We start from the raw sequence: 55,978 nt of genomic DNA, 5'->3' as shown, positions 1-55,978 counted from the left end.
GAGCACGGGTACGTGTTCACCTCGTTCCCGCTGGCGATCGCCGGGTTCGTCCTCGCGGTCACGCTCTTCTCGCTCGGCGCGGGGCTGGCGGTCACCGTGCTCGGCCTTCCCGTGCTGGTGGCGTTGCTGGCCGGGGCACGGGGGCTGGGCGCGGGGGAGCGGGGCCGGGCCGCGGGCATGCTGGGGCTGAGGACGAAGGCGCCCGCGCCGGTGCCGGCGGGCGGGATCAAGGGGCGGCTGGCGGACGTGGCCGGCTGGAAGGCCGTGCTGTTCCAGGTGGTCATGTTCCCGTGGCGGATCGCCTCGTTCGTCGTGACGCTGACCCTGCTGCTCACCGGCTGGGTGGTCGCCCTGCTCCCGCTGTACGCCTGGGTCTTCCCGACCTTCGTCGGCTGGCCCGGCTACCGGCTCTTCGACTGGACTGACGCCACCGGCGTCCGCCACGCCTACTACCTGGAGTCCTTCTGGCAGATCGGCGCGGCCTCGCTCGTCGGCATCGGCCTGGTGTTCCTGACCCCGGTCGTGGTCCGGGCGCTGAACGGGGTGGACCGGGCGGCGGTGCGGGGGCTGCTGGCGGGGTGAGCGGACCGCCGGTGGCGGTACGGAGGACAGGCCCGGGCCCGCGTCGGCGGAGCCGGGCCTGTCGTCGTGCCGGAGGGAGCGACGGCTCAGCTTCCGTCGGCCGGATCGCTCCAGTGGGGCGGGAGGTCCGGCGGCAGCCACGCCTCATCCCCCGGCCGGTCCGGTCGCGGGGGTGCGGCGTGGCGGGGCAGGGGCGCGCCGTCGATGACGGACTCCAGGGTGTGCTGGACGTGGCGGAGGTAGTGGCGGGCGTCGCGGATCTGGCGTTCGCGGTGGGCCCGGCCGGCGCCGCGCCAGCCGATGTCGTAGAGGAGTGCGACCAGCGTTCGGTAGCGGTCGCGCACCAAGGGGTCGCTGATCATCAGCAGGTCGGTGTTCATGCCGCTGCGGACGGATTGCATGGCCTTGGAGCAGTTGCTACGCGCGTGCTCGCTCAGGGTCGGGTGCTCCTCCGCCACATCGGGCAGGGAGGGCAACCACTGGTACAGGCCGTCGAGTCTGTCCAGCAGCGCCCGTGAAGCCGCCGTCTCCCGCTCCCGCACCCGTAAGGAGTGGGCCAGTCGTACGGCCGCGTTCTCCTGGGTGGTGGTGGTCTCGGCCTGGATCGCGGCCGTGCGCAGGGTCTGCCAGCGGGCCACGTAGAGGGCGATGGCGCCGCCTGCCACAGTGCCGACGAGGGCCGAGGCGGTCTGGGCGAGGAGTTCGGGCAAGTCCGTCATGCCGCCCAGCCTCAGCTCCGCCCGCTCACCCCGGCAAGGGAGTGAAGTGGCCGGGGTGCCGGCCAGGTTGGACCGCACCCCGGCCCCAGGGTCACGCCTTCGACCACAGCGCCCCGCCCTTCTCCAGGGTGATGCCGCCGTTGACGGTGACCGCGTAGATGGTGACGGGGGTGCCCTCGGGGATGTCGCCGCTCTTCCAGGGGCTGCAATAGGGGGCGTTGTGGCCGCGGGTGGTGGCGACGCGGTCGATGGTGCCGTCGCGGTGGATGTCGAGCCAGGCTTCGATGCCCCAGCCGTCGGCGGTGTTGTCGCAGGCGCGGATGGAGTCGCCGGGGATGGAGCCGGACGGGTCGGCGTTCCACTGGGCGTAGCCGCCCTGGGTCTTGATGGGGTCGCTCGGGGCGGCGTTCGCGGCGCCGGTGGCGCCGAGGACGAGGCCGAAGGCGGCGCCGGCGCCGACGAGGATGCGTGCCGCGTGGTGCTTGGTCATGAGAACTCCCCCTTGGTGAAGTCGTGTTCACCGTTCGGTCATGGTTGCGGCGGTGAATCTACCGCGTCGGCCGGAGAGGTGGGGCGCTTCCCCGGGGGCAGTTCGCAGGGCATGATCCGGGAGACGGAGAACGAAACGGAAAAAAGAAGAGGAAGCAGGGGGGCGTCATGGCGTTGTTCGGGAACGCGCACACGGTCGATCCGGGGTCGGCGCAGCAGGAGTACGCGCGGCTGCTCGGGCAGGGGGAGCAGGTGCACGCGGCGTATCTGCTGATCCGGGACACGATTCTCTTCACCGACCGGCGGCTGATCCTTGTCGACAAGCAGGGGATCACCGGCAAGAAGGTGGAGTACCACTCGATCCCGTACCGGAGCATCACGCATTTCGCCGTCGAGACGGCGGGGACGTTCGACCTGGACGCGGAGTTGAAGATCTGGCTGTCGGGGGCGGCGGCACCGGTGCAGAAGACGTTCACCAAGGGCGTCGACATCTACGAGGTGCAGGCGATCCTCACGCAGTTCGTGACCCGCTAGGCGGCGGGTTCTCGGCGCTGCGGGCGAGTACCTGGGCGGTGTAGCGGCACTCCTCGGAGAGGCGGGTGGCCTCCACGACCAGGACGCCGTACGGCTCGGTCGGGTCGGTGAGGGAGAGGCCGCGTTCCTCGGTGGTCCGGACGACCTCGCCGCGGCACCGCTCCAGACTGTCGGCGGCCTCGCCGAGGCGGCCGGCCTGGTCGCGGAGGTGGTCCTCGTCGAGGGTGGCGAGGACCTCGGTGAAGTCGACGACGGAGGAGAGGAAGGTGGCGTAGGCGCGGAGGAAGGGAGCGTAGTCCCGGTCGGGGCTGCTCTCCTCCTCCCGCTCCCGCTCCCGCTCCCGCTCCTGGTCCTGGTCCTGCTCCTCGTCCTGGTGCTGCTGGTCGAGGCTGCGGGTGATGGCGGCGACCTGGGAGATCATCCGGACCAGCGCCTCCATGGTCCGGTCGTACGCCTCGAAGGTGATGGTGCGGCGGCGCCGGCGGGCCCAGGGGCGGGGGTTGAGGCGCAGGCTCTCGCGGGCGGTGCGCAGGCCCTCGCGGGACTGGGAGATCAGGGTGTCGGTGCGGTCCGCGCGGTTCCGCCAGCCCTGGGTGGTGTCCGCGTCGGGGGTGCCCTCGCCCAGCTCCGGCGCCATGGCGTCGAGCAGGTCGTGGATCTCCTGGGCCAGGGCGCGGATGCCCCATTCGGCGCTGCGGTAACGCAGGGGCGGGGCGATCAGCACGTTGACGCCGACGCCGACGGCCGAGCCGATGAGGACCAGCAGCACGATCTGGCCCAGCTCCTTGACCTGGTCGATGTTGTCGGAGACGCCGGTGTACGTGGCGAAGGCGAAGAAGGCGGCGGTGGCGACCTGGGAGCCCTGGGCGCCCAGCACCCGCCAGCGGCTGATGACCAGGGCGACCAGCGCCACCAGCGCGAAGGTGACCAGGTCCGGCCCGGCCGAGAGGCCGAGGACGGCCTGCACGGCGACCCCGGCCGCCACCGCGCCGACGTACCGCAGGGACTGCACCACCGACTGGTAGACGGTGACCTGCACCATCAGCACGGCGGAGAAGGGGGCGAAGGCGGGCGAGGTCGCGTTCATCAGCTCGTAGGAGACGAGCCAGGAGAGGGTGGCGGCCAGCGCGGACTTCAGGACGAGGAGCAGGGAGCGGCGGGCGCTGCTCTCGGGGCGGCGGAGCTGGCGGCCCCACTCGGCCACCCGCTCCCACTTCTCCCGGGTGGCCGTGTCGCTCATGGCATCCTCTCGGCGGTCGGCGGGCAGGTCGTCCCGCGCGCCTGCCCTGCCGCCCGCTCCGGTATGCGGCACGGATGCAGCACGCATGAGGCAGGAATGCGGCACGGATGCGGCCGAGGTGCCGCGCGGTGGCGGTCCTCGATCGCACCCTGGCACCGGCCGGGCCGCCCCGCCCGTCGGGTGCGCCCGGGGAGTGACCCCGTGCCGGAGTCGTGGGGCGCCCGGACCGTCAGGCGGGGGAGTCGCCCTCCGCCGCGTTCTCCCAGGTGTCCGGGGACCAGATGCCGGAGCGGCGCAGGGAGGCGGGGCAGTGGCGGTAGATCTCGTCGATCTCGACGACCAGGGCCAGCTTGGGGCGCTGGTTCTTCTCCACCAGGGCGTCGAAGAACGGGGCGTCGGTGAGGACGCGGGCGCGGCCGTTGATCCGCAGGACGTCCATGACGCCGGGGATCAGGTAGAGCAGGCCGACGTGCGGGTTGGTGAGGATGTTCCGGAAGCTGTCGCCGCGCCGGTTGCCGGGGCGGTCGGGGAGGGCGATCGTGCCCGGGTCCACGACGTGGGTGAAGCCGGGGACGCCGCCGCGTGGGGAGACGTCGCAGTTGCCCTCGGCGTCCGCGGTGGACAGGGAGCAGAAGGAGGCGCGGGACAGCAGGTCGAGGTCCTGCGCGTCGAGCCGGTCGTGGACCTTGTCGATGACGATCGGGTGCGGGACGCCGAGCAGCGCGTCCAGCTCCTCGACGCCGTTCAGCTCGGTGTACCCGGCGGGCAGCGGGCCCGTCGCCGGGGTCTCGGGGACGAGGGGCGCCGCCGGGACGGCGGGCTCGGTCAGGCCCAGGCCGCGGGCGTCCGGGACCCGGGTGAGGCGGGCGAGCGAGTGGTGGAGGCCGGTGGCGGGAGCCTCGGGCGCGGGGTTCGTCAAGGCGGTCTCCAGAGGGCGTGACGCGGTGGGGCGGGGGCGGTCGGTGCAGCGGGGTGGCCGGAAAAGTGCTGTTAGGCTTACCTTACTTTGGGTTGATGGCAGGTTTGTGGGCAGGGTTGGCCGGTTCTGACCGCGTGCTGGCGTGAGCGGGGGCCTGCGGCCGCACCGGTGCGAACATCCCGGGGCCTGGAGCAAGGGTGAGTGAGAGTGCAAGACCGCGTGACCGGCGCCCCGGCGGCCGGATCGTGAACGGCCCCGCCGACCGCGAGGGCCGCCCCGCCGACCCCTCCGGCACGCCGCCGTCCCGTACGCGCTCCACGGCCCTCCTCGACCTGGGCAAGCAGCCGGGCGCCGAAGGCGCGACCGCCACCACGTCACCGCCGCCCCGCCGCTCCGCCCGCAGCAGGCCCGCGCTGGCCGCCGGGCTGGTCCTCGCCCTCGTCGCCCTCGGGCTGACGCTGGTGGCGAGCCTCGCCGTCGGCAGCGGGGACGTGCCCTTCGCCGACGTGCTCGGCACCTTCCTCGACCCGGACGCGGAGAACAAGGCGCAGCTCATCGTCGGCGAGGTCCGCATCCCGCGCACCCTCGCCGGACTGCTCTCCGGGGTCGCGCTCGGGCTCGCGGGCACCGTGATGCAGGGCGTCACCCGCAACCCCATCGCCGACCCCAGCCTCCTCGGCATCAACGCCGGTGCCTCCCTCAGCGTCGTCTTCGCCATCAGCGTGCTCGGCCTCGGCGCCTCGCAGCAGTACCTCTGGTTCGGCTTCCTCGGCGCGCTGATCGCCGCCCTCGTCGTCTACGGCGTCGGCTCGCTCGGCCGCGAGGGCGCCACCCCGGTCAAACTGGCGCTCGCCGGAGCCGCCACCACCGCCGTACTGACCTCGCTGACCACCACCATGCTGCTCACCGACCGGCAGAGCTACGACCAGTTCCGGTTCTGGCAGATCGGCGCGCTCAACACGCGGTCGGTGGAGGTGCTCTCCGAGGCCGCGCCGTTCATCGTCGTCGGCGGCCTGCTCGCCCTCACCCTCGGCTCGCAGCTCAACGCGCTGGCCCTCGGCGACGACCTGGCCCGCGGCTTCGGCCAACGGGTCGGCCTGGTCCGGGGCGTCTCGGCGGTCGCCGTCGTGCTGCTCTGCGGCGCCTCCACGGTGGTCGCCGGGCCCATCGGCTTCGTCGGCCTCGCCGTCCCGCACATCGCCCGGCTGGTGACCGGGCCGGACTACCGCTGGGTCCTCCCGTACAGCATGGTGCTCGCCCCCATGCTGCTCCTGTGGGCGGACATCGTCGGCCGGGTCGTGGCCCAGCCCGGCGAGGTGCAGGTCGGCGTGGTCACGGCGGCGCTGGGCTGCGTCCCGTTCATCTGGCTGGTACGGCGGCGGAAGCTGGTGGAGCTGTGAGCGACCGGGCTACTCCCTCTTCCGGGAAGCACGTCGAGAAGGCGCACGTCGAGAAGGCGGCCTCCGTGAGCGCGGCCGCCTCCCCGCTACGGGTCTCCGAGGCGGTCCTCGCCGAGGCGGCGCGGACGGTCGCCGGGGCGCGGCGGCGGGGCGGGCGCCGGTCGGTGCTGGTCGGGCTGGTGCTCGCGCTGGCCGCCTTCGCGGTCTTCGCGGTGTCGCTCAGCGTCGGCGACATGGTGATCCCGCTCGCCGACGTCCTCGCCACCCTCTTCGGCGGCGGTGACGCAGGCTCCCAGTTCGTCATCCTCGAACTGCGGCTGCCGCGCGCGCTGCTGGCCGTGCTGGTCGGCGCCGGGTTCGGCATGGCCGGCGCGGTCTTCCAGACAGTGCTGCGCAACCCGCTGGCCAGCCCCGACGTCATCGGCATCAGCTCCGGCGCCTCCGCCGCCGCCGTCACCGCCTCCATGGTCTTCGCCGTCTCCGGCCTCGCCCTCTCGGCGAGCGCCCTGGTCGGCGCGCTGGTCGCGGGCGCCCTCATCTACCTGCTGGCCTGGCGCAAGGGCGTGGTCGGGGCGCGGCTCGTCCTGGTCGGGCTCGGCGTCGGCTTCGGGCTCAACAGCCTCGTCTGGTACCTGATGTCCCGCGCCGAGGTCTCCAGCGCGCAGAACGCCCTGCTCTGGCTCACCGGCAGCCTCAACGGCCGCTCCTGGAATCAGGTGTGGCCGCAGCTGATCGCGCTGGCCGTACTGGTCCCGCTGACCTTCGCCGCCGCCCGCGCCCTTCCCGCCCTCCAGCTCGGCGACGACACGGCGTCCGGGCTCGGGGCACGGGCCGAACGCCACCGGCTGGCCCTGCTGGCCTGCGGCGTCGCGCTCGCCGGGGTGTCGACGGCGGCGGCCGGGCCGGTGGCCTTCGTGGCGTTCGTCGCGGCGCCGGTCGCCCGCATGCTGCTGCCCGGCCGGGGCGCGGTCCTGCCGCACGCGGCGCTGGCCGGGGCGCTGCTCGTCCTGCTCGCCGACTTCGCCGCCCAGCACGCGCTGCCCGGCACCCAGCTTCCGGTCGGCGTGGTCACCAGCGTGGTCGGCGCCCCGTACCTGCTGTGGCTGCTGGCCCGCGCCAACCGGGTCGGGCGCGGTGGCTGAGCGGGCGGCCCGCGAGCGGCGGGCACGAGGCCGGCAGACCACGGGTACAGGCAGAGAGGAGTGCGTCCGATGAGTGCGGAGCACACGCTGGAGGCGCGGGACGTCCGCATCGGCTACGACGGGCGCGAGATCGTGCCCGGGCTGAGCGTGAAGATCCCGCCCGGACGGTTCACGGTGATCGTGGGGCCCAACGCCTGCGGCAAGTCCACGCTCCTGCGGGCGATGGCGCGGCTGCTCGCGCCGACCTCGGGGGCGGTGCTGCTCGACGGGCGGCCCGTCCAGCAGACGCCGACGCGCGAGGTCGCCTCCGTGCTGGGCATCCTGCCGCAGAGCCCGGTGGCCCCCGAGGGCATCACCGTCTCCGACCTCGTCGCCCGGGGCCGCTACCCGCACCAGGGCTGGTTCCGCCGCTGGACCGCCGAGGACGACGCGGCGGTCGGCGCCGCGCTCCTCTCCACCGACGTGCTCGACCTGGCCGAACGCCCCGTCGACGAACTCTCCGGCGGCCAGCGCCAGCGCGTCTGGATCGCCATGGCTCTCGCCCAGCGCACCGACATCCTCCTCCTCGACGAGCCCACCACCTTCCTCGACGTCGCCCACCAGATGGACGTCCTCGACCTCCTCACCGACCTCAACCGCGAACGCGGCGTCACCCTCGTCGCCGTCCTCCACGAACTGAACATGGCGTGCCGGTACGCCGACCACCTCATCGCCATGAAGCAGGGGGAGGTGGTCGCGGAGGGGGCTCCCTCGGACATCGTGACCGAGGAACTCGTCTCCGACGTGTTCGGCATGCGGTGCTCGGTCGTGCCCGATCCTGCGTCGGGCACTCCGCTTGTTGTGCCTCTGGGGCGGCACCATGTCTAGGGTGCCCCTGGTTCGGCCCAGGGTGTAGGTGGCCTCAATCGCCGGCCGGGCTGGGTTGCGCTGTGGCTGGGCTCCGCCTCCGCCTGCCCCGCCGTGACCCTGCGGGTCACCGACTGGCCTCAAGCGCCGGCCGGGCTGTGGGGTTCGCGGTTTCTCCGGTGCGTGGGTGGGGCGGGGCCGCGCCGGGGTACCTCCTCACAAACTGCATGGTGCGGGGTGAGTTGGAGTATGGCTGCCTCGTGTGCAGTTTGCTGCGGGGGCACCCCGACACGTCCCCGCCCCACGGTCTCGTACGCGGCCGACCGCCGGAGGGGCGGATGAGGCCGTCACCGATACCGGGCTTCTCCACAGCGACCACCCGTCGTCGCTTCAGCCGGCCACACAGATCAATCGGGGACGGTCTGTCTTTTGCCCACCCACCGGCGGGACGACGCCGACGAGACGTAAGGGCGGGGACGGGTCGGGGTGCCCCCGCAGCAAACTGCACACACGGCCGTCTTGAAGCGACTGACCCCGCACCCTGCAGTTTGTGAGGAGGTACCCCGGCCCGGCCCCGCCCGACCCAGACGGCGAACGAACCGCGAACCCCTACAGCCCGGCCGGCGTTTGAGGCCAATCGGTGACCGGCACGGTGGAGACGAAGCCCAACGGCCAACAGCCCGGCCGGCCCCGCGAGGGTGTGGGCAATCTGACGCCCCCATAGGTGCGCAAGAGGTTTGGTCAGGCTAACCTAACCCGCATGAACGATTCCGCTTCCGTGGGCAAGCCCGCCGCCCCCCTCTCGCGCCGCCGCAAGGCGGCGCTGGCCGTCGCCGCGCTCCTCGTCGGTCTCACCGCGTGTGGCGCGGGCGGGGACGAGCAGGCCGAGAAGCCGGCGGAGGGCAAGGCGTCGTCCGGCGCCTTCCCGGCCAAGGTCGCCACCAAGTTCGGCGAGATCACCATCGACGAGGCGCCGAAGCGGATCGTCGCGCTGGGCTGGGGCGACGCCGAGACGGCGCTCGCGCTCGGCGCGCAGCCGGTGGGCGCCAGTGACTGGCTGCCCTTCGGCGGCGAGGGCGTCGGCCCCTGGGCCGAGGGCATGTACGACAAGAAGCCCGAGCTGATCGGCACCATGGAGCCGGAGTTCGAGAAGATCGCGGCGCTCAAGCCCGACCTGATCCTCGACACCAAGTCCAGCGGCGACCAGAACCGCTACGACACCCTCTCCAAGATCGCCCCGACGGTCGGCGTCCCCAAGGGCGGGGACATGTACATGACCTCGTGGGAGAAGCAGACCGAGATGGTCGCGGGCGCCCTGGGCAAGAAGGACGAGGGCGCCGAGCTGATCGCCGAGACCGAGAAGAAGTTCACGGCCGCCGCCAAGGGGCACCCGGAGTTCAAGGGCAAGACGATCACGGTCGGCTCGCGCACCTCCGAGGGCTTCGGCGCGTACGTCGGCGGCACCGGCCGGGTGGACTTCGTCAAGCGGCTCGGTTTCGTCAACAACCCGGAGATCGAGAAGCTGGCCGGGGACTCGTTCTCGGTCTCCGTCTCCAAGGAGAAGCTCGACCTGCTCGACGCCGACCTGACCGTCATGGCGCCGATCGGCATCTCCGCCAAGGAGATCAGCGACGACCCGCTGTACAAGGCGGTGCCCTCGGTGAAGGACGGCCGCTCGATCGTCTTCGACGACAAGGACATCAGCCAGGCATTCGCCACCGACTCGGTGCTGAGCGTCGGCTACGCCCTCGACAAGGTCGTCCCGCTCTTCTCGGAGAAGCTCAAGTAAGGCTGTCCGCCCGCCCGTCGGGCTCGTACGCCCCCGCTTCCGGTCACCCGCCGGGCGGGGGCGTACTGCTGTCCGGGGAGCCGCCTTCACCGGCTATAAGCGGTGTGTATAGCATGCGTGTAGAGCGGGGACACGGCCTTGCCGGCCACAGACAACAGCCAACACAGGGGGAGCGCGGTGAAGTCCACGAGCACGGACGCGGCGCACCAGGAGCGGGACGTCCAGGCCGGGGCAGGGGCGGAGGCCGCCGGGCGGAAGGCGCGCGTGCACCCCGCCGTGCCGGCCGGGCTGATCGCCGGGTCGTACGTGCTGGCGTTCCTGCTCCAGGTGGCGGGGGCGCCCACCGGGGTGCTCGCGCTGGCCCTGCTGATGCGGCTGGTGGGGTGCGTGCTGCTCTGCACCAGCCTCTTCTGGCGGCCCTGGCAGAAGGTGACCGGGGTGCTGGTGACCCTGGTGGTCCCGGCCCTCGCCAACCTCCTGTGGAACCGGGAGCTGAGCGGCGAGGACACCATGGCCCTGCGCCTCCTCGCCGACGTCCTCCAGCTGGCGTGCGTGGTCGGTGGCGCCGCCTGGCTGTGGTGGACCCGGCGCAAGGGCTGACCTGGCCACCTGACCGGTACTTCCGGCCGGGAGGAGCAGTTCCACCGGCCCCGCCCCAGATCTGCGGGCCGCCCCTCCAGAGCCCCCTGCCCCGGAGGCGCGCCACCAAGAGGCCCGTGACATCTTCGTACGCGGCGCACCCGGCCCGGAACGCCCCGAGTTCCCTCCTCCCGCACACGGCGAACTCGGCCCCTTGACCGGTCCTGTCGCGCGACACTGGACCTACGGCCCCCCAAGGGGGGCCGCCGCAACGTCCGGGGCTGAGGGGCCCCGGGCAGGTGCCGAGGGCTGAGGGGCCCTTGGCTGCTGTGGAAAACCGCCGGGCGCGGGGTACGGCTCGGGATGGCCGTGCCCCGCGCCCGGCGGCGTCAGAGGTGGGTGGTGCGGGTGGTCAGAAAGCGCGGCGGCGCATCCAGAGCCACACGAAGGTGACCGCCAGCGCGGCCAGTCCCAGGCAGATCGCGCCTTCGGCGAGCTGGAGGTCGCGCATGTGGGTGATCGGGTGGTGCTCGGAGTACTCCCAGGTTGCGCCGTGGTCGGCCAGGCAGGCTTCGAAGTCGTCGGCCGGGTAGCAGGGGCCGGCGTCGAAGATGCTGCGGTCGGCGCGGGCCGCCTGCGGCTGGACCAGGACCCAGTCCTCCTCGCGGAGCTGCGGGACCGACCGGCCGAACGAGACGACGGGCGACACCACGTAGGGGCGGACCGTCGTCAGCAGGGCCGTCACCGCGCCCATCGCGCCGAGGGTCAGCACCATCGCGGGCAGCGTCCGCCGGGTCAGCGTCCCCGCCAGCGCGCCGAGGGCCACGCCGAGCGCGGCGTACCCGAGGACGGCCGGGCCGGTGGAGACGAAGGCGGTGGGCGAGTACCAGTACAGCCCGATCGTCGCCTGTCCCGCGCCCTCCAGCGCCCACGAGCCGAACCAGGCGGCGATGCCCGTCCCGGCCATCAGCGCGCCCATCGGCAGCGCCAGCTTGTGCAGCAGCCAGCGTTCCCGGGTGATGCCCTGCGCCCACACCAGCCGGTGCGTGTCCGCCTCCAGTTCGCGGGCGATCAGCGGCGCGCCCACGAAGAGCCCGCCGAGGAAGGGCAGGGCGAGGACGGCGGCCAGCAGCAGCCGCAGCGGGGTCGAGTACAGGCCGCGGTACTCCTCGATGACCTCCAGGCGCGACGAGCACCGCTCCGGCCCGCCCATCAGCGGGCAGTCGGCGATGCCGTGGGCGGCCTGGTAGGCGACGGCGCCGTTCCGCAGCAGCACGGCGGTGACCACGAGGGCGGCGACCAGCGCGAGACCGGTCCACAGGGCGCCCCGGTGCTGGCGCCACACCAGCCACGTCATGCCGTGCAGCAGGCGGCGGGGCCCGGGGTCCCGGTCGGTGGCGGACTCCCTCTCCAGGGTGGCGGTGCTCATGCGGCGTGGTCCTTCGCGGCGAGGGGCGTCGGGGCGGGCGGGGTCGCGGACGGGGTGAGGAGCGGGGGCGCCTCGGGCGCGCGGAGGTAGGCGAGGAGCAGCTGCTCCATCGAGGGCTCGGCCACCGTCCAGGTGGGCCCGGGGGCGAGCGGCCCCTCGCGGCGCACCATGGCGGTGAACTGCCGTCCGCTGGTGGTGGCTTCGACGACGGTGTGCCCGTCCAGCGGACCGGCCGCGCCGGGCGCCGGGAGCGCGCCGGTGACCAGGCTGTGCGCCCAGGCCAGTTCGTCGGCCTCCCCGGCGAGCCGCACCCGGCCGCCGGCGAGGACGAGCAGGTAGTCGCAGACGCCCTCGAGTTCGGGGAGGGTGTGGGTGGACATGACGACGGTCGTCCCCGACTCGGCCGCCTCCGCCATCAGCACCCCGGTCATCTCGTGCCGTACCAGTGGGTCGAGGTCGGCCATCGGCTCGTCGAGCAGCAGCATGCGCGGCCGCTTGCCGAAGCAGAGGGCGAGGGCGAGCCGGGTCCGCTGGCCGCCGGAGAGGCTGCCGGCGCGGGCGTGGAAGGGGATGTTCCCGCCGCGCACGATGGCCTCGGCGCGCCGCTGGTCCCAGCTGTCGCCGTTGAGTTCGCGGCCCATCCGCAGGGTGTCGGCGACGCTCAGACGCGGGTAGAGGGGCTTGGACTGCGCGAGGTAGCCGACCTGCCGGCGGGCCCGGCCGCCGCGCGGGTCGCCGCCGAAGACGCGCAGGGTGCCGGCGGAGGGTCCGCTGACCCCGGTGGCCAGCGACATCAGGGTGCTCTTCCCCGCGCCGTTGGGGCCGACCAGGCCGCAGATCCGGCCGGCGGGGAGGCGGAAGGCGCACTCCTCCAGGGCCCAGCCGCGCCGGTAGCGCTTCCCGAGCCCGGTCGCCTCCAGGGCGACCAGTCCGGCGTCGGCCGGGTCGAACTGCTCTGTGTACACGTGCGTGCTCTCTCGTCCTTGGGGGAGGTCCGGGCGGCCCGGGGGCGTACGGCCGCTCTCGCCGGGGAGGGTCAGGGGTGCGTGGGCCCGGCCTGCGACGGGGCGTCCGCCGTCGCGTAGACCTCGGCGCGGCAGGCGTCGAAGAGCGCGGCGGCGTCCTCCGCGTCGAGCCCCGCCTCCTCGGCCTTGTGCAGCCAGGCGGTCAACTCCTCGCGCAGCGGCGCCTGCGAGGCGGCGTCCGTGCTGCCCAGTCCGCGCCGCACGAAGGTGCCGCGCCCCGGCTGGAGCTCGACCAGCCCCTCACGCTCCAGCTCGCGGTAGGCCTTGAGCACGGTGTGCGGATTGATCGCCGCCGTCTCGACGACCTCCTTGGCGGTCGGCAGCTTGTCCCCGGGGACCAGCACCCCCAGCCGCAGCGCCTGCTTGGTCTGCAACACGATCTGCATGTACGTCGCGACACCGCTGCGCCGCTCGATCTGGTACGTGATCACGCCTGTGCGTCCTCCGTGCTTCGTGCTCGGTCGCCGTCACCATCATTGTGTATATGGAATAGCACAATGATGGTGGACGGGGGCGCGGGTCTTTGTCAATCGCGGACACGGCGAAGCCCCGGCGGACGACACCGTCCACCGGGGCTTCGCCGTGCTGCTCCGTGTATTGGCGCTGCTCCGTGTCCCCGCTGCTGCCGCGCGCCTGTTGTCTAGCGCGGCATGGCCCGGTCGAGCCGGTGCGCGAGGGCCTCCAGCCGCTCGCGGGCGGCGCCACCGTCACCCTGGCCCGGCGGGGCGGGCGCCCCGGCCCGCACCTGTACGTCCCGGAACTCGCCGGCGCCGGCGCTCCCGTCCTCGTCGCCGTCCGCCCCGGCCCGCAGGGCGTCCGGCTCGATGCCCGCCCGCCGGGCCAGGACCAGCACGGTGGCGACGAAGCCCTCGGAGAGGGCGAGGATCACGCGGTGCCCGGTCCGCAGGTGCCGCGCGACCAGCGCCTCCGTGTACTCCCGGAAGGCGCCGGTCTCGATTTCGCACTCGTCCATGTCCATGGGGCCCAGCCCGGACGCCATCCCCAACTCGTCCTCGTGCAGCCGCACGTGCGCGAGGAACAACCGCGACGCCCCGATCGACGGGTTCCACAGCGTCTCGTCCCCGACCTCGTAGTACTGGCTCACGCGGGCCCGCCCCTGCCCGTGCCCCCGCCGCCGCCGCCGAGCGCCGTCAGCCCGGTCCGTACCGCGCCCGCCGTCGCGTCCAGTTCCGCGCGGTCGCGCATCTGCCAGTCGGCGTCGAGGCGGAACCGGTCGCCCGCGTACCGGGGAAAGACGTGCAGGTGGACGTGGGGAATCTCCTGGAAGGCGGCCTCGCCGTCGGCCAGGAAGAGGTTGACCCCCTCGCAGCGCAGGCCGGAGCGGCGCAGCCCGCGCCCGATCCGGTGCGCGACGCGCCACACCTCGGCGCCCAGTTCCTCGGGCAGGTCCTCGAACCCCGCCGCGTGCGCCTTCGGCACCACCAGCACATGGCCGGGCGTCACCGGCTGGAGGTCCATGAACGCGACCACCCGCTCGTCCTCGTGGACCGTGCTGGCCTCCGCCTCCCCGCGCGCTATCGCGCAGAAGAGGCACCCCCGATCCGCCCCCACCGCCATCGCGTCCGTCCCTTCGTCCCGCGCCCGCGCGCCACTCGCCCCACGACACCAGGGACAACACCCTCCGCGCGAGCGAATTCCCGCCCCGACCGGCCAAGTTCGCGCCACCGCGCCGAACAGGTCGCCGGACCCCCGCCCCGCCCGTCACCCGTTCGGCCCATTCCTCCGCGCGCTCGGGGCGGGGCGCCCCGACGCTGGTGGAAGCCACGCCGTCGATGAGAGGGCACCCGACATGAGTGATCAGCACGAGACCCCCGACCCCCGCGAGGCGCACAGCGGCGCGCACCACGGCACCGCCGACGTCCCGGAGGACGACTCGGCCCGCCAGGCGTGGGCCACCGGCGGCACGGTCCTCGCAGGCGTCCTCCTGCTCCTCCAGGGAGTCTTCGGCTTCCTCCAGGGCATCGCGGGCATCGCCGACAACACCGTCTACGCGGGCCTCGGCGACTACGCCTTCAAGATGAGCGTCACCGCGTGGGGCTGGATTCACCTGTTCCTCGGCGTCCTGGTCGCCATCACCGGCTGGTGCATCCTCACCGGCCAGACCTGGGCCAAGGCCACCGGCGTCGGCCTCGCCGCCGTCACCGTCATCCTCAACTTCATGTGGCTCCCCTACCTCCCCCTCTGGGCCCTCCTCAACATCGCCCTCGGCATCTTCGTCATCTGGGCCCTGTGCACGGAACGCCCGGACGCCCCGACGCTGTAGCCACCCCGGCCGCCTTGCGCCGGCCGCCAGAACCGAGCGGGACACGACCGGACCGGGTCGTGTCCCGCTCGCACGTGTACGGGTCGGGGACGGGCCGGTGCGCCCTACGCGGTACGGCCAGGAGTACGGGTCCGCAGGACACAGTCGCCGCACGTCGCGGCCGGCAGGCGGTAGTACAGGCAGCAGCTGCGGCGGGTGAAGGCCACGCCGAGGCCCTCCTCGTGGAGGAAGGTGCCGGTGCCCTCCAGCGGGGCCCGGGCCAGCAGGTGTTCGACCAGGGGGACGGGCGGACACGGGGCGTCCGGCACCCGGTCGAGGAGGACGCGTACGGCGCCGACCAGCGCGGAGGCGGCGTTGCCGCGCAGGATCTGCGGGGAGAGGGCGTACCGGATGCGCACCGCCTCGTCGAGCGAGGCGAGGTGGTCGACGGCGACGGCCCGGTGCACGGCCTCGGGCAGCGGCCCGGGCAGGGGACGTGGTCCGGGCAGCCGCAGCTCGACGGGCCCGGCGGACGGCCCGCGCCACCACAGGCGCCCGGGGCCGAGATCGGGGACCACCCCGCCGAGCGCCGCGCACCCCAGCGCCACCGACCAGAGCCGCGAGGCGAGCCCGAGCTGCGCGGTGGAGGCCGCGACCCGTCCGGCCCCGGCCCCCATCCGCCGCCCGATCTCCTCCACGTGCCCGGCGATCCCGTCCCCGTACAACTCGGCCACCGGCCGGAACCCGCCCTCGGACGGGTCGGCGCGGGGCGTGGGGTCGGCGGTGAAGTACGGGCCGACGGTGGCGAGGCGGGTCAGCAGCGGGGCGAGAGAGCTGGTCACCGGGCCGGCCCCTCTCCGCTTCAACCTTTCCCACGGTGGCCGTACTTCGGGCCGCCCGCCCTTCACCGTGGCGGGGCCTTCCCGGAGCCTCGCCTGGTTTCCCGGCCGCCGCCGCGTGTGCGGGGGGATTGTCGCAGGGGGGTGGTGCGCGGCGCCAGAGTGGGCCGCGCGGGGCGCTCCGCCCGGCGTCCCGGCGTTCGGGAGTGCCCGGCGGGAGGATGGGAAGGGAAACCGGTCGAGCCGCCGTTGGCCAGGATGTTCGACGACGTACCGCAGACGTACCGCAGCAGACGTACCGAAGAGGAGCGCAGCATGACGAGCAACCCCGGAACCGACCCGTCCTCCGGCCCCGCCACCACCGCCGCCCACGAACTCGGCATCGGTACCGTCGGCATCTGGAGCGGCGCGCTCCGGGTCTCCGACGGGACCGGGCGGGACGGGGCCATCACCGACGCCGTCGAGGAGATCGAGGCGCTCGGCTACGGGGCCATCTGGGTCGGCGGCAGCGCGAGCGTCGCCGACGCCGAGGCGGTCCTCGCCGCCACCCACCACCTGCGCGTCGCCACCGGCATCCTCTCCATCTGGGACCACCCGGCCGAACGCGTCGCCGAGCAGGCGTCCGACGCCAACCGCGCCCACGACGACCGCTTCATCCTCGGCATCGGCGCCAGCCACCAGCAGCTGGCCCCCAAGGAGTACGCCAAGCCGTACACCGCCATGCGGGAGTACCTGACCGTCCTCGACGAGGCCCCGAACCCCGTCCCCGCCGAGCAGCGCGTGCTCGCCGCCCTCGGCCCGAAGATGCTCCAGCTCTCCAAGGACCGGGCCGCCGGCGCCCACCCCTACCTCGTCACCGAGGACTACGTCGCCGAGGCCCGCGAGGCCCTCGGCACCGGCCCGCTGCTCGCCCCCGAACTGAAGGTCGTCCTCGACGACAACCTCCCCCGGGCCCGCGAGACCGCCCGCGCCTACCTCCGCTTCTACCTGGAACTCCCCAACTACACCAACAACCTCCGCCGCGCCGGCTTCGGCCCCGCCGACTTCGAGAACGGCGGCAGCGACGCCCTCCTCGACGCCGTGGTCGCCTACGGCGACGCCGACCGCGTACGCACCCGCGTCACCGCCTTCCACAAGGCCGGCGCCGACCACGTCGCCCTCCAGGTCGTCACCCCCAACCCCATGCAGGACCTCCCCATCGCCGAATGGCGAGCCCTCGCGGCAGCACTGGAACTCCCGGGGGCAACGGGCTGAACGGATCTCAGCCCGGCCGGCGCTTGAGGCCGATCAGTGACCGGCGAGCCGGACGCCCCGTACCCGACCCACGCCGGGGGCCGCCCCAGTCCCCGCCCCACCCAGCGCCGCGGGCAACCACCTTGCAGCGCACCCCCGTTGCCTGGCACTATCCCGCGTGACCGCCGGGCGGACCCGGACGGAACGACTGCCACCGCTCTCGGGCGGCGGGCGAGCCGCGTGACGGCGGCAGCGGCGTCAGCCGCACAGGCGGCGAGGGCCGCCGGGAGCGGGCGTGGCGCGGGACAGCGCCGAGGCGGACGTCACCGGGCTGAGCGGTACGAACCGGTGGCGTCGCCCGTGCCCGGCACCGGCCCCGCCCGGCACGTGACGGAGTCAGCCCCGTGCCGCCCGCGCCGCGGTCCGCAGATAGGGCGCGGCCGCCAGCAGCGGAGCCCGGACCCCCGCGTGCCGCCGGCAGTACGTCCACCAGGCGCGCGGCGGCAGCTCGCCGGCGCGGCGGCGCAGGGCCTCGCGCACCCCGATCCCCGGCTCCTCCCAGGCGGGCGGCAGCGGCACGGCATGGCGTTCGCCGACGGCGCGCGGCGCGACGAAGGCGGGCACCTGGACGCGGCGGGCGCGCAGCCCGTGGTCGAGGTCGCCGAGGGTGTGGGGGAAGGCCCGGTCGAGGTCGCCGGCCCGGTCGCGGGCGGTCCGGGGCAGCAGGACGGCGGCCCCGTCGTAGGTGTCGCAGGGTTCGGTGCGCCCGCTCGGCTCGACCAGCGGCAGCCGGTGCGGGAGGCGGGTGCGGCGGCGCCCGGAGTAGGCGAGCGGCCCGGTGCCGGGCCGGGCGCCGGGCACGCCCCCGTCGCGTACGGCGCCGACCACCACCGCGGTGTCGCCGAGCGCTCGGGAGGTGGCCAGGAGCAGGGCCAGCGCCTCGTCGGCGAGGACCACGTCGTCCCGCAGCCAGAACTGGTGGGTGAAGGGGGTCGCCCCGGCCGCCCGGCTGTTCCGGCTCGCCATCCGGATGCCCTCGCCCCACCGCACCCGGGGCCCGGCCCGGTGCACCTCCACCTCGGGGTGGGCGGCCCGCACCGCCTCGGCGGTGCCGTCCCGCGACCCGGCGTCGACCAGGTGGACGCGCAGGGCCGTACCCGGCGGCAGGGACCGCTGGTCGGCGAGGGCGTCCAGCGCCCGCAGGATCTGCCGCCGCCGGTCCCGCGAGGTCATCAGCACCGCCACCACCGGCGCCCGCCGCCCCACGTACGACGTACGGGCGGCCTCCTCCAGCGGCACGGCGGCGACCCCCGCCCGCCCGGCACCGGCGACGGCCTCGTCCTCCCCGGAAATGGGCTGCGACGGCTCCACCCGGACCTCTCCTCACGCTCACCCCGCGCACTTCCGCACGGCAGGCACAATTACCCATATATGTCCCGACTCGCCCATAGTCTCCGCCTTCCGTCGCGTCATTCCCCCGACCGACCCGGCCCCGGCTCGTCCCATTTCCGGTCCGGCCGGTGTCCGGGGTCGTCCATGGCCCGCGTCCGGAGGCGGCCAGGGCGCAAAATCGGCCCGGCCGTCGTGCGAGGCCCATCGGTGAGGGGCGTCCGAAGCCCTCGGGACGCGCTCGAAAGCAGCCCGGCAGACGCTTGAGGCCACCTCGACCGGCGCCGGGCCGCCTCGATCCGAACTGGCTCTGACCTGGTGAAACGAGCCATGCCAGGAGCTCTCTTCACAACCGGGCCGAACGAAACTTGAGCCCGGCCGACTCAACCGCATTGACGCGCCGCGCCCCCTCGTGCATCCTTGAGTGAGTTCCACTCAAGTAGTCAGCTGGAGGAATTGACATGGCACGTGCGGTCGGCATCGACCTGGGCACGACCAACTCGGTCGTCAGCGTTCTGGAGGGCGGCGAGCCCTCCGTGATCACCAACGCCGAGGGCGCCAGGACCACGCCGTCCGTCGTCGCCTTCGCCAAGAACGGTGAGGTGCTCGTCGGCGAGGTCGCGAAGCGTCAGGCGGTCACCAACGTCGACAGGACCATCCGGTCGGTCAAGCGCCACATGGGCACTGACTGGAAGATCGACATCGACGGCAAGAGCTTCAACCCGCAGCAGATGAGCGCCTTCATCCTGCAGAAGCTCAAGCGCGACGCGGAGTCGTACCTGGGCGAGAAGGTCACGGACGCGGTCATCACCGTCCCGGCCTACTTCAACGACTCGGAGCGCCAGGCCACCAAGGAGGCCGGCGAGATCGCGGGCCTGAACGTCCTGCGCATCGTCAACGAGCCCACCGCCGCCGCCCTGGCGTACGGCCTCGACAAGGACGACCAGACGATCCTCGTCTTCGACCTCGGTGGCGGCACCTTCGACGTGTCCCTCCTGGAGATCGGCGACGGCGTCGTCGAGGTGAAGGCCACCAACGGTGACAACCACCTCGGCGGTGACGACTGGGACCAGCGCGTCGTCGACTACCTGGTCAAGCAGTTCCAGTCCGGCCACGGCGTGGACCTGTCCAAGGACAAGATGGCCCTCCAGCGCCTCCGCGAGGCCGCCGAGAAGGCCAAGATCGAGCTGTCCTCGTCCACCGAGACCTCGATCAACCTGCCCTACATCACGGCCTCCGCCGAGGGCCCGCTGCACCTGGACGAGAAGCTCACCCGCGCCCAGTTCCAGCAGCTCACCTCCGACCTGCTGGAGCGCTGCAAGACGCCGTTCCACAACGTCATCAAGGACGCGGGCATCCAGCTCTCCGAGATCGACCACGTCGTTCTCGTCGGTGGCTCCACCCGCATGCCGGCCGTCGCCGAGCTCGTCAAGGAGCTGACCGGCGGCAAGGACGCCAACAAGGGCGTCAACCCGGACGAGGTCGTCGCCATCGGCGCCGCGCTCCAGGCCGGTGTCCTCAAGGGCGAGGTCAAGGACGTCCTGCTCCTCGACGTCACCCCGCTGTCCCTCGGTATCGAGACCAAGGGCGGCATCATGACGAAGCTCATCGAGCGGAACACGACGATCCCGACCAAGCGGTCCGAGATCTTCACCACCGCCGAGGACAACCAGCCCTCCGTGCAGATCCAGGTCTACCAGGGCGAGCGCGAGATCGCGGCGTACAACAAGAAGCTCGGGATGTTCGAGCTGACGGGTCTGCCGCCGGCCCCGCGCGGTGTCCCGCAGATCGAGGTCGCCTTCGACATCGACGCCAACGGCATCATGCACGTGACCGCGAAGGACCTCGGCACGGGCAAGGAGCAGAAGATGACCGTCACCGGCGGCTCCTCGCTGCCGAAGGACGAGGTCAACCGCATGCGCGAGGAGGCCGAGAAGTACGCGGAGGAGGACCACAAGCGCCGCGAGGCCGCCGAGTCCCGCAACCAGGGCGAGCAGCTCGCGTACCAGACCGAGAAGTTCCTCAAGGACAACGAGGACAAGGTCCCCGCTGAGGTCAAGACCGAGGTCGAGGAGGCCGTCGCCGAGCTGAAGGAGAAGCTCAAGGGCGAGGACACCGCCGAGATCCGTACGGCCACCGAGAAGGTCGCGGCCGTCTCGCAGAAGCTCGGCCAGGCCATGTACGCCGACGCCCAGGCCGCGGGCGGCGACGCCGGCGCCCAGGGTGCCCAGGGCGGCGAGCAGGCCCAGCAGGGTGACGACGACGTGGTCGACGCCGAGATCGTCGACGACGACAACGACAAGCGCAAGGGCGGTGCGGCGTGACCGAGGAGACCCCCGGATTCGACGAGCAGCAGGACGCTGACGTCACCCCCGGTGCCTCCTCGGACGACGCGGCCGAGACCGCCGGACCCGCCTCCTCGGAGGCGGGCCCGGCGGGCGCGGGCACCGACGCCACGGCCGGCCTGACGGCCCAGCTGGACCAGGCGCGCACGGCTCTCGCCGAGCGCACCGCCGACCTCCAGCGGCTCCAGGCCGAGTACCAGAACTACCGGCGGCGGGTCGAGCGGGACCGGGTCACCGTCAAGGAGGTGGCGGTCGCGGGCATGCTGTCCGAACTGCTGCCGGTCCTCGACGACATCGGCCGCGCCCGGGACCACGGCGAGCTGGTCGGCGGCTTCAAGTCGGTCGCCGAGTCGGTGGAGTCGGTCACCGCCAAGCTGGGCCTGGTCCAGTTCGGCAAGGAGGGCGAGCCCTTCGACCCGACCATCCACGAGGCCCTGATGCACAGCTACGCGCCCGACGTCACGGAGACCACGTGCGTCGCGATCCTCCAGCCGGGGTATCGCATCGGCGAGCGCACCATCCGGCCCGCCCGGGTCGCGGTGGCCGAGCCCCAGCCGGGCGCCCAGCAGGCCAAGCCCCAGGCGGACGCCAAGGCCGAGCAGGCCGAGGCCGAGCCGGACGCGGCGAAGCCGGACGAGGAGAACGGTGGCCCGCAGGAGGGCTGAACCGCTCACCGCCGCCGCGGTCACCGTCACCGGTGACCGCGCGGCGGTGACGTCGCAGTGGAAGGAGGGACGTCGGCGATGAGTACCAAGGACTACATCGAGAAGGACTACTACAAGGTCCTCGGCGTCCCCAAGGACGCCACCGACGCCGAGATCAAGAAGGCGTACCGCAAGCTCGCCCGGGAGAACCACCCGGACGCCAACACGGGCAACGCCAAGGCCGAGGAGCGCTTCAAGGAGATCTCCGAGGCCAACGACATCCTCGGCGACCCCAAGAAGCGCAAGGAGTACGACGAGGCGCGCTCCCTCTTCGGGAACGGCGGCTTCCGCCCCGGTCCCGGTGGCGGCGGCTCCGGCGGCAACTTCAACTTCGACCTGGGCGACCTCTTCGGGGGCGGTGCCCCCGGCGGCGGCCAGGGCCAGGGCGGATTCGGCGGCGGCCTCGGGGACGTCTTCGGCGGACTGTTCAACCGCGGGGGCGCGGGCGCCGGTACGCGCACCCAGCCCCGGCGCGGCCAGGACATCGAGTCCGAGGTGACGCTCAGCTTCACCGAGGCGGTGGACGGCGCGACGGTGCCGCTCAGGATGTCCAGCCAGGCGCCGTGCAAGGCGTGTTCGGGCACCGGCGACAAGAACGGCACGCCCCGCGTCTGCCCGACCTGCGTCGGTACCGGCCAGGTCTCGCGCGGCGGCGGGGGCGGCTTCTCGCTCACCGACCCCTGCGTGGACTGCAAGGGCCGCGGCCTGATCGCCGAGGACCCGTGCGACGTCTGCAAGGGCTCCGGCCGGGCCAAGTCCTCGCGCACCATGCAGGTCCGCATCCCGTCCGGGGTCTCGGACGGGCAGCGCATCCGGCTGCGCGGCAAGGGCAGCCCGGGTGAGCGCGGCGGCCCCGCGGGCGACCTGTACGTGGTGGTGCACGTCGGCAAGCACCCGGTCTTCGGGCGCAAGGGCGACAACCTCACCGTCACGGTGCCGGTCACCATCACGGAGGCCGCGCTCGGCGGCGAGATCCGGGTACCCACCCTCGGCGGGCCCCCGGTCACGCTGAAGCTGCCGCCGGGCACTCCCGCGGGCCGCACCATGCGGGCCCGCGGCAAGGGCGCGGTCCGCAAGGACGGCACCCGCGGCGATCTGCTGGTCACCGTCGACGTGGCGGTCCCCCAGCACCTGTCCTCCGAGGCCCGTGAGGCCCTGGAGGCGTACCGCAAGGCCACCGTGGACGAGGACCCGCGGGCGGAGCTGTTCAAGGCAGCGAAGGGAGCGTAGGCCATGGACCGGGACGGACGACGTCGCAACCCCTACGAACTGACGGAAGACACCCCGGTGTACGTCATTTCGGTGGCGGCCCAGCTGAGCGGGCTCCACCCGCAGACGTTGCGCCAGTACGACCGTCTCGGCCTGGTGTCGCCCGACCGCACGGCCGGGCGGGGCCGCCGCTACTCGGCCCGCGACATCGAACTGCTCCGCCAGGTGCAGCAGTTGTCGCAGAACGAGGGCATCAACCTCGCCGGCATCAAGCGGATCATCGAACTGGAGAACCAGGTGACCGCGCTCCAGCAGCGCGTCGCCGAGCTCTCCGCCGCCGTGGACGGCGCCGCCGCCCAGATGCGCCAGCGCGAGGCCCAGGTGGAGGCACAGGTGCACGCCTCCTACCGCCGCGACCTCGTGCGGTACGAGGACGTGCGGCACACCAGCGCGCTGGTGGTGTGGCGGCCGGGCCGGCCGTCGGGCGAGTAGCGCCGCGTTCCCTGCGAAGGGGCCGGAAGCAGTGGGTACTGCTTCCGGCCCCTTCGGCGTTCCGGCCGGTTTCCGCCGGGCCGGGCTCAGTCGGCCTCGTCCAGGAGGCCGGAGCGGGCGATGAGGTAGCCGAGCTGGGTGCGGCTGCCGCTGCCGAGGGTGGTGGCCAGTTTGGCGATGTGGCTGCGGCAGGTGCGGACGTTCATGCCCAGGCGCCGGGCGATGGCGTCGTCCACGTGCCCGTCGACCAGGAGTCTGGCGATGGAGCGCTGGATGCCGGTGATGCCGTCCAGCTCGGGGCGGTAGGTGACGGGCTGTTCGTCCCAGGGGACGGCGTGCCGCCAGAGCTGGTCGAAGACGCCGACGAGGTACTCCACCAGGCCGGGGTGGCGCAGTTGGAGGGCGACCTGCCGGTCCGAGCGGCCGGGGATGAACGCCACCTTCCGGTCGACCACGATCAGCCGGTCGATGATCTCCTCCAGGGTGCGCACCTCGACGTCGGCGCCGACCCGGTCCACGTAGGCGATGGTGGCCGAATGGTGGCGTGCGGTGTGCTGGTAGAGCGTGCGCATCTTCACGCGGCGGTCGAGCAGGGGCGTGACGCGGCGCAGCCCCTCCGCTATGGTCCCCGGTTTACGGCCACTGCCCGGCTGCACGGTCAGCAGTTCCTCGGAGCATTCCGCGACGACCCGGTCGAGGGTGGTGTTGATGAGCCCCAGCCCTTCCAGCACGGTGATGCCGCTGGAGGCGACCGGGTTCTGGGCCGCCATGGCGAGGAAGGGCGCGAAGGTCTCGGTGAGGCCGATGGCGACGCGTCGGCGTTCCTGGATTTCCTGCTCGATGGGGTGGACGAGATGGCCGAGCGCTACCGTCGGGGGCAGCGGCCGGAGCCACTCGGGGTCGTCCGGGTCGGCGTGCACCAGCGCCAGGTCGATGAGGCAGGGTGCCTGTTCCGCCTCCGTCCGGGGTATCCGGCCGGTCCGCAGCGCGTCCGCGTAGAGCTGCCGTCCCGGCTCGCACAGCTCCCTCCGGCTGTGAGGATGCCCTGGTATCTGGTCGTCTGTCCCCATATGAACCCCCCTCAGGGTCATGCATTACAGGAACATGATGCCTGTATCCGCTGGTGCGAGCGGTCCTGGTGAGCGATCGTCATGTGCACGGGGGAGGAGGAAATGATTAGAAGAGGTGGAGATCGTCCATGAGCAAGATGGTTCGTGTACTTTGCGCTTTCGCGGTCGCGGCTGCCTTCGGTGCGATCGCCAGTGGCGAGCCCACCTGGGAGAGCGAGCCCGCTTCCTCGGTGCTGGCTGAGCCGACCTGGGAGAGCAACCCGGTGGCGGTCCAGTCGGAGCCCACCTGGGAGTTCGCCCCGACCGGCGAGCCCACCTGGGAGTTCGCCCCGACCGGTGAGCCGACCTGGGAGATCGCCCCCGCGGGCGAGCCCACCTGGGAGACCGCCCCCGCCGGCGAGCCGACCTGGGAGGACCAGCCCACGGATGTCCAGGCATGAGCATGCCTCCGGACGACCATTCCTTCCGGCGTGAGATGGCCGCGGCCTACCGTTCTGGATGGCACTTCATCGACCTGGTCAGCGCGGTCCCCGAAGGGGACGAACCGCTGACGGTGACGCTCTTCGGTGAGCCGATCCTGGTCGTCCGGGACGAGGAGGAAGGGGTCCGGGCCTACCGGGCCCTGCGCCGCCCGCGGGGTGCCCCTCAGCCCGTGCGCTGCGCCATCCGCTACGGCATGGTCTTCGTCAACCTCGACCAGCGCGACCACCAGCCGGTCGAGACAGAACTTCTCTCAGCCACCCCCCGCAGCGCCTGAGACGCGATCCCCCCGTCGTCACAGATCGCCCAGGCGCTCCCCCCGGCAGCGACGTCACCGTGGACCTGAACACGGTGGCGTCGCTGTCGTTGTGGGGTCCTGCCGCACCTAAGGTTCCCGGATGCGCTCGGACCTCCTCCAACTCCCCGCGACACGCGCCAGACTCGCCCGCTTCCGCACCCAGGCCCTCGCCTCCGGCGTCCCCGCCGAGGAGATCGCCCGCTGGACGGCGGCGGCCCGCCCCTGCCTCACGCTGACGCCGGACGGGGACGGGCCTGTCGTCGCGCGGCTCGCTGGCCCCGCCCTCGTACCGCCGAGGTCGCCCGGGCTGCCGCACCCCCGGTACCACCACGTCGTGACCGTCGACCTCGCCGCGCTCCCCCGCGAGCCCGACATGCTGTCCCTGCCCGCCGGGGGACGGCTCCTGCTCTTCGCGGCCTACAGCGACGGGGACGGCGTGGCGGTGGGCTCGGCGCTGCACGTACCCAGCGGGTCGCCTCTCGTCGAGCGGGTGAGGGACACGAGCAGGGACCACCCCGGCTACGCGTGGGCGGGACTGGACGCGCTCCTCCTGGAGTCGCGGCGCGCACTCCGGGTCACGTACGACGTCTCGCTCCCCGACAACGAGACCCTCTACGACGCGGCGGAACACCCCGGCGCACACGGTCTGCGGCACGTGTGGCGGACGCTGCACACGCGGGCACGGTCGCACGAGGGCGCGTACCTGCGGATCGGCGGCTACAGCGACGACCCGTACGGCGAGGGCGACATCCTCACGCTGTCGGGCGAGGCGGCGGACCGCGCGGCGGGCCGCGACCCGCGCCCCGTCGACCCCTGGGAGCCGCCGCGCCCCGCCGACTGGGCCCTCCTCGCGCAGTGGAAGGGGCTCACGGGCGGCAACGTGTACTGGCTGATCCGGCGCGAGGACGCGGCCGGCGCGCTTCGACCGGGCCGCGTGCACGGGCTTCTCCGAGGAGGAGGACATGCTCTCGTGACGCGTGCGGGGCCTGTGCCGGCGGCGGGCACCGGCCGGACCGCCTCCGCGCGCGGGGGCCTACGCCTCCGGCAGGTTGCCCATCGCTCTGCTGACCGCGATCTCGATGACCACGCGGGACGGGTTCTCGCGGGGCTCGCGGAGATAGCGGACGGCGTAGCGGCGTTCGGCGTCGGCGATGCGGGCCGGGTCCTCGCTGACGGTGGCGATGCCTTCGAGGGTGGACCAGTAACGGCCGGCCAGCTGGCAGACGGCGACGCGGGCGCCCTCGGGGCCTGCGGCGCGGACGTGGCGGACCTTGGTGGTGGCGCCGCCGGTGATGATGCGGGCCAGCCGCTCCTCGGGGTCGTACGTCACGCCGACCGGGACGACGTGCGGGGTGCCGTCCGGCCGGGGGGTGGTGAGCGTGCTGACGTGCTTCTCACGCCAGAAGGCGAGGAAGCCCGCGGGGGGCGCGGTGAGGTCGAGAGCCATGGCGGCAGCGTACGGCCGGGGGTGCGCCCGCCGGTGAGCGGGAGCACCCCGGCCGTGGAGGAGGGGGGTCACTCGCCCCGGGCGCGGGCCTTCCTCGCCAGGCTCCAGATGGAGAGGAGAGCGATGAGGGAGAGGGCGATGATGTAGCCGGAGACCGCCATCGAGGTGCCGGTCGCCTCCAGGAGCAGCACCATGAGGAACGGGGCGAGCCCGCCGCCGGCGACGGCGGAGATCTGGTAGCCGAGGGAGGCGCCGGTGTAGCGCATCTCCGGCGTGAAGAGTTCGGCGAACAGGGCCGCCTGCGGGCCGTACATGATGCTGAGGAAGCAGCTGGCGACGAAGGTGCCGACGGCCAGCCAGAGCAGTGAGCCGGTGTCGACCAGCAGGAAGAGCGGGACGGCCCACAGGGCGATCCCGGCCGCCCCCGCCGCGTAGACGCGGAGCCGGCCGACGCGGTCGGAGAGGGCGGCGGAGGCGGGTATGAGGACGAGCTGGGTGAGGCTGACGCAGAGGGAGACGGCGAGGACCGGGCCGCGTTCCATGCCCAGTTCGCGGGTGGTGTAGTCGAGGATGCCGGTGATCAGGATGTAGAAGGTCGCGGTGTTGACGGCGAAGGAGCCGCCGGCCAGCAGGACGGTGCCGAGGTGGCCGCGGAGGATGGTGCGCAGCGGGGAGTTCTGCTCGCGCTTCTCCTTCTCGGCCAGGGCCTGTTCGGCCTGGCGGAACTCGGGGGTCTCCTCGACCCGTGTGTGGATGTACCAGGCGAGGATCAGCACCAGCAGCCCGACCAGGAACGGCACCCGCCAGCCCCAGCTGGTGAACGCGGAGTCCGAGGTGAGCGCGCCGGCCGCCAGGAAGACGCTGTTGGCGGTGACGACGCCGATGGGGACGCCGAGCTGCACGACGCTGCCGTAGATGCCGCGCTTGCCCTCGGGCGCGTACTCGGTGGCGAGCAGCATCGCGCCGCCCCACTGCGCGCCGACGGCGACGCCCTGCGCGATGCGGAGCAGGACCAGCAGGATCGGGGCGGCGACGCCGATCGTCTCGTAGGTGGGGAGCAGGCCGATGCCGGTGGTGGCCAGGCCCATCACGGTGAGGGCGAGGACCAGCATGGGCTTGCGGCCCTTCTTGTCGCCGAGCTGGCCGGCGACGATGCCGCCGATGGGGCGGGCCAGGAAGCCGACGGCGAAGGTGGCGAAGGCGGCGAGGACGCCGGCGGTGGGGTTGTCGGCGGGGAAGTAGAGGTCGCCGAGGACCAGGGCGGCGGCGATCCCGAAGATGAAGTAGTCGTACCACTCCACCGCCGACGCGAGGGCGGCGGCGCCGGCGACGCGTCGGCGGTTGGGGGCGACCGGGGCTGCGGGGGGCACGGGCTGGGCGGAGGCGGGGCTGTCCATGCGGGCACGCTCCGATGGGTGCGAGGGGGACGGTTCCCGGGAACGTACTGACCGGACGGTATGGGGTCAACGGTCGTGCACGAGGTTGTTGGCGCGAGGGGAACCGGGATGACCGAAGCCCTTGAGTGGACTAGACTCAACTTTGTGCACGGTGGCTCTGTCAGTGCCGGCCCGGTGCGGGCTGGGTACACGCCGGTCGCGGGCGCGCCCCGGCGCGACAGACCGGGCCCCGGCGGGACACGATGAGCCGGGCGGCACGCACGACGTACGAGGCACGACGGGACGGACGGACGAGGAGACGAAGACGTGGACGCAGAGCTGACCAACAGGAGCCGGGACGCGCTGAACGCGGCGACCACCCGGGCGGTCTCCGCGGGCAACCCGGACCTGACCCCGGCCCACCTGCTCCTGGCCCTCCTGGAGGGGCAGGACAACGAGAACCTGGTCGACCTCCTGGCCGCCGTCGAGGCCGACCAGGCGGCGGTCCGCGCGGGCGCCGAGCGCGCCCTCGGCTCGCTCCCCAGCGTCACCGGCTCGACCGTCGCCCCGCCGCAGCCCAACCGGGAACTGCTCGCGGTCATCGCCGACGCCGACCGCCGCGCCAAGGACCTCGGCGACGAGTACCTCTCCACCGAGCACCTGCTGATCGGCATCGCCGCCAAGGGCGGCCAGGCCGGCGAGGTGCTCAGCGGGCAGGGCGCGACGCCCGAGAGGCTGCTGGAGGCATTCCAGAACACACGAGGAGGACGCCGGGTGACCACGCCAGACCCCGAGGGGCAGTACAAGGCGCTGGAGAAGTTCGGTACGGACTTCACGGCCGCCGCCCGTGAGGGCAAGCTCGACCCGGTCATCGGCCGGGACCAGGAGATCCGCCGCGTCGTACAGGTGCTCTCGCGGCGCACCAAGAACAACCCGGTCCTCATCGGTGAGCCCGGCGTCGGCAAGACCGCCGTCGTGGAGGGGCTGGCCCAGCGCATCGTCAAGGGCGACGTCCCCGAGTCGCTGAAGGACAAGCGGCTGGTCTCGCTCGACCTCGGCGCGATGGTCGCGGGCGCCAAGTACCGCGGCGAGTTCGAGGAGCGGCTGAAGACGGTCCTCTCCGAGATCAAGGAGAGCGACGGCCAGATCGTCACCTTCATCGACGAGCTGCACACCGTGGTCGGCGCGGGCGCCGGCGGCGACTCCGCCATGGACGCGGGGAACATGCTCAAGCCCATGCTGGCCCGCGGCGAGCTGCGCATGGTCGGCGCGACGACGCTGGACGAGTACCGCGAGCGGATCGAGAAGGACCCGGCGCTGGAGCGCCGCTTCCAGCAGGTGCTGGTGGCCGAGCCCAGCGTCGAGGACTCCATCGCGATCCTGCGCGGCCTCAAGGGCCGGTACGAGGCGCACCACAAGGTGCAGATCGCGGACAGCGCGCTGGTGGCCGCCGCGACCCTCTCCGACCGGTACATCACCTCGCGCTTCCTGCCCGACAAGGCCATCGACCTGGTCGACGAGGCGGCCTCCCGGCTGCGCATGGAGATCGACTCCTCGCCGCTGGAGATCGACGAGCTCCAGCGCTCCGTCGACCGGCTGAAGATGGAGGAGCTGGCGCTCGACAAGGAGACCGACCCGGCCTCCCGGCAGCGGCTGGAGAAGCTCCGCCGCGACCTCGCCGACCGCGAGGAGGAGCTGCGCGGGCTCACCGCCCGCTGGGAGAAGGAGAAGCAGTCCCTCAACCGCGTCGGTGAGCTGAAGGAGCGCCTGGACGAACTGCGCGGCCAGGCCGAACGCGCCCAGCGCGACGGCGACTTCGACACCGCCTCCAAGCTGCTCTACGGCGAGATCCCCGCCCTGGAGCGCGACCTGGAGGTGGCGTCCGAGGCCGAGGAGGAGGCCGCCAAGGACACCATGGTCAAGGAGGAGGTCGGCCCCGACGACATCGCGGACGTGGTCGGCTCCTGGACCGGCATCCCGGCCGGGCGCCTGCTGGAGGGCGAGACGCAGAAGCTGCTGCGGATGGAGGCCGAACTCGGCCGCCGCCTGATCGGCCAGAGCGAGGCCGTCCAGGCCGTCTCGGACGCGGTCCGCCGCACCCGCGCCGGGATCGCCGACCCGGACCGCCCGACCGGCTCGTTCCTCTTCCTCGGCCCGACCGGCGTTGGCAAGACCGAGCTGGCCAAGGCCCTCGCCGACTTCCTCTTCGACGACGAGCGGGCCATGATCCGCATCGACATGAGCGAGTACGGCGAGAAGCACTCGGTGGCCCGCCTGGTCGGCGCGCCTCCCGGCTACGTCGGGTACGAGGAGGGCGGCCAGCTCACCGAGGCGGTGCGGCGGCGCCCGTACAGCGTGGTGCTGCTCGACGAGGTGGAGAAGGCGCACCCGGAGGTCTTCGACATCCTGCTCCAGGTGCTGGACGACGGGCGGCTCACCGACGGGCAGGGCCGGACGGTCGACTTCCGGAACACCATCCTGGTGCTGACCAGCAACCTCGGCAGCCAGTACCTGGTCGGCTCCGCGCCCGAGGAGAAGAAGCGGCAGGTCATGGAGGTGGTCCGCTCCTCCTTCAAGCCGGAGTTCCTCAACCGGCTGGACGATCTGGTGATCTTCTCGGCGCTGGACGAGGACGAGCTGGCCCGCATCGCCGGACTCCAGATCGCCGGACTGGCCAGGCGCCTCGCCGACCGCCGCCTGAGCCTCGACGTGACGCCGGAGGCGCTGGCCTGGCTGGCCAAGGAGGGCTTCGACCCGGCGTACGGCGCCCGGCCGCTGCGCCGCCTGATCCAGACGGCCATCGGCGACCGGCTCGCCAAGGAGATCCTGGCCGGCGAGGTCCGCGACGGCGACACGGTCCGCGTCGACCGCGTCGAGGACGGCCTCCTCGTCGGCCGCGCCGAGGGCTGACGCCCTGCCCCGGCCCCGCGTGTCCGCCGTACGGATTGAGCCCTCGGCGGACACGCGGGGGTGGCGGGGCCGCGGGGTTGCCAGGGGCGGGCGGGGATGGGAGAGGATGCACGGGAAACCGTACGAAGGGAATCACACGGTGAGCATCGACCCGTCCTCCATTCCGAATTTCGGGGGCAAGCCCGAACCGCAGGCAGCAGGACCGGCGGGCCCCGTCGTCCCCGACCAGGATCTGGTCAAGCAGCTGCTGGACCAGATGGAGCTCAAGTACGTCGTCGACGACGAGGGTGACCTCGCGGCGCCGTGGGAGGAGTTCCGCACCTACTTCATGTTCCGTGGCGAGGGTGACCAGCAGGTCTTCTCGGTGCGGACGTTCTACGACCGGCCGCACCAGATCGACGACAAGCCGAAGCTGCTCGAGTCGATCGACGACTGGAACCGCCGCACCCTGTGGCCGAAGGTCTACACCCACACCCACGACGACGGCACGGTCCGCCTCATCGGCGAGGCCCAGATGCTGATCGGCACCGGTGTGGCCCTGGAGCACTTCGTCTCCTCCACCGTCAGCTGGGTCCGCGCGGCCATCGAGTTCGACCGCTGGCTGGTCGAGCAGCTGGGCCTGGAGTCGGAGGTCGACTCGGCCGAGCCCAAGAACGACGAGGAGTAGGAGGCACCCCCTCCCGCCCCACGGCGACCCCGGAGCCCGTCCCGCACCCCAGCGGGGCGGGCTCCGGCGCGCCCGCCCCTGGGCTCACTCCCGGTACCGCCCGGCCAGCTCCGCCACCGTCCGCGCCACCGCCGCCCGCAGCCCCGCCGGAGCCAGTACCTCCGCCTCGGCCCCCAGCCGCAGCAGGTCCCCGACGGCGACCGCCTCCGCCTCCACCGGCAGCCGCACCTGCACCCACCCGGCCGCGTCCGGCTCCCCGGCGCTTTCGGCCGCCTCGCTCCCCGCCGCCCCGAAGAGCATCGGCAGCAGCTTCACCGCCCGGGGCGACAGCCGCACCACCGCCGTCTCCTGCCGCACCGCCGCCGCCAGCCGCTCCGCCGACCGCGACCAGTACGCCCCCAGCTCGAACCCCTCCGGCCGCGCGAACCGCGTACCCGTCACCTCCGCCTCGGCCAGCCGCGCGATCCGGTACGTCCGCACCGGCCCGTCCGCCCGCTCGCCCGAGGCGGCGACCAGGTACCACAGGCCGCCCTTGAGGACGATCCCCAGCGGGCACAGCTCCCGGCGCACCTCACCGCGCCACCGCCGGTAGCGCGCCCGCACCACCCGCTGCTCCCACACCGCCCGCGCGACCGCCGCGAGGTGCCCGGCCGGATCGGCCTCCCGGAACCAGCCGGGCGCGTCCAGGTGGAACCGCTCCCCGACCAGCCGCATCCGCTCGGCCGCCGCGCCCGGCAGGGCGGCCCCGACCTTCCGCCGGGCCGAGGCGAGGACCGGGCCGAGCCCGAGATCCTGGGCCTGCCCGGGCAGCGCGGCCAGCAGCAGGGCGCCCGCCTCGGCCTCGTTCAGGCCGGTCAGCCGGGTGCGGTAGCCGCCCAGGAGGCGGTAGCCGCCGAGGGGCCCCCGCTCGGCCACGACCGGGACCCCGGAGGCGGCCAGCGCCTCCACGTCCCGGTAGACGGTTCGGACCGACACCTCCAGCTCCGCGGCGAGTTCGGGCGCGGTCAGCCGCCCCCGGTTCTGGAGCAGCAGGAGCAGGGAGACGAGCCGGTCCGCGCGCATGCGGGCATTCTGCGCCCCCGGCACCGGTACCTGACAGGAGGTGTCAGGTACGCCCACCAGGCTCTCCGGTGCGAGGACGGCACCCGCCGCCCGCTCCCCTCCCGGAAGGACCCGCCCCCATGCCCGCCGAGACCCCCATGCCCGCCGAGACCCACGGCCACTTCGTCTGCGAGGGCTGGCAGGAATCCCCCCTGGGCCCGCAGGACGGCCCGGTCCGCCTGGCCCGCGCCCTGGTCGCCAACACCTACTCCGGTGCCATCGAGGCGACCCGCACCACCTGCGCGTACACCATCGCGTACACGGTCCCCGAGGACGGTTCCGCGCCCACCGCCGGCTTCTGCACCGGCATCCAGCTCCTCACCGGCACGGTGGCGGGCCGCACCGGCACCTTCGTTCTGGAGGAGCGCGCCACCTTCACCCCCGAGGGCGTCGAGTGCGCCTTCACCGTCGTCCCCACCCACACCGCCGATCCTCTCCAACGGCTCACCGGCTCCGGGTCGTACACGGCGCGGCACGGTGAGCGGAAGGTCGCGTACCGGTTCGCTCACGAGGTGGGGTGAACGGGGGCGAGGGTGGCGTACCCGACGTACGCGGGCCCGCGGAACGACCCCGCGCGCTCAGTGCGCCGTGCGCCGCCCCCGCACGCCCCTGCGCCGGGGGCCCGTGGGTCTCGCGCTCCGGCGACACTCTGAGGATGGCTGTCACTCATCCCGGTGCGGAGTCGGCGTCCGTCTCCTTCACCGACCTTTTCCGGAACCCGCGGGGCGTCGCGGCGAGGGTCGCGACCGCGGGCCGGCTGCGCCTCACCCTCCAGGACGCGCCGGACCTGGTGCTGACCACGGCATCGGTCGCCGAGATCGCCGAGAAGAACCTGACCACCGCCTCCCGCCTCTTCCTCGCCCTGCTGAAGCAGAAGGACGGCGCCAAGTCCCTCCAGGCGGCCCTCCCCGAGGTCTTCCCCTGGACCCGCCACCTCGACGCCCGGGAGACCCGCGCCTTCACCCTCGAACTCCTCGAATCCCTCTCCGACGCCGCCGAGTTGAGCACGGGGGACGGGGTGCGCCGGGCGGTGGTGTCGTGGCGGGCCATCGCGCGGGGGAGGGCCGAGTCGAGGGGCCGGGGCCGACCCTGACCAGCCGCCTGGCGCGCGCTGGTCAGTCGCTCTCGGTGCGGCCCGGTCCCTCGTAGGTGCGCGAGAACACCGGCTCGTTCCAGGTGCTGCCCTCCGCCGTCTCCTGGCCCCCCAGCCCCGCCAGCCTCTCCGCCGCCTCGCTCAGTACCTCGTCCTTCTTGCAGAAGGCGAAGCGGACGAAGGGGGAGCCGGCGGCCTTGTCGTCGTAGAAGACGGCGTTGGGGATGGCGACGACACCGGCGCGGGACGGGAGGTGGCGGCAGAAGTCGATGCCGTCGGTGTGGCCGAGGGGGCGGACGTCGGTGGTGATGAAGTACGTGCCCGAGGGGCGGAAGACGCCGAAGCCGGCGGCGGTGAGGCCGTCGGTGAGCAGGGCGCGCTTGGCGCGCAGCGAGTCGCGCAGATCGTCGTAGTAGGCGTCGGGCAGGCGCAGGGCCTCGGCGATGGCGTACTGGAAGGGGCCGGCCGAGACGAAGGTGAGGAACTGCTTGGCCGAGCGGACGGCGGAGACCAGGGCGGGGGTGGAGGTGACCCAGCCGACCTTCCAGCCGGTGAAGGAGAACGTCTTGCCGCTGCTGCTGATGGTCACCGTACGCTCGCGCATGCCCGGGAACGAGGCGAGCGGCAGGTGGGCGCCGTCCAGGACGAGGTGTTCGTAGACCTCGTCGGTGACGACCAGGAGGTCGCGTGCGACGGCGAGTTCGGCGACGGCGGCGAGTTCTTCGCGGGTCAGCACGGTGCCGGTCGGGTTGTGCGGGGTGTTGAGCAGGATGAGGCGGGTGCGCGGGGTGACGGCGTCGCGCAGCTCGTCGAGGTCGAGCCGGAAGGTGCCGGACCCGGCGTCGGGGCGGAGCTGGACGGGGACGCGGGTGCCACCGGCCAGCGCGATGGAGGCGGCGTAGGAGTCGTAGTACGGCTCCAGCGCGATGACCTCGTCGCCGGGCTCGACCAGGGCCAGCAGGGAGGCGGCGATGGCCTCGGTGGCGCCGGCGGTGACCAGGACCTCGGTGTCGGGGTCGTAGGTGAGCGCGTACCGGTGCTGCTGGTGCTCGGCGATGGCGTGGCGCAGCTCGGGGACGCCGGGGCCGGGCGGGTACTGGTTGCCGAGGCCGTCGCGCAGGGCCCGGACCGCGGCCTCGCGGACCTCCTCGGGCCCGTCGGTGTCGGGGAAGCCCTGGCCGAGGTTGATGGCGCCGGTGGCCTGGGCCAGGGCCGACATCTCGGCGAAGACCGTGGTGCCGAATTCGGCCAGCCTGCGGTTGAGGAGGGGCCTGTCGTTCATGGTGTTCCGCCGTCCGTCGCGCCCTGTCCGGCGTGCCGGACCCGTGCCGAGCGGCCATTGTGCCAGGCGGGTGCGGGGCGGGGCGGGGGTGTGGGGCCGGGCGTGCGGGCGCGAACCTCTGGAGTTCCTCAACTCCGCTTTGGGCGTCGGGCGGCAGGGGGATCGTCAAGGCGAACCCGTCACGACGGGGCGCCCGCGACCGGGAGACCGGTGGGAGGCTCCGGCGGACTCAGGGGGACGGGGACGACTACGGGGAGGGCTGTGATGTTCGTATTCGCGGGGTTCGTGGTGGTGGGCGTGGTCTGCCTGATCGCGGCGCGGCGGAGCAAGGCGTCGGCGAAGCGCAGGCGCCGGTCCGGTGGCGGCTCGTACTCGGGAGGCGGCGCCACCGGCGGTGGCTGCGGCGGCGGGGGCGGCTGGTGGGACAGCGGTTCCTCGGACAGCGGTTCCTCCGGCGGCGGTTCGTCGGACGGGGGCTCCTCCTGCGGGGGCGGCGGTGGTGGCGGGGGTTGCGGCGGCGGGAGCTGACGCACCGCGCGGCCTCGTGGCTCGTTCCGGCGCGCGCTCGCCTCGCGCGCGCCGGATCTCGTACGCCCCCGCGTCCGGGGGACCGCCTCGCACGGGGGAGCGCGGGCGTGGGCGCCGGGGGCGTGTCCGTGGGCGGAGGGGGAATCGATTCACCTGCGTGAAGCGGGAATTGGGGCGTGCGGGGCGCGTGGGGCGGGGGCGCCGGTGAGGTTGCGGGTGTAGATGGTTGAACGGTTGAGCTATTTCACCCCCGGGGGGATGGAAACCCTCTGTGATCGGGTAAAAACGCTGTGGCGCCAAGGTGGTTCGTGATTCCCTCGAATCCGTCCATACAGCCCCCGGGACTTCGCCCGCGTACTCCGAGTTCCCGTGAGGGGCGGCCACCCATTCCTGCGTGTTGCGGAGCCGAGTCATGCTCACGACCCTCAAGACCGTCTACACCGATACACGTGCGTCCGACCTCGCCTGGGCCCTGGGGCGTGAGCCGCTGCCCGCCCTCGCCACCCTCGATCTCCGCCTCGGCGGCACCGCGTTGCAGCTCAGGCTGCTGGGCGCCTCCCACCAGGTGCTGCTGGAGCAGGAGCGCGGCGTCTGCTCGGAGACCGTGGCCTGCATCCCCGGCAGCAAGAGCCCGCTGCCGGTCGGCGTCTCGGAGCGGGTCGGCGACTGGGAGTACGAGTTCTCGGCGCGCGTCGAGGTGATGACGCCGAGCGCCTTCTCCGGGCGTGCCCAGGAGCTGCTGACCCTGGTCGCCGACCACCCGCACGGCCTCGCCGGGGTCTTCCCGGGCAGCCCCGACGCCTTCACCGCGCTGATCGCCCAGTGGCGCGACGGCCAGATGCACTGGCGGACCTGGCACGCCTACCCGGAGGAGGGGCAGCTCGTCGTCACCCGCTCCCGGGCCGGTGCGCGCAGCGCCCGGCGGGTGCGCCGGACGGCGGAGGCGGCCCGCTCCTGACCCGCCTCGCGAGGGCGCGGGGGCCGCGTGAGGTGCGGTGTCCGGTGCGGGTGCGCCGGGCGGGTCCGGGGTGTCCGGTGGGGCGTGCGAGGCGTTGGCGCGCGCGGTGCGGGGCGACCCGGCGCGCCCGCGCCCGCTCCCCGCTCCTGGGGCACTCTTGCGGGTGACAGGGTGTGGCGGAGCAGTGACGTAGCGTTCACGGGGTGACGGAACCCGTAGCCCCGACCCGACCCGTGCCCGGAGCAGAACGTGCTTCGCGGGGGCGGGAGTTCAGCGGCGGGCTGCCGGTCGGCCCGGGCCCGGCGCGGCTGCTGGTGCTCGCCACCGTCTTCGTCTGCGCTGCCTGCGGCCTGGTCTACGAACTGGAACTGGTCGCCCTCGCCTCGTACCTGATGGGCGATTCGGTCACCCAGGCGTCCGTGGTGCTCTCCGTGATGGTCTTCGCGATGGGCGTGGGCGCGCTGTTGGCGAAACGACTCCGCTGCCGTGCCGCACTGGGTTTCGGCGTCGTCGAGGCGATCCTCGCGCTGGTCGGCGGGGTCAGCGCGCTGGCGCTCTACGCCTCCTTCGCCTGGTCCCCCGAGTGGTTCGCCGGGGGGCTGGGCGGCGCCCGGTTCCTGATGGTGGGCTTCTCGCTGCTGATCGGCGTGCTGATCGGCGCCGAGGTGCCGCTGCTGATGGAGATGATGCAGCGCATCCGGCGCCAGGACGCGGGCGGCGCCGTCGCCGACCTCTTCGCCGCCGACTACGTGGGCGCCCTCGTCGGCGGCCTCGCCTTCCCCTTCCTGCTGCTGCCGCTCCTCGGCCAGCTCACCGGTGCCCTGCTGACCGGCGCCGTCAACGCCTTCGCCGGGGGCGCGCTGGTCCTCGGCCTCTTCGGCCGCGAGCTCTCCCGGCGTTCCCGGCGGCTGCTGGTCCTCCTCAACGTCACCGTCCTCGCCCTCCTCGGCACCGCCGCCGCCCTCGTCGGCGACTTCGAGGACGCGGCCCGCCGGGCGATGTACGGGGCGGACGTCCGCGTCGCCGTGCAGAGCGAGGTCCAGGAGATCGTCCTCACCGGCGGCAAGGGACCGACCCTCGCCCTCTACCTGGACGGCCGGCTGCGGGTCAGCGGCGCCGACGAACACGGCTACCACGAGGCGCTGGTGCACCCCGCGATGGCGGGGCCGCACGCCCGCGTCCTGATCCTCGGCGGCGGCGACGGCCTGGCCGCCCGCGAGGTCCTGCGCCACCCGGGCGTGCGCCGGGTCGACCTGGTCGAACTCGACCCGGCCGTGGTGGACCTGGCCCGCCGCGACCCGGGCCTGACCACCCTCAACGACCGCGCCTACGGCGACCGGCGCCTCCACCCGGTCACCGCCGACGCCTTCGACTGGCTGCGCTCGGCCCGTACGGGGACGGGCGCGCGGCCGGGCGGCGGCTACGACGTGGTCATCGCCGACCTGCCGCACCCCGGCATCACCTCCAGCACCAAGCTGTACTCCGAGGAGTTCTTCGGCCTGGCCGCGCGGGTGCTCGCCCCCGGGGGCAGGATCGCCGTCCACTCCGGCTCGCCCGCCGACCGCCCGAAGACCTTCTGGACCGTCGACGCGACCCTGCGCGCGGCCGGGCTGGTCACCACCCCCTACAGCGCCTCCGGGACCGGCGGCGCCTTCGCCTTCGGCCCGGACCGCGCCCCGCGCGACCACCCGAAGGCGCCCGACTGGGGGTTCCTCCTCGCGGGCCGGGAGCGCCCGCCGCTGACACTGGCGCCCCCCGGTGACGGCGGACCCCCGCTCACGCTCGACCCGGCCGCCCTGCGCGCCGGCGGCCTGGCCGCCGAGGCCACCCGGTTGCCGGACCTGCCGCCCTCCACCCTCAGCCACCCGCGCTACCCGCACTGAGCCACCCGAACCGGGCGGCGACAGGGCGCCCGAGCCCTTCCGGCGCCGTCGACGCGGGTACAGGACGGCGTCGGCGTGGGTAGGCTCGGCTGGCATGGAGCATGAGGTGTTCGTTCCGGTGCCCGCCGAGGCCCTGCGCGCCGCGCTGCGGGCCCCCGCGACGGCCGTCCGCGGCGTCCCCGGACTCCAGCTCGATCCCGCGGCCGAGGGCGGCGCGGGCGGCGCCGCGAGCGCCCTGACCGGGCGGCTGCGGCTGCGGCTGGACGGGCGCACCATCACCTACCGGGGCACGCTCCGGCTGACCACCGAGGCCGACGGCGCCTACGTCTTCGAGGTGGAGGGCGGCGAGGCCCGCGGCACCGGCCACGGGCGGGCCACCGTACGGCTCCGGCTCACCCCGGCCGAGGGCGGCACCCGCGTCGTGCTGGAGGTGCGCTCCCGCGTCGAGGGCCGGGGCGCCCGGCTGGACCCGGTGGCGGCGGAGCGCGGGGTCCGCGCCCTGCTCACCCAGGCGGTGGAAGCGCTCGCCGGGGACGCGGGCGGGCAAGCGGGCGCCTCCGGGCACGGGCCGTCCGACGTGGGCGAGGGCACCGGCGAGGACGCCGGGGCGCTCCTGGACACACCGGTCGGCGGAACCCCGGCGGCCGGTCCGGACGTGGCCGGGGAAGACGAGCGGCCCGGGGGCCAGGACCGGCCCGAGGACGGGGCGCGGGCCGAGGAGCCCGAGGACGAGACCGCCGAGGACGGGCCGAAGCCCCGCACCCCGGCCGGCCTCACCGACGACGACGAGATCACCCCCGAGGAACTGGCGGCCGCCATCCACAGCCGGGACGGCGCCGAGGACGAGGACGAGTTCGACGAGGACGAGATCGACCTCGACGAGGAGGTCGAGGAGGTCATCGAGGTCCCCGACATCGAGCCCGCCGAGGCCGCCCACGCCCGGCGCACGATGATCGGCCGGAGCGCCGAGGAGGTCGACCACGCACCCCCGCGCGGCCGCTACGCCCCCGTCCCCGCCCCCTCCTCCTCCACCACCTCCGCCACCCTGCGCTGGGCCGCTCCCGCCGCCGCCCTGGTCGTCGCCTCGGCCGTGGTGGTGGGGCGCGCCCTGCGGCGCCGCTCCTCCTGAGCGGCCCGGGAGCCGGCCGGCCGGGACCCGCCGCGCGGTGCATCCCGGCGCCACCCTCTAGGGTCGGAGGCGTGAGTACTGAGGATGTGGTGAGGCTCGCCGCTGGCGAGGCCGAGGTGTCGGTGGACGCGGGCAACGGCGGACGGCTGTCCAGCCTGCGGATCGGGGGCGTGGAACTGCTACGCCAGGGGGCCGGGTTCGGCAGCTTCCCGATGGTGCCGTGGTGCGGCCGGGTGGCCGAGGGACGGTTCCGGGACGGCGCCGAGGTGCGGCAGCTGCCGCTGAACAACCCGCCGCACGCCATCCACGGCACCGGGCGCGAAGTTCCCTGGAAGGTGGTCCGCGCCTCCGCCACCGAGGCCGTGCTCAGCTACGAACTGGGCGACCCGTGGCCCTACCCGGGCCGGGTGACGCAGACGGTCGCGCTGGAAGAGGGCGCGCTCACGCTCTCCCTGGGCATCGAGGCGTACGAGAGTTCCTTCCCGGCGCAGGCCGGCTGGCACCCCTGGTTCCTGCGCGACCTCGGGCAGGGCGGGGAGGGTGTCCGGCTGGAGTTCGACGCGGCCTGGCAGGAGGAGCGCGGCGCCGACCACCTGCCGACCGGGCGGCGGCTCGACCCCCTCCCCGGCCCGTGGGACGACTGCTTCGGGATGCCCGAGGGCGTCGACGTCCAGGTGGTCTGGCCCGGCGAGCTGGAGCTGACGGTCACCTCGCGCGAGCAGTGGGTGGTGGTCTACGACGAGCAGGCCGAGGCCGTCTGCGTCGAGCCGCAGACCGGCCCGCCCAACGGCCTCAACACCGCCCCGCGCCTGGTCACCCCGCTCGACCCGCTGGAGGCGTCCACGACGTGGAGCTGGCGGCGGCTGGGCTGAGCGCCGGACCGCGCCCGGGTCCGCCGCATGCTCCGCCCGTAAAATTCCCCGCATGAGCGACGTACGCGGCGAGCTGCTGCACCACATCAAGGACAAGGCCGTCGTGCACGGCAAGGTCACCCTCTCCTCCGGCCTGGAGGCCGACTACTACGTCGATCTGCGGCGGGTGACGCTGGACGGCGCCGCGGCGCCGCTGGTCGGGCAGGTCATGCTCGACCTCACGAAGGAGCTGGAGTTCGACGCGGTGGGCGGCCTGACGCTGGGCGCCGACCCGGTGGCCACCTCGATGCTGCACGCGGCCGCGGCGCGCGGGCGGCGGCTGGACTCCTTCGTCGTCCGGAAGGCGGCCAAGGCCCACGGCATGCAGCGCCGCGTGGAAGGCCCGGACATCAAGGGCCGCCGGGTCCTGGTCGTGGAAGACACGTCGACCACCGGCGGTTCGCCGCTGACAGCCGTGGAGGCGGCCCGCGAGGCGGGCGCCGAGGTGGTCGCGGTGGCGACCATCGTGGACCGCGCCACGGGCGCCGGCGAGAAGATCGCCGAGACCGCCGGGGTCCCCTACCTCTACGCGTACGCGCTGGAAGAGCTGGGCCTCGGCTGACCTCCGGCGACGGGGCGATGTTTCACGTGAAACATCGCGTATCCGCAGGAACCGCCCGGGAGGACTCCCGGGCGGCGCCGGAGTGGCGGATTGTGGTGATCTGTGGCGGGAAGTGTCGCCTCCTGGCCCGTCCCCTCGGGTGGAGGCCGGGGGCAAGTCTGGAAAGATGGACACGACGATGTCGTCGCCCCCAGGTCAGGGCCAAGTACGTACCGGCACATCACAAGGAGCGAACACATGCCCATCGCAACCCCCGAGGTCTACAACGAGATGCTCGACCGGGCGAAGGCAGGCAAGTTCGCCTACCCGGCCATCAACGTGACCTCGTCGCAGACGCTCCACGCCGCCCTGCGCGGCTTCGCGGAGGCGGAGAGCGACGGCATCATCCAGATCTCCACGGGTGGTGCGGAGTTCCTGGGCGGTCAGCACAACAAGGACATGGTGACGGGCGCGGTCGCGCTCGCCGAATTCGCGCACATCGTGGCCGCGAAGTACGACATCACCGTGGCCCTGCACACCGACCACTGCCCCAAGGACAAGCTGGACGGCTACGTCCGTCCGCTGCTCGCCGTCTCGGAGGAGCGCGTGAAGGCGGGCAGGAACCCGCTCTTCCAGTCGCACATGTGGGACGGCTCGGCCGAGACCCTCGCGGACAACCTCGCCATCGGCCAGGAGCTGCTGGCCAAGGCCGCCGCCGCCAAGATCATCCTCGAGGTCGAGATCACCCCGACCGGCGGTGAGGAGGACGGCGTCACCCACGAGATCAACGACGAGCTCTACACGACGCCGGACGACGCGATCCGCACCGCCGAGGCGCTCGGCCTGGGCGAGAAGGGCCGCTACCTGCTGGCCGCCTCCTTCGGCAACGTCCACGGCGTCTACAAGCCGGGCAACGTCGTCCTCCGCCCCGAGCTGCTGGCCGACCTCCAGTCCAGCGTCGCCGAGAAGTTCGGCAAGCCCGCGGGCAGCCAGCCGTTCGACTTCGTCTTCCACGGCGGCTCCGGCTCCACGGAGGAGGAGATCGCCACCGCGCTGGCCAACGGCGTCGTCAAGATGAACATCGACACCGACACCCAGTACGCCTTCACCCGCCCCGTCGCGGACCACATGTTCCGCCACTACGACGGCGTGCTGAAGGTCGACGGCGAGGTCGGCAACAAGAAGCAGTACGACCCCCGCACCTGGGGCAAGTCCGCGGAGGCCGGCATGGCCGCCCGCGTCGTCGTCGGCTGCCAGAACCTGCGGTCGGCCGGCACCCGCCTGAAGTGACCGCCGGGCCGGGCCTGAGCGCCTGACCCGCCGCGCCCCGGGCCCGGCCCCCTCGGTTCACCGCCGGAGGGGCCGGGCCCGCCGCCGTTCCCCGTGCTCCGCCTCCCTGCCCCGTCCCGCGAAAGGCGCCCGCCCGTGAGCTTCGACTTCGACACCCCCGTCGACCGGCACGGCACGTGGAGCGTCCAGTGGGACGGCGTCGCCGTCCGGTTCGGAGTGGACGGGCTGCTGCCGTTCACCATCTCCGACATGGACTTCCGCTCCGCGCCGGTCCTCCTGGACGCGCTTCACCAGCGGATATCCCACGGCGTCTTCGGTTACACCGACTGGCGTCTCGGCGACTTCCGCCCGGCCGTCGCCCACTGGTTCGCCACCCGCCACGACACCACCGTCGACACCGGCCGGCTCGTCTACGCCCCCTCGGTCCTCAACCAGCTCTCCCAGCTGCTGCGGATGTGGACCGAGCCCGGCGACGAGGTCGTCCTGCACACCCCGACCTACGACGGGTTCCGCAAGGCCGTCGACGGGCTCGGCCGCGTGCGGGTGCCCGCGCCGCTGGACGACCCGGAGTTCCGCGTCCTGGAGGGGCTGCTCGCCCGGGAGCGGGCGCGGGTCCTGCTGCTCTGCTCGCCGCACAACCCGACCGGCAAGGTGTGGAGCGCGGAGGAACTGACCGCGCTGGCCGCCCTCGCCCGCCGCCACGGCGTGGCCGTCATCAGCGACGAGATCCACGCCGACTTCGTCCACCCCGGCCGCCGCCACCTCCCGTGGACCCGCTTCGGTGGCGAGGGCGAGCGCTGGGCCCTCGTCACCTCCGGCTCGAAGGCGTTCAACTTCCCCGCGCTCACCGGCTCGTACGGCTTCCTCGGGAACGCCGAGGACCACGCCGCGTTCGTCCGGCGGATGGAGACCGGCGAAGGACTCGCCTCGCCCGCCGTGCTCTCGCTCACCGCGCACATCGCCGCCTACCGCCACGGCGCCCCCTGGCTCGACGCGGCCCGTGCCTACATCGCCGGCAACCTCGCCCTCCTCGCCGACCGCCTCGACGCGGCCTTCCCCGAACTGGGCTGGACCCCGCCGGAGGCCGGCTACCTGGCCTGGATCGACCTGCGGCCGCTCGGCGTCGACGAGGACGCGCTCCAGCGCGTCCTGGTGGAGCGCGAGAAGGTCGCCGTCATGCGCGGCTCCGTCTACGACGCCCCGGGCTTCGTCCGCCTCAACGTGGGGTGCTCCCGGGCCAAGGCGGAAGCGGGCATCGACGCGCTGATCAGGGCCCTGCGCGGATAGCGGGACCCGGCCGGCCCCGTGCGATGGCGGTCCGGACCGGGCGGCGGCACGATCGGCCCATGGCGACGCATCGGCGCGAGGGCGTGGAACGGGCCGGGGAGATCCGGCTGAAGGACGCCACGGGCCGGTGGATGGTCCTCACCACCGTGCTGGGGTCCAGCATGGCCATGCTCGACTCGACCGTGGTCAACGTGGCGCTGCCGCGCATCGGCCGCGACCTCGACACCGACCTGGCGGCCCTCCAGTGGACTGTCAACGCCTACATGATCACGCTCGCCGGGCTGATCCTGCTCGGCGGGGCGCTCGGCGACCGGTTCGGGCGGCGGCGGGTCTTCCTCATCGGCGTCATCTGGTTCGCCGTCGCCTCCCTCGCCTGCGGCCTCGCCCCCAACGACATCGTCCTGATCGCGGCCCGCGCCCTCCAGGGGGTCGGCGGGGCGCTGCTCACCCCGGGCTCGCTGGCGCTGATCCAGTCCGGGTTCCATCCGGACGACCGGGCCAAGGCGGTGGGCCTCTGGTCGGGGCTCGGCGGGGTCGGCGCGGCGATCGGGCCGTTCGTCGGCGGCTGGCTGGTGGACGGGCCGGGCTGGCGCTGGGTCTTCTTCCTCAACGTCCCCCTCGCGCTGGTCTGCGTCCCGGTGGCGCTGCGGCACGTCCCGGAGTCGCGGGACACCAGCGTCCCGGAGGGCGTGCGCGCCGGGGCGGGCGGGCGGCGGCGGTTCGACGTGCTCGGGGCCGTGCTCGGGGCACTGGCGCTCGCGCTGGTGACGTACGCGCTGATCGAGGCGCCGAGCGACGGGGCCTCGCCGGTGGTGATCGGGGCGGCGGTGGCGGGCGTGGTGCTCGGGGTGGTGTTCGTCCGGGTGGAGCGGCGGCGGACGGACCCCATGCTGCCGCTGTCGATCTTCTCCTCGCGCCTGTTCACCTCGGTCAACCTGGTGACCTTCTGCGTCTACGCGGCACTCGGCGGCTTCATGTTCCTCGCCGCCATCCAGCTCCAGGTGGTGGCCGGGTACTCGGCGCTGGGCGCGGGCACGGCGCTGCTGCCGACTACCGTCCTGATGCTGCTCTTCTCGGCCAAGTCCGGCGAGCTGGGCCAGCGCATCGGCCCGCGCATCCCGCTGACCGTCGGTCCGCTGATCGCGGCGGCGGGCATGCTCCTGATGCTCCGGGCCGGCCCGGGCGCCTCCTACCTGACCGACGTGCTGCCCGCCGTGGCGCTGCTGGGGGTGGGGCTGGTGACGATGGTGGCGCCGCTGACCGCGACCGTCCTGGCCTCGGTGGACGCGGGCAAGGCGGGGCTGGCCAGCGGGATCAACAACGCGGCCGCGCGAGCCGCGGGGCTCGTCGCGGTGGCCGCGCTGCCGCTGCTGGCCCGGATGACGCCGGAGGCGTACCGGTCGGCGCCGGAGTTCGAGGCGGCGTTCCGGCGGGCCATGCCGATGTGCGCGGGGCTGCTGGTGATCGGCGCCGCCCTCGCCTGGTGGCAGGTGCGCAGGCCCGCCGACGACCCGGCGCTGAGACGTTCCGAGCCCCGCACGAGCTGTGCGGTGGGGGCGCCCGGCCTGGAGCCGGAGCCGGGCCGGTAGCGGAACTTCCGCCGCGGCCAGGCAAACTGGAAACCATGGCCATTCACGAGAACCTGCTCGGGGGACCGCCCCCGACCCACCTGCCCGAAGACCCCGGTCCGCGCGACATGCTCGCCGCCGGTGCCGCCCCGGCCGACGTCGCCGCGAAGTACCCCACGTCCTCGCTGGCGTGGGCCCAGCTCGCCGACGCCGCCTTCGAGAACGGCAGCGTCGTCGAGTCCTACGCCTACGCGCGCACCGGCTACCACCGGGGCCTCGACTCCCTGCGCCGTTCCGGCTGGAAGGGCCACGGCCCGGTGCCGTGGGAGCACGAGCCGAACCGCGGCTTCCTGCGCGCCCTGCACGCGCTGGCGCGGGCCGCCGGGGCCATCGGCGAGCAGGAGGAGTACGAGCGCTGCACGGAGTTCCTGCGCGACTCCTCGCCGACGGCCGCCCAGACCCTGGGCTGATCCGGGCGGAACGAGGACGCCGGCACGGCGTGCGGTACGGGGCCGGGCGGGATTCCGCCCGGCCTCTGCCGTGCGCGGGCCCGGTCAGCGCCCGGCGTGCGCCGCGACGAGGCGTTCCAGGGCGCGCCGGGCCGGCGGTCCCCAGCTGGCCTTGCCCCCGGGGCGGCCGTGCACCCCGGCGTGGCCGATGTGGAGGCAGGCCAGGGAGCGCAGCACCGCCCAGCCGCGGGCGCGGCGCAGGGTCGCCCTGTCCGGGGTGGGGCGGTAGGCGCGGTGGAAGCGGTCGGCGGCGCCGTCCGGGAGCAGCACCCAGGCGGCGGCGAGATCGCCGGCCGGGTCGCCCGCGAAGAGGTCGCCGAAGTCGATGACGCCGCAGAAGGTGCCGCCGGCGGTGAGGACGTTGGCCGGGTGCAGGTCGCCGTGGAGCCACAGGCGGGGGCCGGTCCACTCGGGCGCGGCGGCGGCGTCCTCCCAGACGGCGCGCACCGCGTCCGGGTCGGGGACCAGCCCCAGCTCGGTGGCGGAGGCGAGCTGCCGGGCGAACCCCTCGGCGTGGCCGGCCAGCGGCCCGCCACGGCCCCGTCCGTCCGGCGCCCCGGCGGGGGCGGGCCGGTGCAGCGCCGTCAGGAAGGCGGCCAGGGTGTCGGCCGCCTGGCCGGCGCGGGTGGCGGGGGCGCGGTCGGCGGGTTCGCCGGGCACCCAGGTGGTGAGGAGCCAGGGGCGCGGGAAGAGGGGCGAGGGCTCGCCGAGGTGCCGGGGGACCGGGACGGGCAGCGGCAGGTGCGGGGCGAGGCCGGGCAGCCAGGCGTGCTCCTTGCGCAGCAGCGCGTCCGCGGACTCCGTGGCCCAGGGCAGCCGCACCGCGAGACGGTCGCCGAGCCGCCACATCTGGTTGTCCCAGCCCCGGGCGGCGAGGCTCAGCGGGAGCCCGGCCAGGTCGGGGTGGTGCTCGCGCAGCAGGGACCGGACCAGTTCGGGGGCGGCGTCGGTGTGGGTCATGCCGGGAGACGGTAGTGGGGCGGGGGCGTGCGGGCACCCAGTGTGGGTTCACCCGTACGTGTAAGCGAACACTTGCACGGAATTGTCGCTTCCGTAGGGCGATCGTGGTTACTCTCCGTGATGTCGGTGAATGTGCGACCGGAGGTGAACGACCGGTCGCGCACCACCCGCCGTCGGTCCTGAGGAGAGAGAACGCCGTGAACAGCCTGCTCGCACCCAAGTTCGACCCTGCCCCCACTTCCGCCCCGGCCCTCGCCCCCGCCCGAGCCGCGTCACGTCGCTTCGCGAGGCCACCGGGCCGTCGCGAACTCGCCCTGCTGTCACGGCGGATGAGCCGCTACGGGCGGGACGAAGGCGCGACCCTCCCTGAGCCCTGGCGCCGGCCCTGTCCACAGTTGTGGACAGGCGGTCCCGGGGGAGTGCTCCGTGGCCCGCGCGCACCCGCCTTGCAGTCGCGGGCCCGGCATCGGATGATGCGAGGTGAGCCCGTGTGCGCGCACCGCGCACCCGAGGGTTCGAGGGGACCGGAGCTCCCGCTTTCCACGGCACGTCGTGCGGTGGGCGGTCGAGCGGACCGCTACCCGGTAGTTCGTATCGAGGAGACAGAGATGTCGCACGACCTCGGTGCCACGGAAGCCGGTTCGGACACCCCGAATCTCGACTTCGCCGGTACCACCCCCTACGAGGACTACGTCCAGGCCGACGTCCTCACCCACCTCCAGCATCTGCGGTCGGACGACCCCGGCGAGATGGTCTTCCTGGTGACCACCCAGGTCATGGAGTTGTGGTTCACCGTCATCGTCCACGAGTGGGAGACCGCCTCCGCGGCCCTGCGCCGCGACGACATCCCGACCGCGCTCGACGCGCTCAAGCGCTCCCTGCGCGAGATGGCCGCGCTCAACGAGTCCTGGCGGCCGCTCTCGGGCCTGACCCCGGCCCAGTTCAACTCCTACCGGGGCTCCCTCGGCGAGGGCTCCGGCTTCCAGTCGGCGATGTACCGGCGCATGGAGTTCCTGCTCGGGGACAAGTCCGCCTCGATGCTGGTCCCGCACCGCGGCGCGCCCCGTGTCCACGCCGAGCTGGAGAAGGCGCTCCACGAGCCGAGCCTCTACGACGAGGTGCTGCGCCTCCTCGCCCGGCGCGGCCACCCGATCCCCGCCGAGGTCCTGGACCGCGACCTCACCCAGAAGTACGAGCCGTCCAAGGAGGTCGAGGCCGTCTGGGCCGCCGTCTACGGCGCCCAGGAGATCGGCCCCGCCGCCGGGCAGGGCGCTCCGGCGGACGGGCCCGCGGCGGCCGATCCCGAGCTGCTGCGGCTCGGCGAGGTGCTGACCGACGTGGCCGAGCTGGTCTGGCGCTGGCGCAACGACCACCTGACCGCCACCCGCCGTGCCATGGGCGCCAAGACCGGCACCGGCGGCTCCGCCGGCGTCGCCTGGCTGGAGAAGCGGGCGGGCAAGACCGTCTTCCCCGAGCTGTGGACGGCCCGCAGCCATGTCTGAGCGCCGCCCGGCACGGGTACCGGCACCCGTCGGGGGTGCCACCCGTGCCACCCCCGGCGCTCGCAACACTGGCACCACCCGCACCACTCGCACGACCGACGACCGCGACCGCCTCCGGCACCCCGCCGCAGGCTCGGGGAGGGGAATCAGCACATGAGCGTGACGGAGACGGGGAGCGCGCACCCCGAGGCGTACGCACACCTGGCCGCGGAGGCGGCGAAGCTCGACGCCGAGGACGTCCTGCGGGACAAGCGCGCGGAGTTCGTCCTCGACGAGGACTCGGTCTACCTGGACGGCAATTCGCTCGGCGCGCTGCCGAAGGCGGTACCGGGCCGGATCGCCGACGTCATCGGCCGGGAGTGGGGCGAACTGCGCATCCGCTCCTGGACCGAGAGCGGCTGGTGGACCGCGCCCGAGCGGATCGGTGAGCGGATCGCGCCGCTGGTCGGGGCAGCCCCGGGCCAGGTCGTGGTCGCCGACTCGACCAGCGTCAACGTCTTCAAGGCGGTCGTCGGCGCGGTCCGCATCGCGCGCGGCCGGGACGAGGCGCGGGACGAGATCCTGGTCGACGCCGCGACCTTCCCGACCGACGGCTACATCGCCGAGTCGGCGGCCCGGCTCACCGGCTGCACGGTGCGGCCGGTCCAGCCCGGCGAGGTGCCCGCCGCGCTCGGCCCGCGTACCGCCGCCGTCCTCCTCAACCACGTCGACTACCGCACCGGCCGCCTGCACGACCTGCCCGGCCTCACCGCCGCCGTGCACGAGGCGGGGGCGCTGGCCGTCTGGGACCTCTGCCACAGCGCGGGGGCGCTGCCGGTGGGGCTCGACGCGCACGGGGTGGACCTCGCGGTGGGGTGCACGTACAAGTTCCTCAACGGCGGGCCCGGCGCCCCGGCGTTCCTGTACGTGCGCGCCGAGCACCAGGGCGCGTTCGACTCGCCGTTGCCGGGGTGGAACGGCCACGTGGAACCGTTCGGCATGGAGCCCGGATTCCGGCCCGCCGACGGATCGCTGCGGGGGCGCGTCGGGACCCCCGACATCCTCTCGCTCCTCGCCCTCGAAGCGGCGCTCGGCGTGTGGGACGGCGTGGAACTCGACGCCGTCCGGGCGAAGTCGCTGGCGCTCACCGACTTCTTCCTGCGCTGCGTCGAGGCGTACGTCCCCGAGGGCCGGGTCGAGGTCGTGACGCCGGCCGGCCACGCGGAGCGGGGCAGCCAGGTCGCGCTGCGGTGCGCGGACGCGGCTGCGGTGATGGAGCGGCTCATCGCGACCGGCGTCGTCGGTGACTTCCGCAGCCCCGACATCCTGCGGTTCGGGTTCACCCCGCTCTACCTCGGCTTCGCCGACGTGGAGCGGGCCGCCCGGCTCCTCGCCGAGACGCTCGACACGGTCTGAGCCCCGTGGCGGCGCCCCGTCACCGGAACGGGGCGCCGCGAACGGGGCCTGGCAGGCCGGTCCTCCAGGCCGGAAAGCGCATGTCACAATCCAGCCAGCCATGGCCGGATGGCGATGGGGTCGAGCAGGGCCAGCCGGCCCGGTCGCGGCCGAGCAGGGGCGAGCAGGACCTTGCGAGGCCCGTGCACGGCCGAACAGGGTCCCGCAGGGCCCGGGGCCGCGCCGGGCCCGGGGCCGAGCTGGGCCGGACCAGGGCCGGCGGGGCCGGACCAAGGTCGGCCAAGGCCCGGCCAAGGCCCGACCGGGCCCCAGTACGGCCGAGCAGAGGCAGCGAGTCGAGCCGAGGAGGACGACGGTGGGCGCAGCGCGGAGCGCGGCGGAGCGCGAGGCGGCGGAGGAGAGCTCCCTGTTCGGGCACCCGGAGGCGGCGCCGGACACCACGGTGGCGTACGGCCCGGACCCGGACCAGGTGGTGGACTTCTACGCCCCGCGCGGTCCGGGCGCGGCACCGGGCACGCCGCTGGTCGTGGTGGTGCACGGCGGGGCGTGGCGGGCCGCGCACGACCGGCTGCACATCTCGCCGTTCGCGGCGTTCCTGGCGGGGCGCGGGTTCGCGGTGGCGAGCGTGGAGTACCGGCGGGGCAACGGCGGGCAGGTCGCCGGGCGCTGGCCCGACACCTTCGACGACATCGCCGCCGCCTTCGACGCGCTGCCGGAGCTGGCGGCCGAGGCGGTCCCGGAGGCCGACCCGGGCCGTACCGTCCTCACCGGGCACTCGGCCGGCGGCCACCTCGCGCTCTGGGCCGCCGCCCGGCACGTCCTGCCCGCCGGTTCCCCGTGGCGCCTGCCCGAGGCGCCCGCAGTGCGCGGAGTGGTGGCGCTCGCCCCCATCGCGGACTTCGCCACCTCGGCGGAACTGAACGTCTGCGGTGGCGCGTTCGCCCAGCTCCTCGGCGAGGAGTACGAGGAGCGGCTGGCCCACGCCGATCCCACCGCCCTGCTGCCGACGGGTATGGCCACCACCCTGGTCCAGGGCACCGTCGACACGGAGGTGCCGCCCGCGGTGGCGGAGGCGTACGCCGACGCGGCGACGGCCGCCGGGGAGACCCCGGGCTTCACCCTGGTCGACGGCGTGGGCCACTTCCCGCTCATCGACCCGGCGTCGGCCGCCTGCGCCCTGGTCGCGGAGGAGATAGCCCAACTGGCCTGGTGAAGGGGCCCTTGGGCCCCCGGGTTTCCAGTTCGTCGGGCTCGTCGGGGCTCACCCCGGGTCCGTAGCGCGGGGGGTGCCCTGAGCCGTCGGTCGCCGATGGCCTCAAGCGCCGGCCGGGCTGGAGAGGTGCGCCGACTGGGCTGGAGAGGTGGCGGGGGCTGTAGCCCCTCCCCCCCATCGCGGACTCCCCCTGTCCGCAACCACCCCTAGCGTCCGCACCGTCGACGGAAACGCCGTGCGGCGATCGAGCGAAGGAGGGGCCCATGACTGTTCTCGTCACCGGAGCCACCGGCACCGTAGGGCGGCAAGTGGTGACCGAGCTGCTGGCACGCGGCGAGCAGGTCCGGGCGTTGACGCGAAACCCGGCGGGAGCCGGGTTGCCCGGGGAGGTTGAGGTGGTGGGTGGGGATCTGACGGAGCCGGAGGGGCTGGAGGGGGTGTTCGACGGGGTGTCGGGGGTGCATCTCATCACCTTCGGCGGGGAGTTGTTCGCGCCGTTGGAGACGGGGGAGCGGCTGGTGGCGATGGCGGAGGTGTCGGGGGTGCGGCGGGCCACCGTGCTGTTCGGGGGTGGGGAGACGCCGTTGCAGGAGGCGGTGTGCAGGAGCGGGATGGAGTGGACGGTGCTGATGCCGGTGGAGTTCATGGCCAACGCGCTGGAGTGGGCGCCGGAGATCCGGGCCACGTCGACGGTGAGCGAGCCGTTCACCGGGCGGCTGAGCGCCATGGTGCACGAGCGGGACATCGGCGCGTGCGCGGCCGTCGCGCTGACCGAGGAGGGACACGCGGGGCAGACGTACACGCTGACCGGTCCCGAGGTGCTCACCGTGCACGACAAGGCCGCGGCGATCGCGCGGGCGCGCGGAGCCGGCGTACGGGTCGACGAGCTGACGCCCGGGGAGGCGCGTGAGCGGTGGCGGGCGGCCGGGATGGCCGAGGAGGTCGTCGGGTTCCTCCTGGAGGTGTACGGCGACACCCCGGTGGAGGGCCGGACCGTCGATCCGTCGGTTCCGCGTCTGCTGGGGCGGCCGGCCCTGCGCTTCGAGGAGTGGGCGCGCGAGCACGCGGACCGGTTCACCCCCGGCCGTCCGTGAGGGGGCCGCTCCCGTTGGGCCCGCGCTCTGAGGGAGGCGGGGGCCCACCGCGAGCCGGAGGCGCGCGCCCCCGCCTCCCCCTCAAGGCGGACCCCGTGGAATCCGTAACCAAGCGGACGCCGGAGGTGGGGCGCGGTGCCTACCGTGGGGGCATGACGCAGACCACGGGCACCACCTCGCCACCGCCACCTCGCTCGGCCGGGATACGGAAGGGGCCGGAGGCGCAGTTCATCAGTGCGGGGCTGCGGGCGTTCCGCGACGACCTGGTGCGCGGAGCCTGGGCCTACCGGCCGCTTCCGGTGCTGAACGTGCCGGACAGCGAGACCATGCGGCTGCCGGGGATGCGCCGCCTCGCCTCGCACGCCCCACACGTCCTGGTCTTCGGGTCGATCCTGTTCGCCCTGCTCGTCAGCCTGAGCACGGGGCAGTACATGTCGCTTCCCGAGCTGATGGTGCTCGGCCTGTTCGCGGTGGCGCCGGCGGTGCTGGCGGCGACCCGGCCGGTGGCCGCCTGGTGGCTGACGATGCCGGTCGGCGCGTTCGCCTCGGTTCTCACCGGGTACGGGGACACGCTGCCGTTCGGGCCGGTCTCCTTCCTGGTGACGCTGATCGTGTCGACGATCGCCGCTGCCTGGCAGGGGCCGCGGGCCGCCCTGTGGATGTGGCTGATCACCGCCGCGTTCTCGCTCTTCGTCGGCGGGATGACGGGGGTCGGCTCGGGCAGCACCGTCCCGCTGCTCTTCTTCCTCGGCCTCGCCCTCACCGCGGTCAGCATCTGGCACTTCCGCCGGACCACCCGGGAGACGGTCCGCGAGGCGCACCGTGAGGTGAGCGCCGAGCGGTCGGCGACGGCGGCCGAGCGGACCCGGGCGGTGCGGCTGGAGGAGCGCACCACCATCGCCCGCGAGCTGCACGACGTGGTCGCGCACCACATGTCGGTGGTCGCGATCCAGGCGGAGGCGGCCCCCTACCGGGTGGAGAACCCGCCGCAGGAACTGGCCGACGCCTTCGCCGCGATCCGGGAGAGCGCGGTGGCGGCCCTCACCGAGCTGCGCCGGGTCCTCGGCGTGGTCCGCGCCGACGACTACGAGGCCCCCGACGCGCCCCAGCCCGTCCTGGCCGACCTGGACCGGCTGCTGGACGGGGTCCGGGAGGCGGGCGTACCGGTGGAGAAGCTGGTGACCGGGCGGCGGCGGGAGTTGCCGCAGGGGGTGGAGCTGTCGGCGTACCGGATGGTGCAGGAGGCGTTGAGCAACGTGTTGCGGCACGCGCCGGGGGCGAGTGCGCGGGTGGAGCTGGCGTACGTGCCGGTCGGGCTCGGGCTGCGGGTCGTCAACGACGCGCCGGAGCGCCCCGCCGACCCCTCGCCCGGCGCCGGGCAGGGCCTGACGGGGATGCGCGAGCGGGCCGCCGTCCTCGGCGGTGAACTGCACGCGGGCCCCGACGAGTCCGGCGGCTTCGAGGTCTCCGCCTTCCTCCCGGCGCCGTTGCCGGCACCCGAGGAGCCGGCCCCCGCCGAGCCTGTCGCCCCCGAACCCGCCTCCGACGGGCCGGTGCCCCGGGCGCCCGCCCCGGACGAGGCCCCCACCACCCCCCTCACCCTCGTCAAGAAGGAGGACCGTTGACCGGGTCCCGCCCTGTCCGGGTACTGATCGCCGACGACCAGATGATGGTGCGGGAGGGGTTCTCCGTGCTGCTCGGGGCGATGCCGGACATCGAGGTGGTCGGGGAGGCGGTCAACGGCCGGGAGGCGGTGCGCCAGGTGGCCGCGCTCGACCCGGACGTCGTCCTGATGGACATCCGCATGCCGGAGCTGAGCGGCATCGAGGCGACCCGCGAGATCGTCGCCGCCGACGCGGCCGCCCGGGTCCTCATCCTCACCACCTTCGACCTGGACGAGTACGTGTACCAGGCGCTGCGGGCCGGCGCCTCGGGCTTCCTGCTCAAGGACGCCTCGGCCCGCCAGCTCGCCGAGGGCGTCCGGGTGGTGGCCAGCGGCGACGCGCTGCTCGCCCCCGGCGTCACCCGCCGCCTGATCACGGAGTTCTCGCGGCTCGCGGAGCGGCCGCAGGCGCCGGGCCCGGGCCAGTACGGGGAGCTGACCGAGCGGGAGACGGAGGTGCTGGTGCAGATCGCGCAGGGCCTGTCCAACGCGGAGATCGCCGACCGGCTCTTCGTCGCCGAGTCGACGGTGAAGACGCACGTCTCGCGCGTCCTGGTGAAGCTCTCGCTGCGCGATCGCACCCAGGCCGCCGTCTTCGCCTACGAGGCGGGCCTGGTCACGCCCACCCCGGGGGGACCCCGCTGACCGGGCGCGGGCGGAGGCCGGCCCTCCGCCCGCGCCGTACAACCTCCGCCCTCCACGGCAGGTCAATCCCCGTGCGGCGACGGGCCGGTGTACGTCAGCACCGGCCCTGCCGTGACGACCGACGGACCGTTGGAGGCGCACGTGCGTACAAGACCCCTGGCCACCGTCCTGGTGCTGGCCCTGACCGCGGGTGGCGGGCTGCTGGCCCTCGCCCCGGCCGCGACGGCGGCGCCCGCGCGCGCCGTCCCGGCCGTCCCGTACGACGTCGACGGCGACGGGTACGCCGAGTCGGTGGTGGGTGTGCCCGGCGGCGGCAAGGGCGGCTACCTGACCGTGGTCCCCGGTTCCGCCAACGGCCCGGTGACCGGCAAGCACCAGGTGATCAGCCAGGCGAGCCCCGGCATCGGCGGCACCGACGAGGCGGGCGACGCCTTCGGCACGGCGCCCGTCTCGGCCGACCTGAACCACGACGGGTACGCGGACGTGGTCGTCGGCTCGCCCGGTGAGGACCGGGCGAACGACTTCGCGCCGGGGCGCCTGGTCATCCTCTGGGGCTCGGCCAAGGGCCTCAACCGGACCACCTCGGTGACCTCCGCCCACGAGGAGGCGGGCGGCCTCGGCACCCGCGTCGCCGACGTGAACGGCGACGGCCACCTCGACCTGGTCACCACCCAGAACGGCGACGAGAAGGACTCGCTGGCCGTCGCCCTCGGCCCGTTCAAGCCGGGCATGGCCGCACCGACGCTCGCACTCGGCGGCGGCGCGCCCCACTTCACCCGCCTCACCACCTTCACCACCGGCGACTTCGACGGCGACGGCCGCGACGACGTGGTCTTCCACCACACCGCCTACGAGGAGTCCTCCGGCCCGACCTGGCTCCGGGGCACCGCCACCGGGCTCAGCGAGCAGGGCACCACGTGGCGGAACGAGACCACCGGCACCGCCTTCGCCGCCGCCGACCTCGATCGGGACGGCCGCGACGACCTGATCGTCGGCGACGCCCACGACGCCCCCGACCCCTGGGGCGAGCGCGACCCGAGCCACCCGGTCGACCGGAACAGCGGCGGCGTCGTCCGCGTCCTCTTCGGCAGCCCGGCCGGCCCCGGCGGTGACCGCGCCCCGCTCGACCTCTCCCAGGAGACCCCGGGCGTGCCGGGTTCCGGCCAGGGCGCCTCCGAGGCCGGGGACCACTTCGGCGCCTCCCTCGCCGTCGGCGACCTCGACGGTGACGGCCACCAGGACCTCGCCGTGGGCGCCCCGGGCGAGGACATCGACGCCGCCGTCGACGCCGGTGCCGTCACCCTGATCCCCGGCTCGCCCACCGGCCCGGCCGGACGGGGCGCCACCGCCGTCAACCAGGGCACCCCGGGCGTCCCCGGCGCCAACGAGACCGGCGACGCCTTCGGCACCCGCCTCCTCCTCGCCGACCTCGACGGCGACCACCGCGACGACCTGCTCTCCGCCGCCCCCGCCGAGAACGCCGGGAGCGGCGCGGTCTGGGCCGTCACCAGCACCCCGCTCAGCTTCAGCCCGGCCTCCCTCACCCTCCCGGCGAAGGCCACCGGCTTCGGCCGCCACCTGGGCAGCTAGCGCCCGACAGGCCCTGGCCGCCGTACGCCCGGCTCAGACCCCGCTCCGCCCGCTCCCCGCCAGAAGCTGCGTCTCCCAGGCGTACGCCACCGCCGAGCCGCCGCCGTGCTGGGCCTGGACCTCGATGACGCCCGGGATGGCCTCCTCACGGGCCCAGTCGCGCTGCCACTCGCCGAGCACGGCCTGCCTGCCAGGTGATCGGCGTGATCCCGGCCTGGGTCATGCGGCGGACCACCCTCTCGTGGGCCTCGGCCGAGACGCCCCCGAGGCGTCGGTGACGGCGTGCACCTCGTAGCCCTCGCCGGCCGCCTGTATCGCGGGCATCGCCACACAGATCTCCGGGCCCCGGATCAGCAGGCCGCCGCGCTCCTCCAGCACGGTCGTCTGGACGGTCGGGACGCCGAACGCCTTGGCGGCCTTG

Annotated in this window: 53 protein-coding genes and 1 pseudogene (2 of these 54 only partly in view); 36 read left to right on the top strand and 18 right to left on the bottom strand. The window is 73.8% G+C overall.

Annotated features, from left to right (window positions below):
* Positions 1-582, top strand: partial view of a sensor domain-containing protein gene (locus OIM89_RS14430; protein WP_151168774.1) — the 3' portion only. It extends 102 nt beyond the left edge of the window; the window shows 582 of its 684 coding nt (coding positions 103-684); the start codon falls outside the window, past its left edge; it ends in the stop codon at positions 580-582.
* An 86-nt stretch (positions 583-668) separates the two neighbouring features.
* On the opposite strand, the gene OIM89_RS14425 is transcribed toward OIM89_RS14430, so the two are convergent.
* Together OIM89_RS14425 and OIM89_RS14420 are read right to left on the bottom strand one after the other, a co-directional pair.
* Positions 669-1,301, bottom strand: coding sequence for a hypothetical protein (locus OIM89_RS14425; RefSeq protein ID WP_151168772.1), 633 nt, complete (start codon positions 1,299-1,301; stop codon positions 669-671).
* 91 nt (positions 1,302-1,392) lie between these two features.
* Positions 1,393-1,791 carry a hypothetical protein gene (locus tag OIM89_RS14420; RefSeq protein ID WP_030697027.1) on the bottom strand — a complete coding sequence of 133 codons (399 nt, stop codon included), beginning with the start codon at positions 1,789-1,791 and terminating at the stop codon, positions 1,393-1,395.
* Between the two features lie 167 nt (positions 1,792-1,958).
* Here OIM89_RS14420 and OIM89_RS14415 point away from each other — a divergent pair, with 167 nt between their 5' ends.
* The gene (locus tag OIM89_RS14415) at positions 1,959-2,324 is read left to right on the top strand and encodes a PH domain-containing protein (protein WP_030697028.1); all 366 of its coding nucleotides are present in this window, start codon (positions 1,959-1,961) and stop codon (positions 2,322-2,324) included.
* Here the strand turns inward: OIM89_RS14415 and OIM89_RS14410 are convergent.
* Both OIM89_RS14410 and OIM89_RS14405 read right to left on the bottom strand, forming a co-directional pair.
* On the bottom strand, positions 2,302-3,564 hold the full coding sequence (locus tag OIM89_RS14410; RefSeq protein ID WP_264491332.1) for an FUSC family protein: 1,263 nt from the start codon (positions 3,562-3,564) through the stop codon (positions 2,302-2,304). The two genes, OIM89_RS14415 and OIM89_RS14410, sit on opposite strands and share 23 nt — an antisense overlap.
* Positions 3,565-3,793: 229 nt before the next feature.
* Complete coding sequence (locus tag OIM89_RS14405; protein WP_030697030.1) at positions 3,794-4,483, bottom strand: MSMEG_1061 family FMN-dependent PPOX-type flavoprotein; 690 nt, start codon at positions 4,481-4,483, stop codon at positions 3,794-3,796.
* A gap of 245 nt (positions 4,484-4,728) precedes the next feature.
* Here OIM89_RS14405 and OIM89_RS14400 point away from each other — a divergent pair, with 245 nt between their 5' ends.
* The 5 genes from OIM89_RS14400 to OIM89_RS14380 all read left to right on the top strand — a co-directional run bounded on the left by OIM89_RS14400 (position 4,729) and on the right by OIM89_RS14380 (position 10,260).
* Positions 4,729-5,883, top strand: coding sequence for a FecCD family ABC transporter permease (locus OIM89_RS14400; protein ID WP_030697031.1), 1,155 nt, complete (start codon positions 4,729-4,731; stop codon positions 5,881-5,883).
* Positions 5,880-7,025 (top strand): FecCD family ABC transporter permease, encoded by a 1,146-nt coding sequence (locus OIM89_RS14395; RefSeq protein WP_217467742.1) that lies wholly within the window; start codon positions 5,880-5,882, stop codon positions 7,023-7,025. Before OIM89_RS14400 ends, OIM89_RS14395 begins: the two co-directional genes overlap by 4 nt.
* A gap of 69 nt (positions 7,026-7,094) precedes the next feature.
* Positions 7,095-7,892 (top strand): ABC transporter ATP-binding protein, encoded by a 798-nt coding sequence (locus tag OIM89_RS14390; protein WP_030697033.1) that lies wholly within the window; start codon positions 7,095-7,097, stop codon positions 7,890-7,892.
* Between the two features lie 739 nt (positions 7,893-8,631).
* On the top strand, positions 8,632-9,660 hold the full coding sequence (locus tag OIM89_RS14385; RefSeq protein ID WP_264491331.1) for an iron-siderophore ABC transporter substrate-binding protein: 1,029 nt from the start codon (positions 8,632-8,634) through the stop codon (positions 9,658-9,660).
* A gap of 177 nt (positions 9,661-9,837) precedes the next feature.
* A complete protein-coding gene (locus tag OIM89_RS14380) occupies positions 9,838-10,260 on the top strand; it encodes a hypothetical protein (protein WP_264491330.1) in 423 nt (140 codons plus the stop codon).
* 391 nt (positions 10,261-10,651) lie between these two features.
* Here OIM89_RS14380 and OIM89_RS14375 read toward each other — a convergent pair whose 3' ends face one another.
* From OIM89_RS14375 to OIM89_RS14355, 5 genes are all read right to left on the bottom strand, one after another.
* A complete protein-coding gene (locus OIM89_RS14375) occupies positions 10,652-11,668 on the bottom strand; it encodes a hypothetical protein (protein WP_047466180.1) in 1,017 nt (338 codons plus the stop codon).
* Positions 11,665-12,633, bottom strand: a complete 969-nt coding sequence (locus OIM89_RS14370) for an ABC transporter ATP-binding protein (RefSeq protein WP_030696091.1) — start codon at positions 12,631-12,633, stop codon at positions 11,665-11,667. The genes OIM89_RS14375 and OIM89_RS14370 overlap by 4 nt, the downstream gene beginning before the upstream one ends.
* Positions 12,634-12,704: 71 nt before the next feature.
* Positions 12,705-13,124, bottom strand: a complete 420-nt coding sequence (locus OIM89_RS14365) for a GntR family transcriptional regulator (RefSeq protein ID WP_030696092.1) — start codon at positions 13,122-13,124, stop codon at positions 12,705-12,707.
* 209 nt (positions 13,125-13,333) lie between these two features.
* Complete coding sequence (locus OIM89_RS14360) at positions 13,334-13,798, bottom strand: DUF6086 family protein (RefSeq protein ID WP_175457908.1); 465 nt, start codon at positions 13,796-13,798, stop codon at positions 13,334-13,336.
* Entirely contained in the window at positions 13,795-14,265 is a 471-nt protein-coding gene (locus OIM89_RS14355; RefSeq protein ID WP_175457918.1) for an HIT family protein, read from the bottom strand. The genes OIM89_RS14360 and OIM89_RS14355 overlap by 4 nt, the downstream gene beginning before the upstream one ends.
* A 238-nt stretch (positions 14,266-14,503) precedes the next feature.
* Here OIM89_RS14355 and OIM89_RS14350 point away from each other — a divergent pair, with 238 nt between their 5' ends.
* Positions 14,504-14,977, top strand: a complete 474-nt coding sequence (locus OIM89_RS14350; protein ID WP_030696095.1) for a hypothetical protein — start codon at positions 14,504-14,506, stop codon at positions 14,975-14,977.
* Between the two features lie 104 nt (positions 14,978-15,081).
* Here OIM89_RS14350 and OIM89_RS14345 read toward each other — a convergent pair whose 3' ends face one another.
* Positions 15,082-15,798, bottom strand: a complete 717-nt coding sequence (locus OIM89_RS14345; protein ID WP_264491329.1) for a (2Fe-2S)-binding protein — start codon at positions 15,796-15,798, stop codon at positions 15,082-15,084.
* A gap of 312 nt (positions 15,799-16,110) precedes the next feature.
* On the opposite strand from OIM89_RS14345, the gene OIM89_RS14340 reads away from it, so the two are divergent.
* On the top strand, positions 16,111-17,049 hold the full coding sequence (locus OIM89_RS14340) for an LLM class F420-dependent oxidoreductase (RefSeq protein ID WP_030696097.1): 939 nt from the start codon (positions 16,111-16,113) through the stop codon (positions 17,047-17,049).
* 375 nt (positions 17,050-17,424) lie between these two features.
* On the opposite strand, the gene OIM89_RS14335 is transcribed toward OIM89_RS14340, so the two are convergent.
* Positions 17,425-18,399, bottom strand: coding sequence for a glycosyltransferase family 2 protein (locus OIM89_RS14335; RefSeq protein ID WP_151168768.1), 975 nt, complete (start codon positions 18,397-18,399; stop codon positions 17,425-17,427).
* A gap of 479 nt (positions 18,400-18,878) precedes the next feature.
* Between OIM89_RS14335 and dnaK the strand changes: the two genes are divergently transcribed.
* From dnaK to OIM89_RS14315, 4 genes are all read left to right on the top strand, one after another.
* Positions 18,879-20,741, top strand: a complete 1,863-nt coding sequence (dnaK, locus tag OIM89_RS14330; protein ID WP_030696099.1) for a molecular chaperone DnaK — start codon at positions 18,879-18,881, stop codon at positions 20,739-20,741.
* Positions 20,738-21,427 carry a nucleotide exchange factor GrpE gene (gene grpE / locus OIM89_RS14325; protein ID WP_030696100.1) on the top strand — a complete coding sequence of 230 codons (690 nt, stop codon included), beginning with the start codon at positions 20,738-20,740 and terminating at the stop codon, positions 21,425-21,427. Before dnaK ends, grpE begins: the two co-directional genes overlap by 4 nt.
* 78 nt (positions 21,428-21,505) lie before the next feature.
* A complete protein-coding gene (gene dnaJ / locus OIM89_RS14320) occupies positions 21,506-22,696 on the top strand; it encodes a molecular chaperone DnaJ (RefSeq protein WP_030696101.1) in 1,191 nt (396 codons plus the stop codon).
* Between the two features lie 3 nt (positions 22,697-22,699).
* The gene (locus OIM89_RS14315; protein ID WP_030696102.1) at positions 22,700-23,167 is read left to right on the top strand and encodes a heat shock protein transcriptional repressor HspR; all 468 of its coding nucleotides are present in this window, start codon (positions 22,700-22,702) and stop codon (positions 23,165-23,167) included.
* An 86-nt stretch (positions 23,168-23,253) separates the two neighbouring features.
* Here OIM89_RS14315 and OIM89_RS14310 read toward each other — a convergent pair whose 3' ends face one another.
* Positions 23,254-24,237, bottom strand: coding sequence for a hypothetical protein (locus tag OIM89_RS14310; protein ID WP_051727094.1), 984 nt, complete (start codon positions 24,235-24,237; stop codon positions 23,254-23,256).
* 128 nt (positions 24,238-24,365) lie between these two features.
* Here OIM89_RS14310 and OIM89_RS14305 point away from each other — a divergent pair, with 128 nt between their 5' ends.
* Positions 24,366-24,677, top strand: a complete 312-nt coding sequence (locus OIM89_RS14305) for a hypothetical protein (protein WP_030696104.1) — start codon at positions 24,366-24,368, stop codon at positions 24,675-24,677.
* Positions 24,674-24,994, top strand: a complete 321-nt coding sequence (locus OIM89_RS14300) for a hypothetical protein (protein WP_023418461.1) — start codon at positions 24,674-24,676, stop codon at positions 24,992-24,994. The genes OIM89_RS14305 and OIM89_RS14300 overlap by 4 nt, the downstream gene beginning before the upstream one ends.
* A 1,054-nt stretch (positions 24,995-26,048) precedes the next feature.
* Here OIM89_RS14300 and OIM89_RS14295 read toward each other — a convergent pair.
* Together OIM89_RS14295 and OIM89_RS14290 are read right to left on the bottom strand one after the other, a co-directional pair.
* Entirely contained in the window at positions 26,049-26,462 is a 414-nt protein-coding gene (locus tag OIM89_RS14295) for a pyridoxamine 5'-phosphate oxidase family protein (RefSeq protein ID WP_030696106.1), read from the bottom strand.
* Positions 26,463-26,530: 68 nt separating this feature from the next.
* Entirely contained in the window at positions 26,531-27,859 is a 1,329-nt protein-coding gene (locus OIM89_RS14290) for an MFS transporter (protein WP_047466172.1), read from the bottom strand.
* A gap of 306 nt (positions 27,860-28,165) precedes the next feature.
* Between OIM89_RS14290 and clpB the strand changes: the two genes are divergently transcribed.
* Together clpB and OIM89_RS14280 are read left to right on the top strand one after the other, a co-directional pair.
* On the top strand, positions 28,166-30,748 hold the full coding sequence (clpB, locus tag OIM89_RS14285; RefSeq protein ID WP_264491328.1) for an ATP-dependent chaperone ClpB: 2,583 nt from the start codon (positions 28,166-28,168) through the stop codon (positions 30,746-30,748).
* Positions 30,749-30,887: 139 nt separating this feature from the next.
* On the top strand, positions 30,888-31,415 hold the full coding sequence (locus tag OIM89_RS14280) for a YbjN domain-containing protein (RefSeq protein ID WP_003949192.1): 528 nt from the start codon (positions 30,888-30,890) through the stop codon (positions 31,413-31,415).
* A gap of 84 nt (positions 31,416-31,499) precedes the next feature.
* Here the strand turns inward: OIM89_RS14280 and OIM89_RS14275 are convergent, their stop codons facing one another.
* Positions 31,500-32,477 carry a helix-turn-helix transcriptional regulator gene (locus OIM89_RS14275; protein ID WP_030696109.1) on the bottom strand — a complete coding sequence of 326 codons (978 nt, stop codon included), beginning with the start codon at positions 32,475-32,477 and terminating at the stop codon, positions 31,500-31,502.
* Positions 32,478-32,596: 119 nt separating this feature from the next.
* Between OIM89_RS14275 and OIM89_RS14270 the strand changes: the two genes are divergently transcribed.
* Positions 32,597-33,037, top strand: coding sequence for a DUF3224 domain-containing protein (locus tag OIM89_RS14270; RefSeq protein ID WP_151168760.1), 441 nt, complete (start codon positions 32,597-32,599; stop codon positions 33,035-33,037).
* Between the two features lie 134 nt (positions 33,038-33,171).
* Positions 33,172-33,609: a hypothetical protein gene (locus OIM89_RS14265; RefSeq protein WP_151168758.1), complete on the top strand. Its 438-nt coding sequence runs from the start codon at positions 33,172-33,174 to the stop codon at positions 33,607-33,609.
* Between the two features lie 22 nt (positions 33,610-33,631).
* Here OIM89_RS14265 and OIM89_RS14260 read toward each other — a convergent pair whose 3' ends face one another.
* Positions 33,632-34,891, bottom strand: coding sequence for a pyridoxal phosphate-dependent aminotransferase (locus tag OIM89_RS14260; RefSeq protein ID WP_254643101.1), 1,260 nt, complete (start codon positions 34,889-34,891; stop codon positions 33,632-33,634).
* A gap of 264 nt (positions 34,892-35,155) precedes the next feature.
* On the opposite strand from OIM89_RS14260, the gene OIM89_RS14255 reads away from it, so the two are divergent.
* The 10 genes from OIM89_RS14255 to OIM89_RS14210 all read left to right on the top strand — a co-directional run bounded on the left by OIM89_RS14255 (position 35,156) and on the right by OIM89_RS14210 (position 45,456).
* Positions 35,156-35,419: a hypothetical protein gene (locus tag OIM89_RS14255; RefSeq protein ID WP_030696113.1), complete on the top strand. Its 264-nt coding sequence runs from the start codon at positions 35,156-35,158 to the stop codon at positions 35,417-35,419.
* 412 nt (positions 35,420-35,831) lie between these two features.
* Entirely contained in the window at positions 35,832-36,377 is a 546-nt protein-coding gene (locus OIM89_RS14250; protein ID WP_264491327.1) for a DUF2617 family protein, read from the top strand.
* Positions 36,378-36,610: 233 nt separating this feature from the next.
* Positions 36,611-38,260, top strand: a complete 1,650-nt coding sequence (locus OIM89_RS14245; RefSeq protein WP_030696115.1) for a polyamine aminopropyltransferase — start codon at positions 36,611-36,613, stop codon at positions 38,258-38,260.
* 94 nt (positions 38,261-38,354) lie between these two features.
* On the top strand, positions 38,355-39,389 hold the full coding sequence (locus OIM89_RS14240; protein WP_030696116.1) for an SRPBCC family protein: 1,035 nt from the start codon (positions 38,355-38,357) through the stop codon (positions 39,387-39,389).
* Between the two features lie 89 nt (positions 39,390-39,478).
* On the top strand, positions 39,479-40,261 hold the full coding sequence (locus OIM89_RS14235; RefSeq protein ID WP_374118630.1) for an aldose 1-epimerase: 783 nt from the start codon (positions 39,479-39,481) through the stop codon (positions 40,259-40,261).
* 52 nt (positions 40,262-40,313) lie between these two features.
* A complete protein-coding gene (gene pyrE / locus OIM89_RS14230; protein WP_264491326.1) occupies positions 40,314-40,862 on the top strand; it encodes an orotate phosphoribosyltransferase in 549 nt (182 codons plus the stop codon).
* A gap of 219 nt (positions 40,863-41,081) precedes the next feature.
* Positions 41,082-42,131, top strand: a complete 1,050-nt coding sequence (gene fbaA, locus OIM89_RS14225; protein ID WP_257203729.1) for a class II fructose-bisphosphate aldolase — start codon at positions 41,082-41,084, stop codon at positions 42,129-42,131.
* A gap of 135 nt (positions 42,132-42,266) precedes the next feature.
* Entirely contained in the window at positions 42,267-43,418 is a 1,152-nt protein-coding gene (locus tag OIM89_RS14220; protein WP_217467734.1) for a MalY/PatB family protein, read from the top strand.
* A 59-nt stretch (positions 43,419-43,477) separates the two neighbouring features.
* Positions 43,478-45,007, top strand: coding sequence for an MFS transporter (locus tag OIM89_RS14215; protein WP_226964132.1), 1,530 nt, complete (start codon positions 43,478-43,480; stop codon positions 45,005-45,007).
* A gap of 35 nt (positions 45,008-45,042) precedes the next feature.
* A complete protein-coding gene (locus tag OIM89_RS14210) occupies positions 45,043-45,456 on the top strand; it encodes a DUF3151 domain-containing protein (RefSeq protein ID WP_023418505.1) in 414 nt (137 codons plus the stop codon).
* A gap of 84 nt (positions 45,457-45,540) precedes the next feature.
* Here OIM89_RS14210 and OIM89_RS14205 read toward each other — a convergent pair whose 3' ends face one another.
* Positions 45,541-46,455 carry an aminoglycoside phosphotransferase family protein gene (locus tag OIM89_RS14205; protein WP_030696122.1) on the bottom strand — a complete coding sequence of 305 codons (915 nt, stop codon included), beginning with the start codon at positions 46,453-46,455 and terminating at the stop codon, positions 45,541-45,543.
* Positions 46,456-47,063: 608 nt separating this feature from the next.
* Between OIM89_RS14205 and OIM89_RS14200 the strand changes: the two genes are divergently transcribed.
* From OIM89_RS14200 to OIM89_RS14170, 7 genes are all read left to right on the top strand, one after another.
* On the top strand, positions 47,064-47,957 hold the full coding sequence (locus OIM89_RS14200) for a tryptophan 2,3-dioxygenase family protein (RefSeq protein WP_030696123.1): 894 nt from the start codon (positions 47,064-47,066) through the stop codon (positions 47,955-47,957).
* Between the two features lie 153 nt (positions 47,958-48,110).
* Entirely contained in the window at positions 48,111-49,352 is a 1,242-nt protein-coding gene (gene kynU, locus OIM89_RS14195; RefSeq protein WP_217466416.1) for a kynureninase, read from the top strand.
* A 355-nt stretch (positions 49,353-49,707) separates the two neighbouring features.
* Complete coding sequence (locus OIM89_RS14190) at positions 49,708-50,565, top strand: alpha/beta hydrolase family protein (protein WP_030696125.1); 858 nt, start codon at positions 49,708-49,710, stop codon at positions 50,563-50,565.
* A 263-nt stretch (positions 50,566-50,828) separates the two neighbouring features.
* Complete coding sequence (locus OIM89_RS14185; RefSeq protein ID WP_264491325.1) at positions 50,829-51,659, top strand: SDR family oxidoreductase; 831 nt, start codon at positions 50,829-50,831, stop codon at positions 51,657-51,659.
* A gap of 152 nt (positions 51,660-51,811) precedes the next feature.
* On the top strand, positions 51,812-53,284 hold the full coding sequence (locus OIM89_RS14180; RefSeq protein ID WP_217466414.1) for a sensor histidine kinase: 1,473 nt from the start codon (positions 51,812-51,814) through the stop codon (positions 53,282-53,284).
* Positions 53,281-53,967, top strand: coding sequence for a response regulator (locus OIM89_RS14175; RefSeq protein WP_030696128.1), 687 nt, complete (start codon positions 53,281-53,283; stop codon positions 53,965-53,967). Before OIM89_RS14180 ends, OIM89_RS14175 begins: the two co-directional genes overlap by 4 nt.
* A gap of 141 nt (positions 53,968-54,108) precedes the next feature.
* Entirely contained in the window at positions 54,109-55,557 is a 1,449-nt protein-coding gene (locus OIM89_RS14170) for an FG-GAP and VCBS repeat-containing protein (RefSeq protein WP_264491324.1), read from the top strand.
* A 33-nt stretch (positions 55,558-55,590) separates the two neighbouring features.
* Here the strand turns inward: OIM89_RS14170 and OIM89_RS14165 are convergent.
* Positions 55,591-55,978, bottom strand: a pseudogene (locus OIM89_RS14165) (isochorismatase family protein) (its annotated part continues 71 nt past the right edge of the window); the annotation flags it as partial.

Source organism: Streptomyces sp. BI87, assembly GCF_025957665.1.
GTDB classification, from domain to species: domain Bacteria; phylum Actinomycetota; class Actinomycetes; order Streptomycetales; family Streptomycetaceae; genus Streptomyces; species Streptomyces albidoflavus.
Note: the sequence above shows the minus strand (reverse complement) of the source record. Positions and strands in the feature narration are given on the sequence as shown.

Bases quoted from the DNA above. Each gene is read 5' to 3' on its own strand.
- OIM89_RS14265 (WP_151168758.1), top strand. From the start codon at position 33,172: ATGGCTGTCACTCATCCCGGTGCGGAGTCGGCGTCCGTCTCCTTCACC.
- OIM89_RS14420 (WP_030697027.1), bottom strand. From the start codon at position 1,791: ATGACCAAGCACCACGCGGCACGCATCCTCGTCGGCGCCGGCGCCGCC.
- OIM89_RS14415 (WP_030697028.1), top strand. From the start codon at position 1,959: ATGGCGTTGTTCGGGAACGCGCACACGGTCGATCCGGGGTCGGCGCAG.
- OIM89_RS14255 (WP_030696113.1), top strand. From the start codon at position 35,156: ATGTTCGTATTCGCGGGGTTCGTGGTGGTGGGCGTGGTCTGCCTGATC.
- kynU (WP_217466416.1), top strand. From the start codon at position 48,111: ATGAGCGTGACGGAGACGGGGAGCGCGCACCCCGAGGCGTACGCACAC.
- OIM89_RS14260 (WP_254643101.1), bottom strand. From the start codon at position 34,891: ATGAACGACAGGCCCCTCCTCAACCGCAGGCTGGCCGAATTCGGCACC.
- OIM89_RS14350 (WP_030696095.1), top strand. From the start codon at position 14,504: ATGAGTGATCAGCACGAGACCCCCGACCCCCGCGAGGCGCACAGCGGC.
- OIM89_RS14290 (WP_047466172.1), bottom strand. From the start codon at position 27,859: ATGGACAGCCCCGCCTCCGCCCAGCCCGTGCCCCCCGCAGCCCCGGTC.
- OIM89_RS14275 (WP_030696109.1), bottom strand. From the start codon at position 32,477: ATGCGCGCGGACCGGCTCGTCTCCCTGCTCCTGCTGCTCCAGAACCGG.
- OIM89_RS14310 (WP_051727094.1), bottom strand. From the start codon at position 24,237: ATGGGGACAGACGACCAGATACCAGGGCATCCTCACAGCCGGAGGGAG.
- OIM89_RS14315 (WP_030696102.1), top strand. From the start codon at position 22,700: ATGGACCGGGACGGACGACGTCGCAACCCCTACGAACTGACGGAAGAC.
- dnaJ (WP_030696101.1), top strand. From the start codon at position 21,506: ATGAGTACCAAGGACTACATCGAGAAGGACTACTACAAGGTCCTCGGC.
- OIM89_RS14180 (WP_217466414.1), top strand. From the start codon at position 51,812: ATGACGCAGACCACGGGCACCACCTCGCCACCGCCACCTCGCTCGGCC.
- OIM89_RS14205 (WP_030696122.1), bottom strand. From the start codon at position 46,455: ATGACCCACACCGACGCCGCCCCCGAACTGGTCCGGTCCCTGCTGCGC.
- OIM89_RS14200 (WP_030696123.1), top strand. From the start codon at position 47,064: ATGTCGCACGACCTCGGTGCCACGGAAGCCGGTTCGGACACCCCGAAT.
- pyrE (WP_264491326.1), top strand. From the start codon at position 40,314: ATGAGCGACGTACGCGGCGAGCTGCTGCACCACATCAAGGACAAGGCC.
- OIM89_RS14375 (WP_047466180.1), bottom strand. From the start codon at position 11,668: ATGAGCACCGCCACCCTGGAGAGGGAGTCCGCCACCGACCGGGACCCC.
- OIM89_RS14185 (WP_264491325.1), top strand. From the start codon at position 50,829: ATGACTGTTCTCGTCACCGGAGCCACCGGCACCGTAGGGCGGCAAGTG.
- OIM89_RS14390 (WP_030697033.1), top strand. From the start codon at position 7,095: ATGAGTGCGGAGCACACGCTGGAGGCGCGGGACGTCCGCATCGGCTAC.
- OIM89_RS14295 (WP_030696106.1), bottom strand. From the start codon at position 26,462: ATGGCTCTCGACCTCACCGCGCCCCCCGCGGGCTTCCTCGCCTTCTGG.
- OIM89_RS14210 (WP_023418505.1), top strand. From the start codon at position 45,043: ATGGCCATTCACGAGAACCTGCTCGGGGGACCGCCCCCGACCCACCTG.
- OIM89_RS14425 (WP_151168772.1), bottom strand. From the start codon at position 1,301: ATGACGGACTTGCCCGAACTCCTCGCCCAGACCGCCTCGGCCCTCGTC.
- OIM89_RS14240 (WP_030696116.1), top strand. From the start codon at position 38,355: ATGGAGCATGAGGTGTTCGTTCCGGTGCCCGCCGAGGCCCTGCGCGCC.
- OIM89_RS14410 (WP_264491332.1), bottom strand. From the start codon at position 3,564: ATGAGCGACACGGCCACCCGGGAGAAGTGGGAGCGGGTGGCCGAGTGG.
- OIM89_RS14215 (WP_226964132.1), top strand. From the start codon at position 43,478: ATGGCGACGCATCGGCGCGAGGGCGTGGAACGGGCCGGGGAGATCCGG.
- OIM89_RS14305 (WP_030696104.1), top strand. From the start codon at position 24,366: ATGAGCAAGATGGTTCGTGTACTTTGCGCTTTCGCGGTCGCGGCTGCC.
- dnaK (WP_030696099.1), top strand. From the start codon at position 18,879: ATGGCACGTGCGGTCGGCATCGACCTGGGCACGACCAACTCGGTCGTC.
- OIM89_RS14385 (WP_264491331.1), top strand. From the start codon at position 8,632: ATGAACGATTCCGCTTCCGTGGGCAAGCCCGCCGCCCCCCTCTCGCGC.
- OIM89_RS14250 (WP_264491327.1), top strand. From the start codon at position 35,832: ATGCTCACGACCCTCAAGACCGTCTACACCGATACACGTGCGTCCGAC.
- OIM89_RS14340 (WP_030696097.1), top strand. From the start codon at position 16,111: ATGACGAGCAACCCCGGAACCGACCCGTCCTCCGGCCCCGCCACCACC.
- OIM89_RS14300 (WP_023418461.1), top strand. From the start codon at position 24,674: ATGAGCATGCCTCCGGACGACCATTCCTTCCGGCGTGAGATGGCCGCG.
- OIM89_RS14270 (WP_151168760.1), top strand. From the start codon at position 32,597: ATGCCCGCCGAGACCCCCATGCCCGCCGAGACCCACGGCCACTTCGTC.